The organism is Parasedimentitalea nitratireducens, assembly GCF_057444295.1.
The window spans coordinates 1-55,991 of record NZ_JBYAXC010000009.1; the positions used below are offsets into that span (position 1 = coordinate 1).

56 protein-coding genes and 1 tRNA gene (1 of these 57 running past the window's edge) are annotated in these 55,991 nt (G+C 54.8%); 34 read left to right on the top strand and 23 right to left on the bottom strand.

Annotated features, from left to right (window positions below):
- The first annotated feature begins 385 nt into the window (after window positions 1-385).
- Window positions 386-2,575 (top strand): adenylate/guanylate cyclase domain-containing protein, encoded by a 2,190-nt coding sequence (locus tag AC2T28_RS19445; RefSeq protein ID WP_486750314.1) that lies wholly within the window; start codon window positions 386-388, stop codon window positions 2,573-2,575.
- 7 nt (window positions 2,576-2,582) lie between these two features.
- Here AC2T28_RS19445 and AC2T28_RS19450 read toward each other — a convergent pair whose 3' ends face one another.
- The 5 genes from AC2T28_RS19450 to AC2T28_RS19470 all read right to left on the bottom strand — a co-directional run bounded on the left by AC2T28_RS19450 (window position 2,583) and on the right by AC2T28_RS19470 (window position 6,454).
- Window positions 2,583-3,065 carry a YHS domain-containing (seleno)protein gene (locus AC2T28_RS19450; RefSeq protein ID WP_486750315.1) on the bottom strand — a complete coding sequence of 161 codons (483 nt, stop codon included), beginning with the start codon at window positions 3,063-3,065 and terminating at the stop codon, window positions 2,583-2,585.
- A 14-nt stretch (window positions 3,066-3,079) separates the two neighbouring features.
- Window positions 3,080-3,724, bottom strand: coding sequence for an ankyrin repeat domain-containing protein (locus AC2T28_RS19455; RefSeq protein ID WP_486750316.1), 645 nt, complete (start codon window positions 3,722-3,724; stop codon window positions 3,080-3,082).
- A 647-nt stretch (window positions 3,725-4,371) separates the two neighbouring features.
- Window positions 4,372-4,445: transfer RNA gene (locus AC2T28_RS19460), tRNA-Cys, on the bottom strand.
- A 93-nt stretch (window positions 4,446-4,538) separates the two neighbouring features.
- Complete coding sequence (locus tag AC2T28_RS19465) at window positions 4,539-5,243, bottom strand: CbiX/SirB N-terminal domain-containing protein (RefSeq protein WP_486750317.1); 705 nt, start codon at window positions 5,241-5,243, stop codon at window positions 4,539-4,541.
- A gap of 32 nt (window positions 5,244-5,275) precedes the next feature.
- The gene (locus AC2T28_RS19470; protein WP_486750318.1) at window positions 5,276-6,454 is read right to left on the bottom strand and encodes a 4Fe-4S double cluster binding domain-containing protein; all 1,179 of its coding nucleotides are present in this window, start codon (window positions 6,452-6,454) and stop codon (window positions 5,276-5,278) included.
- A 153-nt stretch (window positions 6,455-6,607) separates the two neighbouring features.
- Here AC2T28_RS19470 and AC2T28_RS19475 point away from each other — a divergent pair, with 153 nt between their 5' ends.
- Both AC2T28_RS19475 and AC2T28_RS19480 read left to right on the top strand, forming a co-directional pair.
- Window positions 6,608-7,564, top strand: a complete 957-nt coding sequence (locus AC2T28_RS19475) for an NAD(P)-dependent oxidoreductase (RefSeq protein WP_486750319.1) — start codon at window positions 6,608-6,610, stop codon at window positions 7,562-7,564.
- A 103-nt stretch (window positions 7,565-7,667) separates the two neighbouring features.
- Window positions 7,668-8,159 carry a hypothetical protein gene (locus AC2T28_RS19480; protein WP_486750320.1) on the top strand — a complete coding sequence of 164 codons (492 nt, stop codon included), beginning with the start codon at window positions 7,668-7,670 and terminating at the stop codon, window positions 8,157-8,159.
- On the opposite strand, the gene AC2T28_RS19485 is transcribed toward AC2T28_RS19480, so the two are convergent.
- The 3 genes from AC2T28_RS19485 to AC2T28_RS19495 are packed head-to-tail and all read right to left on the bottom strand — an operon-like array spanning window position 8,156 to window position 10,886.
- Window positions 8,156-8,755, bottom strand: coding sequence for a TadE/TadG family type IV pilus assembly protein (locus AC2T28_RS19485; RefSeq protein ID WP_486750321.1), 600 nt, complete (start codon window positions 8,753-8,755; stop codon window positions 8,156-8,158). The two genes, AC2T28_RS19480 and AC2T28_RS19485, sit on opposite strands and share 4 nt — an antisense overlap.
- Before the next feature lie 2 nt (window positions 8,756-8,757).
- Window positions 8,758-9,294 (bottom strand): TadE/TadG family type IV pilus assembly protein, encoded by a 537-nt coding sequence (locus tag AC2T28_RS19490; protein WP_486750322.1) that lies wholly within the window; start codon window positions 9,292-9,294, stop codon window positions 8,758-8,760.
- Entirely contained in the window at window positions 9,291-10,886 is a 1,596-nt protein-coding gene (locus AC2T28_RS19495) for a TadE/TadG family type IV pilus assembly protein (RefSeq protein ID WP_486750323.1), read from the bottom strand. Before AC2T28_RS19495 ends, AC2T28_RS19490 begins: the two co-directional genes overlap by 4 nt.
- Before the next feature lie 348 nt (window positions 10,887-11,234).
- Between AC2T28_RS19495 and AC2T28_RS19500 the strand changes: the two genes are divergently transcribed.
- On the top strand, window positions 11,235-12,665 hold the full coding sequence (locus AC2T28_RS19500) for a Glu/Leu/Phe/Val family dehydrogenase (RefSeq protein WP_486750324.1): 1,431 nt from the start codon (window positions 11,235-11,237) through the stop codon (window positions 12,663-12,665).
- Window positions 12,666-12,778: 113 nt separating this feature from the next.
- Here AC2T28_RS19500 and AC2T28_RS19505 read toward each other — a convergent pair whose 3' ends face one another.
- Window positions 12,779-13,186, bottom strand: a complete 408-nt coding sequence (locus AC2T28_RS19505) for a hypothetical protein (protein ID WP_486750325.1) — start codon at window positions 13,184-13,186, stop codon at window positions 12,779-12,781.
- A 375-nt stretch (window positions 13,187-13,561) separates the two neighbouring features.
- Here AC2T28_RS19505 and AC2T28_RS19510 point away from each other — a divergent pair, with 375 nt between their 5' ends.
- From AC2T28_RS19510 to ribD, 16 genes are all read left to right on the top strand, one after another.
- Window positions 13,562-14,815 carry a sarcosine oxidase subunit beta family protein gene (locus AC2T28_RS19510; RefSeq protein WP_486750326.1) on the top strand — a complete coding sequence of 418 codons (1,254 nt, stop codon included), beginning with the start codon at window positions 13,562-13,564 and terminating at the stop codon, window positions 14,813-14,815.
- An 84-nt stretch (window positions 14,816-14,899) separates the two neighbouring features.
- On the top strand, window positions 14,900-15,169 hold the full coding sequence (locus tag AC2T28_RS19515; RefSeq protein ID WP_486750327.1) for a sarcosine oxidase subunit delta: 270 nt from the start codon (window positions 14,900-14,902) through the stop codon (window positions 15,167-15,169).
- Window positions 15,166-18,096: a sarcosine oxidase subunit alpha family protein gene (locus tag AC2T28_RS19520; RefSeq protein WP_486750328.1), complete on the top strand. Its 2,931-nt coding sequence runs from the start codon at window positions 15,166-15,168 to the stop codon at window positions 18,094-18,096. The genes AC2T28_RS19515 and AC2T28_RS19520 overlap by 4 nt, the downstream gene beginning before the upstream one ends.
- Window positions 18,089-18,634 carry a sarcosine oxidase subunit gamma gene (locus AC2T28_RS19525; protein ID WP_486750329.1) on the top strand — a complete coding sequence of 182 codons (546 nt, stop codon included), beginning with the start codon at window positions 18,089-18,091 and terminating at the stop codon, window positions 18,632-18,634. The genes AC2T28_RS19520 and AC2T28_RS19525 overlap by 8 nt, the downstream gene beginning before the upstream one ends.
- Before the next feature lie 93 nt (window positions 18,635-18,727).
- Entirely contained in the window at window positions 18,728-19,063 is a 336-nt protein-coding gene (locus AC2T28_RS19530) for a hypothetical protein (RefSeq protein WP_486750330.1), read from the top strand.
- A gap of 84 nt (window positions 19,064-19,147) precedes the next feature.
- Window positions 19,148-21,133 carry a DNA primase gene (gene dnaG, locus AC2T28_RS19535; RefSeq protein WP_486750331.1) on the top strand — a complete coding sequence of 662 codons (1,986 nt, stop codon included), beginning with the start codon at window positions 19,148-19,150 and terminating at the stop codon, window positions 21,131-21,133.
- 114 nt (window positions 21,134-21,247) lie between these two features.
- Entirely contained in the window at window positions 21,248-23,236 is a 1,989-nt protein-coding gene (gene rpoD, locus AC2T28_RS19540; protein ID WP_486750332.1) for an RNA polymerase sigma factor RpoD, read from the top strand.
- A gap of 268 nt (window positions 23,237-23,504) precedes the next feature.
- Window positions 23,505-23,846, top strand: coding sequence for a hypothetical protein (locus AC2T28_RS19545; RefSeq protein WP_486750333.1), 342 nt, complete (start codon window positions 23,505-23,507; stop codon window positions 23,844-23,846).
- A 397-nt stretch (window positions 23,847-24,243) separates the two neighbouring features.
- Window positions 24,244-24,522: an HlyU family transcriptional regulator gene (locus AC2T28_RS19550; protein WP_486750334.1), complete on the top strand. Its 279-nt coding sequence runs from the start codon at window positions 24,244-24,246 to the stop codon at window positions 24,520-24,522.
- 99 nt (window positions 24,523-24,621) lie between these two features.
- The gene (locus AC2T28_RS19555) at window positions 24,622-24,906 is read left to right on the top strand and encodes a hypothetical protein (protein ID WP_486750335.1); all 285 of its coding nucleotides are present in this window, start codon (window positions 24,622-24,624) and stop codon (window positions 24,904-24,906) included.
- A 74-nt stretch (window positions 24,907-24,980) separates the two neighbouring features.
- Window positions 24,981-25,439 carry a hypothetical protein gene (locus AC2T28_RS19560; RefSeq protein WP_486750336.1) on the top strand — a complete coding sequence of 153 codons (459 nt, stop codon included), beginning with the start codon at window positions 24,981-24,983 and terminating at the stop codon, window positions 25,437-25,439.
- A gap of 131 nt (window positions 25,440-25,570) precedes the next feature.
- Complete coding sequence (locus tag AC2T28_RS19565) at window positions 25,571-25,999, top strand: hypothetical protein (protein WP_486750337.1); 429 nt, start codon at window positions 25,571-25,573, stop codon at window positions 25,997-25,999.
- A gap of 90 nt (window positions 26,000-26,089) precedes the next feature.
- A complete protein-coding gene (locus AC2T28_RS19570; RefSeq protein ID WP_486750338.1) occupies window positions 26,090-26,512 on the top strand; it encodes a hypothetical protein in 423 nt (140 codons plus the stop codon).
- Between the two features lie 10 nt (window positions 26,513-26,522).
- Window positions 26,523-26,942, top strand: a complete 420-nt coding sequence (locus AC2T28_RS19575; protein WP_486750339.1) for a secondary thiamine-phosphate synthase enzyme YjbQ — start codon at window positions 26,523-26,525, stop codon at window positions 26,940-26,942.
- Window positions 26,943-27,063: 121 nt separating this feature from the next.
- Window positions 27,064-27,531: a transcriptional regulator NrdR gene (nrdR, locus tag AC2T28_RS19580; RefSeq protein WP_486750340.1), complete on the top strand. Its 468-nt coding sequence runs from the start codon at window positions 27,064-27,066 to the stop codon at window positions 27,529-27,531.
- A complete protein-coding gene (ribD, locus tag AC2T28_RS19585; RefSeq protein WP_486750341.1) occupies window positions 27,528-28,625 on the top strand; it encodes a bifunctional diaminohydroxyphosphoribosylaminopyrimidine deaminase/5-amino-6-(5-phosphoribosylamino)uracil reductase RibD in 1,098 nt (365 codons plus the stop codon). The genes nrdR and ribD overlap by 4 nt, the downstream gene beginning before the upstream one ends.
- A 24-nt stretch (window positions 28,626-28,649) precedes the next feature.
- Here ribD and AC2T28_RS19590 read toward each other — a convergent pair whose 3' ends face one another.
- The 3 genes from AC2T28_RS19590 to AC2T28_RS19600 form a co-directional block, all read right to left on the bottom strand.
- The gene (locus tag AC2T28_RS19590) at window positions 28,650-30,662 is read right to left on the bottom strand and encodes a capsular polysaccharide biosynthesis protein (RefSeq protein ID WP_486750424.1); all 2,013 of its coding nucleotides are present in this window, start codon (window positions 30,660-30,662) and stop codon (window positions 28,650-28,652) included.
- A gap of 5 nt (window positions 30,663-30,667) precedes the next feature.
- Window positions 30,668-31,801 (bottom strand): polysaccharide biosynthesis/export family protein, encoded by a 1,134-nt coding sequence (locus tag AC2T28_RS19595; RefSeq protein ID WP_486750342.1) that lies wholly within the window; start codon window positions 31,799-31,801, stop codon window positions 30,668-30,670.
- A 98-nt stretch (window positions 31,802-31,899) separates the two neighbouring features.
- Window positions 31,900-33,192 carry a capsule biosynthesis protein gene (locus AC2T28_RS19600; RefSeq protein ID WP_486750425.1) on the bottom strand — a complete coding sequence of 431 codons (1,293 nt, stop codon included), beginning with the start codon at window positions 33,190-33,192 and terminating at the stop codon, window positions 31,900-31,902.
- A 166-nt stretch (window positions 33,193-33,358) separates the two neighbouring features.
- Here AC2T28_RS19600 and AC2T28_RS19605 point away from each other — a divergent pair, with 166 nt between their 5' ends.
- From AC2T28_RS19605 to AC2T28_RS19615, 3 genes are all read left to right on the top strand, one after another.
- Window positions 33,359-33,955, top strand: a complete 597-nt coding sequence (locus tag AC2T28_RS19605) for a riboflavin synthase (protein WP_486750343.1) — start codon at window positions 33,359-33,361, stop codon at window positions 33,953-33,955.
- A gap of 72 nt (window positions 33,956-34,027) precedes the next feature.
- The gene (locus tag AC2T28_RS19610) at window positions 34,028-34,567 is read left to right on the top strand and encodes a GNAT family N-acetyltransferase (RefSeq protein ID WP_486750344.1); all 540 of its coding nucleotides are present in this window, start codon (window positions 34,028-34,030) and stop codon (window positions 34,565-34,567) included.
- Complete coding sequence (locus tag AC2T28_RS19615; RefSeq protein ID WP_486750345.1) at window positions 34,568-34,786, top strand: DUF6500 family protein; 219 nt, start codon at window positions 34,568-34,570, stop codon at window positions 34,784-34,786.
- 119 nt (window positions 34,787-34,905) lie between these two features.
- Here the strand turns inward: AC2T28_RS19615 and AC2T28_RS19620 are convergent, their stop codons facing one another.
- Window positions 34,906-35,802 carry a hypothetical protein gene (locus AC2T28_RS19620; protein WP_486750346.1) on the bottom strand — a complete coding sequence of 299 codons (897 nt, stop codon included), beginning with the start codon at window positions 35,800-35,802 and terminating at the stop codon, window positions 34,906-34,908.
- 323 nt (window positions 35,803-36,125) lie between these two features.
- A complete protein-coding gene (locus AC2T28_RS19625) occupies window positions 36,126-37,280 on the bottom strand; it encodes a sulfotransferase (protein WP_486750347.1) in 1,155 nt (384 codons plus the stop codon).
- 651 nt (window positions 37,281-37,931) lie between these two features.
- On the opposite strand from AC2T28_RS19625, the gene AC2T28_RS19630 reads away from it, so the two are divergent.
- The 4 genes from AC2T28_RS19630 to nusB all read left to right on the top strand — a co-directional run bounded on the left by AC2T28_RS19630 (window position 37,932) and on the right by nusB (window position 41,814).
- Window positions 37,932-39,128 carry a trans-sulfuration enzyme family protein gene (locus tag AC2T28_RS19630; protein ID WP_486750348.1) on the top strand — a complete coding sequence of 399 codons (1,197 nt, stop codon included), beginning with the start codon at window positions 37,932-37,934 and terminating at the stop codon, window positions 39,126-39,128.
- A 525-nt stretch (window positions 39,129-39,653) separates the two neighbouring features.
- On the top strand, window positions 39,654-40,775 hold the full coding sequence (gene ribB, locus AC2T28_RS19635; RefSeq protein ID WP_486750349.1) for a 3,4-dihydroxy-2-butanone-4-phosphate synthase: 1,122 nt from the start codon (window positions 39,654-39,656) through the stop codon (window positions 40,773-40,775).
- Window positions 40,776-40,777: 2 nt separating this feature from the next.
- The gene (locus AC2T28_RS19640; protein WP_486750350.1) at window positions 40,778-41,302 is read left to right on the top strand and encodes a 6,7-dimethyl-8-ribityllumazine synthase; all 525 of its coding nucleotides are present in this window, start codon (window positions 40,778-40,780) and stop codon (window positions 41,300-41,302) included.
- Between the two features lie 23 nt (window positions 41,303-41,325).
- The gene (nusB, locus tag AC2T28_RS19645; RefSeq protein WP_486750351.1) at window positions 41,326-41,814 is read left to right on the top strand and encodes a transcription antitermination factor NusB; all 489 of its coding nucleotides are present in this window, start codon (window positions 41,326-41,328) and stop codon (window positions 41,812-41,814) included.
- A 44-nt stretch (window positions 41,815-41,858) separates the two neighbouring features.
- Here the strand turns inward: nusB and AC2T28_RS19650 are convergent, their stop codons facing one another.
- Together AC2T28_RS19650 and AC2T28_RS19655 are read right to left on the bottom strand one after the other, a co-directional pair.
- Entirely contained in the window at window positions 41,859-44,264 is a 2,406-nt protein-coding gene (locus tag AC2T28_RS19650) for a PAS domain S-box protein (protein WP_486750352.1), read from the bottom strand.
- Between the two features lie 290 nt (window positions 44,265-44,554).
- The gene (locus AC2T28_RS19655; RefSeq protein ID WP_486750353.1) at window positions 44,555-45,241 is read right to left on the bottom strand and encodes a helix-turn-helix transcriptional regulator; all 687 of its coding nucleotides are present in this window, start codon (window positions 45,239-45,241) and stop codon (window positions 44,555-44,557) included.
- A gap of 113 nt (window positions 45,242-45,354) precedes the next feature.
- Here AC2T28_RS19655 and AC2T28_RS19660 point away from each other — a divergent pair, with 113 nt between their 5' ends.
- Window positions 45,355-45,810, top strand: a complete 456-nt coding sequence (locus AC2T28_RS19660) for an SRPBCC family protein (RefSeq protein WP_486750354.1) — start codon at window positions 45,355-45,357, stop codon at window positions 45,808-45,810.
- A 78-nt stretch (window positions 45,811-45,888) separates the two neighbouring features.
- Here AC2T28_RS19660 and AC2T28_RS19665 read toward each other — a convergent pair whose 3' ends face one another.
- Window positions 45,889-46,203 (bottom strand): hypothetical protein, encoded by a 315-nt coding sequence (locus AC2T28_RS19665; protein ID WP_486750355.1) that lies wholly within the window; start codon window positions 46,201-46,203, stop codon window positions 45,889-45,891.
- Window positions 46,204-46,572: 369 nt separating this feature from the next.
- Window positions 46,573-48,114, bottom strand: a complete 1,542-nt coding sequence (locus AC2T28_RS19670) for an adenylate/guanylate cyclase domain-containing protein (RefSeq protein WP_486750356.1) — start codon at window positions 48,112-48,114, stop codon at window positions 46,573-46,575.
- A 143-nt stretch (window positions 48,115-48,257) separates the two neighbouring features.
- Between AC2T28_RS19670 and AC2T28_RS19675 the strand changes: the two genes are divergently transcribed.
- The 4 genes from AC2T28_RS19675 (at window position 48,258) to AC2T28_RS19690 (ending at window position 50,070) form a co-directional block, all read left to right on the top strand.
- Window positions 48,258-48,575, top strand: a complete 318-nt coding sequence (locus AC2T28_RS19675; RefSeq protein WP_486750357.1) for a hypothetical protein — start codon at window positions 48,258-48,260, stop codon at window positions 48,573-48,575.
- 96 nt (window positions 48,576-48,671) lie between these two features.
- The gene (locus AC2T28_RS19680) at window positions 48,672-49,124 is read left to right on the top strand and encodes a hypothetical protein (RefSeq protein ID WP_486750358.1); all 453 of its coding nucleotides are present in this window, start codon (window positions 48,672-48,674) and stop codon (window positions 49,122-49,124) included.
- 2 nt (window positions 49,125-49,126) lie between these two features.
- On the top strand, window positions 49,127-49,342 hold the full coding sequence (locus AC2T28_RS19685; protein ID WP_486750359.1) for a helix-turn-helix transcriptional regulator: 216 nt from the start codon (window positions 49,127-49,129) through the stop codon (window positions 49,340-49,342).
- A 125-nt stretch (window positions 49,343-49,467) separates the two neighbouring features.
- The gene (locus tag AC2T28_RS19690) at window positions 49,468-50,070 is read left to right on the top strand and encodes a hypothetical protein (protein WP_486750360.1); all 603 of its coding nucleotides are present in this window, start codon (window positions 49,468-49,470) and stop codon (window positions 50,068-50,070) included.
- A gap of 146 nt (window positions 50,071-50,216) precedes the next feature.
- Here the strand turns inward: AC2T28_RS19690 and AC2T28_RS19695 are convergent, their stop codons facing one another.
- Together AC2T28_RS19695 and AC2T28_RS19700 are read right to left on the bottom strand one after the other, a co-directional pair.
- Window positions 50,217-50,735 carry a GNAT family N-acetyltransferase gene (locus AC2T28_RS19695; RefSeq protein ID WP_486750361.1) on the bottom strand — a complete coding sequence of 173 codons (519 nt, stop codon included), beginning with the start codon at window positions 50,733-50,735 and terminating at the stop codon, window positions 50,217-50,219.
- 520 nt (window positions 50,736-51,255) lie between these two features.
- A complete protein-coding gene (locus AC2T28_RS19700; RefSeq protein ID WP_486750362.1) occupies window positions 51,256-52,032 on the bottom strand; it encodes a substrate-binding periplasmic protein in 777 nt (258 codons plus the stop codon).
- A 421-nt stretch (window positions 52,033-52,453) separates the two neighbouring features.
- Here AC2T28_RS19700 and AC2T28_RS19705 point away from each other — a divergent pair, with 421 nt between their 5' ends.
- The gene (locus AC2T28_RS19705) at window positions 52,454-53,866 is read left to right on the top strand and encodes an alpha/beta fold hydrolase (protein WP_486750363.1); all 1,413 of its coding nucleotides are present in this window, start codon (window positions 52,454-52,456) and stop codon (window positions 53,864-53,866) included.
- A gap of 260 nt (window positions 53,867-54,126) precedes the next feature.
- Here AC2T28_RS19705 and AC2T28_RS19710 read toward each other — a convergent pair whose 3' ends face one another.
- Together AC2T28_RS19710 and AC2T28_RS19715 are read right to left on the bottom strand one after the other, a co-directional pair.
- Entirely contained in the window at window positions 54,127-54,549 is a 423-nt protein-coding gene (locus AC2T28_RS19710) for an SRPBCC family protein (protein ID WP_486750364.1), read from the bottom strand.
- The gene (locus AC2T28_RS19715) at window positions 54,546-54,857 is read right to left on the bottom strand and encodes an ArsR/SmtB family transcription factor (protein ID WP_486750365.1); all 312 of its coding nucleotides are present in this window, start codon (window positions 54,855-54,857) and stop codon (window positions 54,546-54,548) included. Before AC2T28_RS19715 ends, AC2T28_RS19710 begins: the two co-directional genes overlap by 4 nt.
- A 119-nt stretch (window positions 54,858-54,976) precedes the next feature.
- Here AC2T28_RS19715 and AC2T28_RS19720 point away from each other — a divergent pair, with 119 nt between their 5' ends.
- Entirely contained in the window at window positions 54,977-55,489 is a 513-nt protein-coding gene (locus AC2T28_RS19720) for an MmcB family DNA repair protein (RefSeq protein ID WP_486750366.1), read from the top strand.
- A 6-nt stretch (window positions 55,490-55,495) separates the two neighbouring features.
- Here AC2T28_RS19720 and AC2T28_RS19725 read toward each other — a convergent pair whose 3' ends face one another.
- A protein-coding gene (locus AC2T28_RS19725) for a hypothetical protein (RefSeq protein ID WP_486750367.1) crosses the window boundary here: on the bottom strand, window positions 55,496-55,991 show its final stretch. Its footprint extends 848 nt past the window's final position; 496 of the gene's 1,344 nt are visible here — the last part of the coding sequence; its start codon lies off the right edge, out of view; the stop codon is at window positions 55,496-55,498.

The following is a 55,991-nucleotide window of genomic DNA, read 5'->3' on the forward strand; positions in this document are numbered from 1 at the left end:
CCCGTGAAATCGAGTTGGAAGCCATTCATCCTGTGATGTAGTGCCGCCAAAACCGTGAGTTTTTCAACAGAATAAGCCCAAAACGGACTTATTGTTTATCAACAGCGCAATCAGCCCGCTCAAGCATAAAGAGTGCTCAGCTGACGTTTTTTGCAAAACTCCAAATAACCGATTTGGGGTTAGATGCGCTGTGTCCAATTTTGCGAACCTTCAATTCGGTCGTTACAACAGAATCTTACTATCCATGCTTTTTGCTTGGTCGGATTGCTAACACCTCAATGGTCTGGTTTCAGAAGGTGTGGAACCTACATTGAAAGCCTATATTGGTAACTAAAACCGCTTCCTTCAAAACCTGCTGACAAGCTTGCATGAAAGGGAATTTGTTTTGGAGCGTCGTCTGACTGCGATCCTCGTTGCAGACATTGTTGGCTATAGTCGAATGATGGCCGCGGACGAGACCGGGACCTTCAAGCGCTGGTCGAGACTTCGCACCACGCTTGTGGAACCGAGTGTTTCCAAACACAATGGTCGCATTGTAAAACTGCTTGGAGACGGGGCACTTATTGAGTTTGCCAGCGCAATTGACGCTGTTGAATGTGCGATCGACTTGCAAACGGCAATTTCAAGAGGGAACCGGAATTCGAAACCACATCGCACCTTACAACTCCGCATCGGCATCAACGTCGGTGACCTCATCTTAGAAGACGACGACATCTATGGCGAAGGAGTTAATGTTGCATCTCGGCTGGAAGCGTTGGCAGATCCTGGCGGCATCTACATTTCTCGCGCCGTTTTCGAGTATTGCGATGGCAAAATTGGGAAAAATTTTGAGGCGCTTGGCCCAAAAACTGTAAAGAACATACCTGACCCGATAGAGGTTTATCGTGTTGAAATTGAGCCAGGAATGGGTGCCGCTAGGATCAAAAGTGGCCCCCCAAAGTGGTTGTTGCCTGGGACAGTGGCTTTCGTGGTACTCGCTGCCGGTTATTTCTTGGTGCAGTTTATCGTTCCTAACGAATGGCATACGCTATGGCACACCGAAGCGACGAAAACGGCGTCCATACCCACTCTGGCAGTACTGCCGTTTGAGAACAATAGCGCCTCTTTGGACGACGAGTACTTTGTCAACGGGCTGACCGACGATTTAATCACGGATTTGTCCAGTATTTCAGGTCTTGTGGTCATTTCGAGAAACACGGCGTTTGCATATAGAGGTAAGATCGAAAACCTCGCCAACATTGGAAAAGAACTAGGTGCGCAATTCCTCCTTACCGGTAGCGTCAGGCGTGCGGGCGAGAGCCTGCGGATCAATGTACAGCTAGTCGATGCAAGTTCGGGTCGCAATCTCTGGGCGGACAGGCTGGATCGAAACACATCCCAGATGTTCTTGGCGCAAGATGCGGTCATTCAAAAAATCGTAGAAAGCCTTGCAATAGAACTGACCTCTGGTGAAAGAACGAGGATTGCAAAACTTCCCACCGAGGATCTGGAAGCCTATGATAAGTACCTGCGCGCTGAAGAGGCGGTGCGGAGCGGATTTCGACCACGACTTCGAGAGGCGTTGAAATACTATTCAGAGGCGACCCAAATTGACCCTAAGTTTGCGCGAGCCTTTGCCGCTCAGGCCAAGTTGGAAGCCTACATCATGCGCCAGAGTTATGACGATATTCTAGCATTTCCAATGGCCCGAACGCTCGCATATGAGCATGCAGGGCAAGCTTTGAAAATTGACCCAGATGCCGCATTGCCGCTGACAGTTCTAGCTGAACTACAAACTGTTGATGGTCAGCATGATACCGCTGTCAACTCGGCGCAGAGCGCAGTTGAAATTGCTCCCGGAGAGGCAACAGCGCACGCGGCGCTCAGTTTGGCCCTGACGTTTGATGGCCAACATAAAGGTGCGATTTCTGCTTTCCAGTCAGCTCTACGCCTTGATCCCCGTCTTCCGTTAAGTGTGCGCCTTACAGCCAGTATGTCATACATGCTGGATGGACAGCCGGAACAGGCAGTGGAAATCCTGGAGGTTGCGCGGTCGGTGTCATCCGATGTTGACGATTTCAACGCAATTCTCGCCGCGGCACAGGCGCTCGCCGGGAATGCAGATGACGCGCGCAAGACAATAGAAGAAGCTTTGCGAGTGGGGCCTAACCTTAGTGTTGAGCTCTTACGCATAACCCTAGACCATTTCAGACATTCCGAAGACCTTGAACGCATCTTAGAAGCTCTAAGTCTCGCCGGGCTGCCCAAATGGCCATACGGTTTTGACCCAGGCCCCCGCCAATCTCTCGCGAAGGCTGAAATTGAAGCACTCACGTTCGGTAGGCTATGGTCAGGTGAATTTGTCGATACTGGGCCCGCTGTTATGCAAACATCGGAAAACGGAACAGTTGCGCTTCGAACCAACACCGTTTTTTCAACAGGAGCGGCCAAAGTGGACGGCAACCGTCTTTGCCTGCAACACGATTCTCTACTACTTAATCGCTCGTTCTGCGGTCCTATCTACATCTCGGACGTTCCGGAGTTTTCTTACACATTCGTGAATGCCAACATGGTATTCAACTTCTCGCCGGAGTGAAGCAAACTCAATTCAAGGATTGGGTTTCGATCTGCAACTTCGCTTCTGGCCAGTTCGTTTCAGCCTGAGCGATCATATCGTCACCGTACTCTCCATCAAGTACTTCGACATAGGTCGGATCGTAGACGAAATACAGCTTTCCTTCGATAATCCGCCAGGAGTTTACAGGGTCAATATTTTCTGCCGCATGACCATCTATGGCTATTCCCAGGGTGCAGAAACCGCCGTATTGCGGGGCGTATTTGACTGGGTTCTCAACAAAAAGCCGACGGTGGTTCTCATTGGCAAATTGCCAAGGCGTACCAAGCCATTCATAGGTGAAATCTTCACTGCCCTTCATCGCGCGACCTTTGGTGAAATAAGCTACCGTATCGTAGCCTTTGATTGCAACGCCGCCAAATGGACCAGTGTTGACCGGATCCGCTAACGTCGCTGACCAGGTCAGAATGGAAATCGTCAGACCTCCTAACAAACTTACTAATCTTTTCATATTCGTATCTCCATTTACTGACCTGCTTGAACACACTGTCGATGGAAATCTTCGCTACCCAGTATTTCAGCCGACTGGCAGACGGCACCATGTTCCTTCAAGAGCCTCACGATCTGGAAGTGGCGCTTTGCCCAAGTCTGCGTGAGAACACTGAAACCGTCACGGTCGATCACTGAAGCGTCTGCCCCACGCAGAAGGAGAAATTCCGTAAGATTGGCATGACCTTCTTCTCCAGCCATAAAAATGGGGGTTTGACCAGAAACGTTTTCATCGTCTTCCAGATTCGCACCATTTGCCAGAAGTCGTTGCGCGATGTCGGTGTGTCCGGCGTAGCTGGCGGCGTGAAGTGCGGTAAACCCACCATCATTGCGGGCCATCACGTTTGCTCCTGCTTCAATCAATAGAAACGCGACATCCGATTTTCCTTCTAATGTTGCTGCGATCAACGGTGTCGCAGAATTTCGACCGGCTTCGTCAACAAAAGCACCTGAATCCAGGAGCGATTTTACGGTTGCCACATCTCCACGTCGCGCGGCATCGAAAAGTGTTTCAGCACGCGCGTTATCAGGCAATATAAACGCAAGAACTATCGATACGACCAACCTAAACAACTGACGCCTCCAGACGTTAATTATACACAAAAACTCACAATCAGGCAAATTTGGAGCATCTCTTTACCGCTTCGATTAGCTAACTATAGCAGCCTTTGCGGAGGGGGCGATCAGTGGCAACAGGAGCTCAGCTTTGCAAAGTCTACGTTTGCACAAAGCAGACTTTGGAACAGATAGCAGCAAATGTCAGCAATCCGCCCTTTGTGCTTGATATACCACGTCATGCTGCACCCAGCACGAACGTCGTGTTTGGGCTGGCTGCGGTCACTTGTGGGGACGCAGGTCCTGGCTAGGCGGCCGAAACGGGCGCTGCGTCGCCGCAAGGCGGCTTCGAGCCCCAAACGACGAATGCTGGTCCTGGTAATTCCCTCTTTGGTTCGCTGCGTTAGCTGTGTTTTGTCGTTCTGACAATCTTCAGGAAATTGCAGCGAACGAAAACGGCTCACAGGGACGCTCTCTCACGTGCGGGAGGGGGTACAATCGAAGTTCCATCGGCGACCAAGTCGCCTTAGTGGTCTTGCGGTGACGAGTGCGGTACGCGATTACACTGCGAAGGCATTTTGAGAGACTTTAGAGATTGCCGAATTTGCCTGAGTTCGAAGCTACCGTGTTGGTAATGTCCCCTATGTGTCCCCTAGCGCCATATGCGTGCACTCGTATTGAGTGGTGGGTTTAGTTAAGTTGCCGAAAATAAATGGAGGCGAGTACCGGAATCGAACCGGTGTACACGGATTTGCAATCCGCTGCGTCACCACTCCGCCAACTCGCCGCCTATGGTGTGAGCCGTGATTAATCATAAGCTTCACAGACGCGCAAGGGGGCAATCGCCTTTGGAGCTAGGATAGGTGGAATTTTTTGTGGATCAGGCTTTGGGTGTCGGCGTGTTTGCAATTGCATTTGCAATAAGGTTGGCCACGCTGGGCAATGCGCCTGCGACGGGCAACAGATGACCAGTGAAGCTGGCAGCACCAAGCGCCTTGGGGATGTCGTTACGGCTGTGGTCGCCGAGTTGTGCGAAAAAGGGCAGGCACAGTGCGCGGCGCCCCAGTGCGCGGGCCGCGCTTTCTATGGTTGGGTCTTGTTCGACAAAGCTGGTGCTGATTTTGGCCAGTGGCAACAACGGGCGTAGGGCGGCGGCAAAGTCATTGGTGGCCTGTGCGGCCTTAGGGCCGCGGGCGGATCCGTGCGCGGCCAGCAGCAGGTCGTAGCTCTGGTTCCCCCAGCCGTGCTCTGCGACTTTGCTATTGATTGCGTCAGCAACCAAGGGGGGCAGGGCTGGGTCCAGCCCAAAGGGGCGGGTCATTTGGTGGATAATGTCACCCAACCGCTTGGGTAGCACCTTGCCAACAAACCAGCCCTGGGCCATGAAAAAGGGATAGACCACGGCGCCTTCGACAAGTTCGGCCTCAAGCCGTCCGGGCGCGGACAGGGTGGCTGAGCGAATGTCCCAGTCGGGCAGGAGCTCCTGCACGTCTGCCGCCAGTTGCGCCAGCGCAGCCTCGGGCGGCTCTGGGGCCGAGGGTTGGCCGTGCGCGGTGATCAGGGCGATGCGGGGCGTGTCTGTCATCTGGCTTTCAAGTGCTGGTTGGCTGGGCCGTGTCAGGATTTGCTACGGGCCCACCATTCCCCCGGTTTTTGACGGGCTCCGTGGGTTTTGGCAAGCCTTAGCGCCAGTTGCCGCAGTGGCGACAAAGCCAGGCGCAGCCACAGCCGGTGACGGCGCTTGCTGTAGTCGCGGTTGAACGGGCAGACCCGCATGCAAATGGCGCAATCTGACGATAGCTTAGCCCAGAACGAGAAGCATTTCTCGGCGTCCGAGGTCCACTTGCGCACGCCCTTGATGGCCGAGATATTGTCGCCGCCGACTTCGGGCGGGCCAAAGGGAAGGGCTTTCACCGGGCAGGCGTCGGCGCATTTGGTGCAGATGTCACAGAAATCGCGCACGCCCTGGGGTTTGGGCGTATCATGAGTCAGCGGCAGGTTGGTGAATATCTTGGAAAACCGCAGCCGGGGGCCAAATTCGGATGTGATGACCATCTGATTGCGGGCATATTCGCCCAGACCTGCCTTGACCGCATAGGGGATCACCAGCGCGGTGTCGTTCATCGACGGCACCGCCTCGTAGCCGAGGTTACGGATATAGGCGGCCAGCTGCATCACGATTGACGCCTCGTGGCTGTATTCGCGCCCGGTTGCCGCCCCAGCCAGAGCCGAAGGATAGGTGGCAACCAGATCCTGTTCCATCTCGTGGCCCAGTACGATCACGCTGTTCAACCCTTTTGGCAGGTCGTGCGGCGCGCCAGACATGTCGCGGGTATCGACCCGCGCAGTATAGATCCAACGATCATCCATATCGGTGATGCCACATAGATCCGCGCCAAAGAACTTGGCGATGCGTTTCACCTCGGCCGACATTTGCGCGGGATCTTCAACCTCGACGCAGTCCTCTGCCACCGGTGTGTCGGGCTGCACCGGGGCCTGAAACCCTTCACGCATGCCCTGGTCGGCAGTGCGGTTTGACACGATATCCGAGATCAGCCACGAGGCATTGCGCAGGGCAAAATCACGGCGGGTAAATCCGTCCCCACGGCGCGGCGCGGCTTCCATTCGATACGAGGCAAAGAACTTGGCGCTGTGTTTGGACATCACCCGGTCATCCCAAAAGGCGCGGGTGAAGATGTCGTTACGCTGGGCAAAGCCCTCGAATTCATCGGTGACGTCGATACCTGCTGCGGCATCGCCGTCACGTTGGGGCGGGGAGTTGCGGGGCCATGCCATGGGCGGACGGTAGCGAGGCAAGGAACGCAGGGCAATAGATTCCAGCACTTGGCGAACCGGCAAAAAATTCGTGGGTCAGGCCGGATAATATTTCGTTTTGAGCAGTCGGGCAGGCAAGCTAGCCGTGGATCCATCGAAAGTCAGGGAGGCGACATGGCAAGCAATCTAAGGGTGGGCTTTATTGGTCTGGGGAATGTTGGAGGTAAACTATCGGGCAGCCTGCTGCGCAATGGAATTGACCTGACAGTGCATGATCTGGACGCCGCGTTGGTTCAAGACTTTGTTGATCGTGGTGCGCGCGCTGGCGGATCACCAGCAGCCATGATGCGCGACTGCGATGTCGTTATCACCTGCCTGCCATCTCCGGCGGCCTGCGATGAGGTTGTGCAAGACATGCTGCCCGAAGTCACGACAGGCAAGACTTGGATGGAGATGTCGACCACCGACGAGGCCGAGGTGCGCAGGCTGGGCGCGGCGGTGATCGAGCGGGGCGGGGCTGCGATTGAATGCCCTGTTTCAGGGGGCTGTCACCGGGCCGATACCGGCAATATCTCGATCTTTGCGGGATGTGATCGCGCCAGTTTTGAGCGGGTGCTGCCGTTGCTGACGCTGATGGGGCGTCGGGTGCTGCACACGGGTGAATTGGGCACGGCCAGCATTCTGAAGGTAATGACCAACTATCTGGCCACCGCCAACCTGTTGACCCTAGCCGAGGCCATGGTGACCATGAAGGCCACAGGGCTGGATATGGCCACCACCTATGAGGCGATTAAGATCAGCTCGGGTACTTCGTTCACCCATGAAACCGAAAGCCAGTTGATCCTGTCCGGAGCGCGCGATGTAAACTTCACCATGGATTTGGTACTCAAGGATATCGGGCTGTTCCAGACAATTGCTGAACGCAACAATGTGCCGCTGGAACTGTCACCCGAGGTGATCCGCATTATGCAGGATGGGCAGCAGCGGTATGGTGAACGGGCGCAATCTGATCGCATTATCGAGCGGCTTGAGGAGGAAACAGGTCTCAAGGTCCTGGCCGATGGCTTCCCATCCGAACTCATCGATGATGAACCCGAAGAGCCTGGATATGAGGTCATGATCAAGCGTTAAAGCCGTGAGCGGCCTACCCAATTGTGGGGGGCTGTTCGTTGCCTGCGTTTCACGTTACACCCGGCGCGCACCTGTACAGGTTGCGCAAGTTGGGGAGTGAGACATGAGCGATGATATCGTAGCAACCGTAAAGGCATCCGAGGCCCGCCGTTACACGGGGGTCGGTATGCTTTTTGTTATAGGGGCTATTGTGCTTTATGTCGCGTTGTCGACCCCACCTTCAGCAGGTTGGCTGGCGTTTCTGCTGGTTGTTGGACTGGCTGCGTTGTGGTTGGCCGTCCGTATGTGGCAGGCAACCCAGTTTACGATCGAATTGACCGAAGATGAGCTTCGCTGTTCCGATGGCAATGTGATTGCAAGGGTGGACGATATCGAAAATATTGATCGCGGATTTTTTGCCTTCAAGCCTTCAAACGGGTTCCTGATCAAAACCAAAACCCCGGCCAGCCGGATCTGGCAGCCAGGGCTATGGTGGCGATTTGGACGTCGGATTGGTATTGGCGGGGTAACGCCTGGATCACAAAGCAAGGCGATGTCCGAAATCCTAGCCGCGATGATTGCCATGCGCAACCAGCCTGGAGATGGTCGGCTTTAACTGACCTCTTCGGTGCCATCATCATGGCTGCCGCCAGTTGACCCCGTGCCTTCATACACGATTTGTGGTGCGAAACGGGGACGTGTGAACACAAAGTTGTAGATGTTCATTTGAGGCAGCCCGATATTAAAGGCGGGATCAACGTCGTTTTGTGTTTCTACAAGTATGACCCGTTCCTGATCAGGCATGGTGGGAAGATTGTCTTCGACGTTGCTGACAGTTGCATCTGTCCAGCCCGTGAAGCCAGCGCCGCGCACGACCGACCAGTCGACATAATAACGGTTGTCCGCATCATCCCAGCGCACCACCGAGACCCTGAGCGAGATTACAGAGTCAGACCGGATCAGAAGTTCGGTCAGATTGTGCATACTGTCGATGTAGTTGTCGTTTAGGGCCGTGGTCTCGCGTGAGATCAGATCCGAAACTGTATAGGCTGCCTTGAGGTTGGCACTTTCTTGTCTAAAAGCGTCGAAATAGGTATAGATCGCCGCGAATAGCATCAACAGAGCTGGAGCGTAGATCGCAAATTCTATCGATACTGTGCCGTTGGTTTCTTGACGAAATGCCCTTAGGCGAGATGTGATAAAGTGTTTCATGATTACCTCGGTTCCTGAACAAACGCTGAGGAAGCAAACAGGCTGACACGGCCATCTGCGTCTTGGTTCATATTTTCGCCCAAACCCCAATGCGGGAAAATGGGCTTGAATTTCATACAGGCCCTAAGGAACATTAGCTCGTTAGATTGACCGTTGGTGAAGCTGCGCACCGGCTGAACGTCCTCGACAGAGGTGATGCAGTCTGGGGTTGCATCAACTGCGGTCCAGTTAAACGGGTCGACTTGTACCATCTCTAAGCGCAGGGAAGTCGCGCAACTGTCGATGACCCCCGACCGCGAGCAGATCGAATCTCGGATATCGTCGTGTTGTGGATTTGCGCCGGTCCCAAGTCGCAGATCCCGTACGGTTAGATCCATGGCGCGCTCCAGCATGGTTTGCCGGAACGAGATCACTCCCAGCTCAACAGTGGACAATAAGATCATCATGAAAGCTGGAATGAGGATCGCAAATTCAATCGTGCTGTTGCCATCTTCTTCACTGCGGAACTTACGTATGGGGCTAAGAAGTTCTTTGATCATTGGGTCAACCTCAGCTGGCGGATTGATGTTGCGATTGATGAAAACGCGTCTGCGATTTCCAATCCGTCCACATCAAAGAAATGCGCATCCGAGCTGGCGCAATCCTGCAATACCGCACGTCCGCCGCTTGGGGCCTCAAAGCCGATCGTATAGACAATAATGCCCTGCGCTTTGGCGGCGTCGCAGATGTTCTTGGTGCGGGCGTCTTTGGTGCTGGTGCCGTAGTAGTCATAAACACCATAATACCAATCGCTCTTGGCCGAGGACGACCACGAGTAAATATTCTTGTACAGATACTTTAACGAGGTTGACGCGAATAGGTTTGCCCAGCTTAGCCTGTCAGAGTTTGCGCCGTCGTAAGGGCTTGATTTCCAGTATGAATACCCTTTCCACCTGTATTGTCCGGTCGAGGGCTTTATGGTCGAATACTGCTTGGCGGCCGTGTGGTACCAGACTTCGGAGTCGCCAGTTCTGTGGTCGCTCTCGACATAATACTGTGATGTATTCTGGCCATCAGTCATGAGCACCACAATCTTGATGGTATCGACATCGGTATAGTCGGAAGGTCGTGCGGCAAAATCAACAGGGACAGTCGGGCTCGCACCGGTGGTCATCGCCTGGATTGCAGGCTGGGCAGTTGGGTCCAGCAAAGTGGTTCCCCACTTCATGCCAATGTCGATCGAAGTGTTCCCCCAGGCCGAAAGATTGTCGATAAAGGATTTTAGGACCGTGGCATCTTTTTGATACGGCAGAATCTCGCGATGAGAGTAGGGCGAGCAGACTGCATATTCACCAATTATCTGTCCACTAGGACGGTAGTCCACTGTGTACCAAGGGGTGAAATGCATTGTACGTTGCAGCGGCGATGTGGCCGATAGGGTCGTCGTCAAGAAGTCATTCGACCCGAAGTTTACACAGCGGGAATAGTCGTGTTCATCTGAAACATTGTATTGATAAAACAAGTCTTCGGTAACCGAAACTTGTGTGGCGTAGGGGATGATCGAGATCGACATCTTGCCATCGGTGGTATTGGCCACCATTTCGTCGACGAACTGTTTCGCAGCAACTTTCAGGTTTGTCAGACGGCTGTTTGACCGCATCGAACCCGACACATCCAACACGAGCGAGATCTCTAGACCATCAATGCTTTCTTCCGCAGTCGAGGCTGCGGCGATGGGGATCGTTGAAACGCCTGAGAAGCTCATAAACTGTGTGTCGAAATTTGAACTAATGTTGCTGGATACGCGCCGGTACCCCAAGCCGATGTCCGAAGTCGGAGCCTGATAATATTCAGCAAGACCAGATTTGGTCAGGTAGTCGAGTACAACAGCCTCGGGGGTTTGCGTTTGATCCAGGTCTGCGGCGGCAAGCACGGCCCGGTCCAAAGTATACTGTAACTCGGTCCGGTCCCGCTCCATACGCATTAGGTCAACACCCATCCCGCCAACTGCCAGCATAGACAGGAAGGTAAGAATGGTTGGCTTGATTAAGACACCACCATCTTCTTCCTGCGCAAACCGGCGCAGGGCGACCTTGCAGCGGTGGGCCGCAACTTGAGATAGGGCAGTCGTTCCGCGTAGTCGATTTCGCATTATCATCCTCTCCAGCCCAAAAAAGTGGCATTGGGCCCGTATGGATAGTGTTGGATTTGGTTGGTTTACTAATGCTTGATGAAGATGGCGGAATTGGGGCAAAGATGTGTTGTTAACGTTCAAATTGACTATAAAATTAAGGCAATATCGTCGATGTTTAACGATCAGCTTGTAGTCAATACGAGGGTGCCGAAGGTTGCCTATGATGGGGAATTATTCGAATTGATTCGCAGCTATGCGCTTTTTTGAAAAGGAAATGCTCAAAAAGGTCGCACTTTGTAAATAAGTAGGCATAACCTTGAGATGACAGATGCAGGTGAGTCGCCTCATCATCAGGGAGAACAGAGAATGAGCAATCTCAACGAACCCAGTTTCCGCGAAAGCGTTGACATGATGTTCAGCCGGGCAGTTGCCCTGATGGACCTGCCGCCAGGGCTTGAAGAAAAGATCCGTGTTTGCAACGCAACTTATACCGTGCGCTTTGGTGTGCGCCTGCGCGGCGAGATCCAGACTTTTACCGGTTATCGGTCGGTACACTCTGAGCATATGGAGCCGGTCAAAGGCGGTATTCGCTTCTCGCTGGGCGTCAATCAGGACGAGGTTGAGGCGCTGGCGGCGCTGATGACGTACAAATGTGCACTGGTCGAAGCGCCCTTTGGGGGATCCAAAGGTGGTCTGTGCATCGATCCAAGGAAGTACGAAGAGCACGAGCTGGAGCGGATCACCCGTCGCTTTGCCTATGAGCTGGCCAAACGCGACCTGATCCACCCCAGCCAAAACGTTCCGGCGCCTGATATGGGCACGGGCGAGCGTGAAATGGCCTGGATTGCCGACCAGTATGCCCGGATGAACACCACCGATATCAATGCCAAGGCCTGTGTCACAGGTAAGCCGCTGAATGCTGGCGGTATTGCAGGCCGTGTTGAGGCAACTGGTCGTGGCGTACAGTATGCACTGCAGGAATTCTTCCGCGATCAGCGTGATATGGATCAGGCCGGAATGACCGGTTCTCTGGATGGCAAGCGGGTTATCGTGCAGGGCCTAGGTAACGTGGGCTACCATGCCGCCAAGTTCCTGAGCGAAGAAGATGGCGCTAAAATTATCGGGATCATCGAATATGATGGTGGCCTATATGATGCCAATGGTCTGGACGTCGAAGCGGTGCGCCAGTGGATCGGCCAAAACGGCGGCGTCAAGGGCTACCCGGACGCGACTTATTCCGAAGATGGCTCGCCATTGCTCGAAGCTGAATGTGATATTCTGGTCCCCGCCGCGCTGGAAGGGGTGATCAATCTATCCAATGCCGCTCGTGTTCAGGCCCCACTGATCATCGAAGCTGCGAATGGTCCGGTCACAGCTGGTGCGGATGAAATCTTGCGCGAAAAGGGCACTGTGATCATTCCAGACATGTATGCCAACGCTGGTGGTGTGACAGTGTCCTACTTTGAGTGGGTCAAGAACCTGTCGCACATCCGCTTTGGCCGGATGCAGCGCCGTCAGGAAGAGGCGCGCCACCAGTTGGTCATCGACGAGCTACAGGAACTGCAGAACGTGATGGAAGGTCAGTGGAAAATGTCCCCTGATTTTAAGCAGAAATATCTGCGTGGTGCGGGAGAGCTTGAGCTGGTACGCTCGGGCCTGGATGACACCATGCGGGTTGCCTATCAGTCGATGCGGGATGTTTGGCACAGCCGCGACGACGTCACCGACCTGCGGACAGCTGCTTATTTGGTATCCATCGGCAAAGTGGCCAGCAGCTACCGCGCCAAAGGGTTGTAACCAGATCCAGCCTTAACGGCTCTACACATAAAGGCGCGCCAGTTTGGCGCGCCTTTTTTAGACCTAATACTTGCAAGATGGTGCTTAGAAGGATCTCAGCTTGGCTGTGCGACTTAATAAGCCAATTTGGCAAAGGGATCATTGCGGGATGTATTTGGCCGCTTGGGCGAGCGGATCAGGCCCCAAAGCGAGCGAATTGTGAACCAAATCTGGGTCAAAAACATGACCAAAATTGCTGCAGAGAACAGAACCGGTTTTTTGTCGGTTGCCACTCCGGTTGCCTGTTCATTTTGAATATGGAAATACAATGCGGCTGCAATCATGGCAAACGCAATGCCCCAACCGGCTGAAGCTTGCCAAAAGCACCTGATTTGCTGGTTGTACTGCTCGTGCAGCTCTGGGTTATCGGTTCTACGCCTTAGGAAATAGGCCACTCCGACCCCAATAAATGGTGTCAGTACCGAGAAGATTCCAATGACATAGAGAATCCAGACGAAACTTGGTTGATTGCTATTTTTCATAATACTTTTCCAACATTAAAAGGCTTAATAATTGGATTAATGTTTTGTTGAGTATTGTGGTCGCAATAAGGTGAAGGCACGGAATGATGATGGCTTGGTCCCGCAAGGGGGCAAAATGGCACGCCATTTGATGTGCCATATACTAAAGCGGGGCGCCCGCTAGTAGGCGGTGTGAGAGTGGATCAATGCCAAAGAACGACCTTAATCGTCGTTTTGCACTAGACATTAGTGCCTAGTCCATGCGCTTGTGCCAGCAAGAAGATGCCAGAGCATCATGGCTTTGCCCAAAGGGGTAGGAGCCATGAGCGAAAGCAGTTAGCAATACAGCAGGGATTTTGGCAGTGGATTTCCCGGCATTTGAATTTGGAGGTGGCCATGCGGTTTTCAGGCTGGCGGGTGCTCAAGGAAGGGCTGACAGGCAACAAAGGCTGGACACCCCATTGGCGGGATCCCGAGCCCAAGCCTGAATATGATGTGGTGATCATCGGTGGTGGTGGCCACGGTCTGGCAACGGCCTACTACCTGGCCAAGGAACATGGGCTCAGAAATATTGCAGTTCTGGAAAAGGGCTATCTAGGCGGCGGCAATGTGGGACGTAATACGACCATCGTGCGTGCCAACTATTACCTGCCTGGCAACTCCGAGTTTTACTCGCATTCGCTGAAACAGTGGGAGAGCCTGGAGGAAGAGCTGAATTACAACGTGATGATGTCCCAGCGTGGGCAGATCATGGTGTACCACAATGACGGTCAGCGCGACGCCATGGTGCGCCGGGGTAACTCGATCATTAACCAGGGCGATGATGCGGAGCTGCTTAGTCGTGATGCCCTGCGAGAAATGGTGCCGATCCTCAATTACGACAATGCGCGCTTTCCGATTATGGGCGGCTTGTTGCAGCGTCGCGCCGGTACAGCGCGTCATGACGCGGTGGCCTGGGGTTTTGCCCGTGGCGCCGACCAGCACGGGGTGGATCTGATCCAGAACTGCGAAGTCACCGGGATCGATATTGAAAATGGCAAGGTAAAGGGCGTGCAGACCACGCGCGGTGTTATCCGCGCCAAGAAGGTGGCGCTGGCTGCAGCTGGCCGATCCGGGCAGGTTGCTGCACTTGCAGGGATGCGCTTGCCAATCGAAAGCCACGTGTTGCAGGCCTTTGTCAGCGAAGGCATCAAGCCGGTGTTGGACCATGTGGTGTCTTTTGCCGAGGGCCATCTGTACGTCAGCCAGTCTGACAAGGGCGGCTTGGTGTTTGGCAGCTATTTGGATTTCTACAGCTCCTATGCGGCGCGCGGCAATCTGCCGATGGTGGAACATACGATGGAGACCATGCTGGCGATGATCCCGGCGCTGGGCAAAGCCAAATTGTTGCGCAGCTGGGGTGGCATCATGGACATGACCCCGGATGGCTCGCCCATCATTGATCACTCGGGCATCGAAGGTCTCTATCTGAACTGCGGCTGGTGCTACGGCGGGTTCAAGGCGATCCCCGGATCGGGCAACGCCTATGCACATCTGATCGCAACAGACCGCCCGCATGGGGCGGCGACCAAATTCAGGCTGGATCGGTTCCGTGATGGGTATGGTCTGATGGATGAGGAGGGAACCGGTGCGCAACATAACCTGCATTGAGGATTTGAACCGGATTGAGGGCACCGCCCCCTCGACCAATGGGCCTCATCTCCGAAGTCATCTGAACAAGAAAAGGGCTGTCGCATGAGAGTCACCTGTCCGAATTGCGGTGAGCGCGACCGTCGCGAGTTCTTTGTCAAAGGCGCAGCATTGGCACGGCCCGAAGTAGATGCGGGGCTAGACGACTGGCATGATCATGTGAACCTGCGCGACAACCCCGCCGGAGAAACCAAAGAGCTTTGGTATCACGAGATGGGTTGTGGGGCCTGGATTGAGGTCTGCCGGAACACTGTCACGCACGAGGTAGTATCGACCCGGCTGGCTGCGGATGCTGATCTGGGGGGCAAGCGATGAGGATCGCAGGCAAGGGGCTGTTGCAGGGCGCAAAGCCGGTGACCTTCTCGTTCAATGGCCGCCACATGATGGGGGGTGAGGGCGACACGCTGGCCTCGGCCCTGTTGGCCAATGGGGTGCATCTGGTGGGGCGGTCATTCAAGTATCACCGCCCACGCGGAATACTGACGGCGGGCAGCGAGGAGCCCAACGCGCTGGTGACGATCGGCACCGGCGCGCAACAGGACCCGAATGTTCGCGCCACCCAGCAAGAGGTGTTTGATGGGCTGGAGGCACGCAGCCAGAACTGCTGGCCCTCGGTCGATTACGATGTGCAGGCGGTGAATGACTTTGCCGCGCCGTTTTTGGGGGCGGGGTTTTATTACAAGACCTTCATGTGGCCCTCAGCGTTTTGGGAAAAACTATACGAGCCGATCATTCGCCGCGCCGCCGGGCTGGGGGCCTTGTCGGGTCAGCCGGACCCAGATGTCAGCGAGAAAGCCTATGCCTTCTGTGATCTTTTGGTTGTTGGCTCGGGGCCAGCCGGGCTGATGGCAGCCTTGGTGGCCGGGCGCGCTGGGGCGGATGTGATCCTGGCCGAGGAAGACATGCAGATGGGCGGTCGTTTGCTGTCTGAGCTGGAAGAAATTGATGGCAAGCCCGGGTCCGTCTGGGTAGCTGAGGTGCTTGAAGAGCTGCGTAACATGGACAACGTGCGCCTGATGACCCGCACTGCCGTGACCGGAGTCTATGATCAGGGCACATACGGCGCGCTAGAGCGTGTCGGGCATCACCACAGCCGCCGTGCCGGTCTGCCGCGGGAGTGTTTCTGGCGGATTGTAGCTAAGCGCGCGGTGTTGGCGGCTGGTTCAATCGAGCGGCCCATTGCCTTTGCCAACAACGACCGGCCCGGCATCATGACCGCAGGTGCGGTGCGCAGTTACCTGAACCGCTGGGGCGTGGCGCCGGGGAAGAACGTGACGGTTTTTGCCAATAACGATCAGGCCCATCGCACTGCGCGGGATTTGGTCGACGCCGGTGTGCATGTGGCCATGGTGGTGGACAGCCGCCATGATGCGCCGGACAGCAATTTGTACCCGGTAATGAAGGGCGCGCAGGTTTGCAACAGCTCGGGCCGCAAACGGGTAGAGAGCATCACGGTGCGCTCGGTTGCGGGGGAAGAAAAGATCCAGACCGATTGTCTGGCGATGTCGGGGGGCTGGAACCCATCGCTGCACCTGACCTGTCATTTGAACGGGCGCCCGCAGTGGAACCGGGAAATAGCCGGGTTTGTACCCACGCCGGATACCGTTCCGGGGCTAATCTGTGCCGGGGCTTGTAACGGAGAATTCTCGACCGCCGGGGCTCTGCGTCAGGGGGCTGAGGCTGCTTCGCTTGCACTCGAAGAGCTGGGGCTAAAGACGGTCGAGACGGCGCTACCGCAGACTGAGGATGATCCATATCGTGTCACAGCCCTGTGGGCGGTTCCGGGCAAGGGTCGTGCCTGGCTGGATTTTCAGAACGATGTCACCGTCAAGGATGTGAAGCAGGCCGCAACCGAAAACTTTCGCTCGGTCGAGCATATGAAGCGCTATACCACCCAAGGCATGGCCACTGATCAGGGCAAAAACTCAAACGTGGCAGCACTGGCAGTGCTAGCCGATGCCACCGGTCGGGCAATTCCCGAAACCGGCACCACCACCTTCCGTCCACCTTTTGCGCCGGTGTCTATTGCCGCAATGGGGGCAGGAGCTGCGGGCGAGGGGTTCAAACCAAAACGGTTTTTGACCTCGCACCGGGCCAGCAACGACATTGGAGCCGAACAAATCGAGGTTGGGCTGTGGTATCGTGCCAGCTATTTTCCCAAAGCTGGCGAGAGCAACTGGCGCCAAGCCTGCGATCGCGAGATTGGGTTGGTGCGCAATCATGTCGGCGTTTGCGATGTCTCGACCCTGGGTAAGATCGACCTTCAGGGGCCAGATGCTGCCAAGCTGCTGGATTTTGTCTATACCAACACTTTTAGTACGCTGAACGTGGGCAAGACCCGCTATGGGCTGATGCTGCGCGAGGATGGGTTTGTCATGGATGATGGCACCACCGCACGGCTGGACGAGAACCACTATGTGATGACCACCACCACCGCCGCAGCCGGGCAGGTAATGGCGCATCTGGAATTTGTCCGTCAGGCGCTGCGGCCCGAATGGGATGTGCAGATAACCTCGGTCACGGAACAATGGGCGCAGTTTGCCGTCGCCGGACCCAAGTCGCGTGAGCTGTTGAATGGTCTGCTGAAAGAGCAGATCGACGATGCGACCTGGCCCTTCATGGCCTGTGGCTCGGTCGACATCCTAGGCGTGCAGGGGCGGTTGTTCCGCATCTCCTTCTCTGGCGAAATGGCCTATGAGATTGCAGTGCCCGCACGCTATGGCGATGCGCTGTTCCGCAAACTGGTCGAGCTGGCCAACGCACTGGGCGGTGGGGCCTATGGTATGGAGGCGCTGAACGTGCTGCGCATTGAAAAAGGCTTCCTGACCCATGCCGAGCTGAATGGAACAGTCACAGCCTTTGATCTGGGTATGCAGGGCATGATGTCGACGAAGAAAGACTTCATCGGCAAACCCATGTCGACCCGCCCCGGCTTGATGGACGAAAACCGCGAACGGTTGGTTGGCTTGAAACCTGTGGGCGCAGTCAAGCAACTGACCGCAGGCGCGCATCTGTTCAATCCAGAAGATCCTGTCGAACGTATCTTTGATCAGGGATATGTGACCTCATCTGGCTATTCGCCAACTCTGGGCCATTCTGTTGCCTTGGGATTCCTGAAAAATGGCCCAGACCGCATTGGAGACGAGGTTCGCCTTGTGGATCACATGCGCGGTATTGATGCGCTCTGCGAAGTGGTGGACCCCGTATTCTTTGATCCCGAAGGAGGCCGTGCCCGTGGATGATTTGATTGCACTGACCCCCTGTGATGGGCTGCTGCCTGTGACCCTTGGATCAGTCGCGCTACTTGAGGACCTGCCAGAGGCGATGACGTCGATTGCGCCTTACAAAGGGCAAAGGGACGATCTGAGCAAGGCGATGGAAGCCGCGCATGGGTTAGCGTTTCCAGACAACAACCGCAGCACCGAAAAGTTGGGCGCGCGGGCCATTTGGTTCGGGCAGGGCATGGCGTTGCTGCAAGGGCCTGTGGCTGCGATTGAACTGGCAGAATTTGCAGCCATAACGGATCAAAGCGATGCTTGGGCCGTGGTGCGGCTAGAGGGTGATCGGGCTGAGGACGTGCTGGCGCGATTGGTGCCAGTGGATTTGCGGCAGCACTGTTTCAAGATGGGTCACACCGTTCGAACCGAGCTGTCACATATGATGGCCTCGATCACCCGGGTTGGGCCGGATGCCTTTCAGGTGATGGTGTTCCGGTCTATGGCACGGACATTAGTGCATGATTTGAAGGTAGCGATGGCAGGGGTTGCGGCACGGCACTAGGCGATCATGCACCACCAGCCGTGAAAACCGGTTCCCACTTGGCTGCGCGCGCTTTAGTCTGGCGCGAACCAACTGATTCACCGGAGCTACCTGATGAAGATCCTCACTGTGCTGGGCGCTGCCCTATTGTCCGCCGTTGTTACTGCCCCTGTGATGGCAGAGGAAACCGTAGAGGAAAGCTGCGGTTATCAAGCAGATGTGGTGGCTGCGGTTCAGCAGGCGCGTCGGGACCGGGTCAAAGAACGTGACCTGACTGAAACATTGATTGCTGCAGAGCCAACATGGCCAGAGAATTACAATGCAGCCATTCCTTTGGTTGCACCGTGGATTTACGAGCAGAAAATGAAAGTGATCCGCAGAGAAGACTTAGGAGCAGTTTGGAAAGAACAATGTCTGGCTCAGGTCCAGGCTCAGGCCGCTACCGAATAATCTGCGTCTCTACCTAATGGAACGACACCACTCCCGGCCCGTCATGGGCTTGGAATGGTCCCTGTTTTCTGGCACATTGGTCCCATGTCACTACCTCCCGGATTCCTTGATGAACTGCGCACCCGCGTCAGCCTAAGCCAGGTTGTCGGGCGCAAAGTCATGTGGGATCAGCGTAAATCCAATATGGGCAAGGGCGACATGTGGGCGCCGTGCCCGTTCCATCACGAAAAATCCGCCAGTTTTCACGTCGATGATCGCAAGGGCTTTTATTACTGCTTTGGCTGTCAGGCTAAGGGCGATGCCATTGGATTCGTGCAAGAGTCTGAAAACGTTGGCTTCATGGAAGCGGTTCAGATCATCGCTGCCGAGGCGGGGATGGAAATGCCCGCTCGCGATCCCAAGGCTCAGCAGAAGCAGGATCGCCGGACCCAATTGGCTGAAGTTATGGAGCAGGCGGTGCAGTTTTTCCGTCTGCAATTGAACACGGGCCGGGCCCATGATGCACGCGGCTATCTGGACCGGCGCGGGATGTCGGCGCAGTCACTGGAACGCTGGGAGATCGGGTTTGCCCCAGACGGTTGGCAGAACCTGTGGGACCATTTGCGCGGCAAAGGCGTTGCCGAGGATTTGATCATCGCCGCAGGTCTGGCCAAACCATCAAACAAGGCTGGCAAGCCTTATGATACGTTCCGCAATCGGATCATGTTCCCGATCCGTGATGCCCGTGGTCGCGCTATTGCCTTTGGTGGCCGCGCGATGGATCCCAATGACAACGCCAAATACCTGAACTCCCCTGAGACTGAGCTATTCGACAAGGGCCGCAGCTTGTACAATCATGCCCCCGCCCGAACCGCTGCAGGCAAGGGGCAGCCGCTGCTGGTGGCCGAGGGTTACATGGATGTGATCGCGCTGGCCGATGGCGGGTTTGAGGCGACAGTGGCCCCACTGGGCACGGCTGTGACCGAAAATCAGTTGATGATGATGTGGCGGATCGCGGACGAGCCGATCATCGCCTTGGACGGTGACACCGCGGGCCTGCGCGCTGCGATGCGGCTGATTGATCTGGCGCTACCGCTGCTTGAGGCAGGCAAATCCTTGCGCTTTGCGATGATGCCCGAAGGCAAGGATCCGGATGACTTGATCCGCAGCCAAGGCCCACAGGCGGTTCAGGCGTTATTGGATCAGGCCATGCCAATGGTGCAGTTGCTGTGGCAACGCGAAACCGAAGGCAAGGTGTTCGACAGCCCCGAACGCAAGGCCGCGTTGGATAAAAGCCTGCGTGAAAAGGTCAAGCTGATCCGCGATCCGTCGATCCGCAAACACTATGGCGAAGACATCAAGGAAATGCGCTGGGCGCTGTTCCGCGGGGGGCGCAAGTCCCAGGGGGGCAGTTTCAAGGCTGGGGCAGGGTTCAAAGATGGTCCGCGTGCCAAATGGCGTCCGGGTGCAAAGGCTGAGCCGCAACCGCTGGCCAGTACCAAAAGCTCGCTTTTGGCAGCAGCAGACGATCGCGCGGCCATTGCCATGCGCGAGGCCGTAATCCTGGCAAGTGCCATTGCCACACCTGCGGTGATTATCGAATTTGAAACCAGCTTTGAGCGCATGAGTTGTGATGACCCCGACCATGCGATGATGCGGGATCTGATCCTGCGGTATGGCATGGACGCGCCCGATCGCTTGCAAGATGAAATTCTCTATGCTTTGGGCCCCTACGCCCTTGAAAACCTGCATGCGCTTCGCCATGTCGCAATCAGCCCCTGTCTGCGAAAACCTGGAAACCTTGAAATCGCCAGCCTGACGCTGGGTGAAGAATTTGCCAAGATCGAAGCGGCCCAGGGGTTAGATGCCGAACTTGCCGAGGCCGAAGAAGACCTGAGCGGTCTTGCTGACGAGGCTGTCACATGGCGCTTGGGGCAGGCGGCAGAAGCCAGAAACAAGGCGGTTCGGAGCGAAAACGAAGATCGGGCACAGTACGATATTGCGGACAATGGCGCGCGTCTGAACAGGGAAGAACGCGACCTCTTGAGCTCGCTAACAGATGGAATCAACTTCTCAAGAAAACGTAGCTGAGTCGTTTTCATAAGGAAGTCCTTAAAAAAACCGGGTAAACGGGTCGACGAATCAGTAGATCGCGCTAATGATTCGCACAGACCGAATCGCCCTTAGCCCCTGCAGGAGCATTGAATGGCCGCCAAAGACACCGACGACCGCAAACGTGACGACCAGGAACCTGAAACTTCGCTGGACATGAGTCAGGCTGCCGTCAAAAAGATGATCGCCGAGGCCCGCGAGAAGGGCTACATCACTTATGATCAGCTGAACAAGGTTCTGCCACCTGATCAGGTGGGCTCGGAACAGATCGAAGACGTGATGTCGATGCTCTCGGAAATGGGCATCAATATCATTGAAGACGAGGAAGCCGAAGAGGAAGAGCAAAAGGGCGCAACCGAACTGGTCACCACCGAAGGTGCCCGCGAAGTTGCTGTTTCCACTGCCGCCTCTGAAAAGCTGGATCGTACCGATGATCCGGTTCGCATGTATCTGCGTGAAATGGGCTCGGTTGAACTGCTAAGCCGCGAGGGCGAGATCGCTATCGCCAAGCGGATCGAAGCTGGCCGCAACACCATGATCGCTGGTCTGTGTGAAAGCCCGCTGACCTTTCAGGCGATCACCATCTGGCATGACGAACTTCTGACCGAAGATATTCTGCTGCGCGACGTCATCGATCTGGAAACCACTTTTGGCAACACCATGAATGAGGACGGAACACCTCAGGAAACGGTTGTTGCGCCAACTGATGAGACCAAGACCGAAAAGACCGAGGGCAGCACCCAGGAACTGGATGCCGACGGCAACCCAATCAGCACCGACGACGACGACGACGATGATGATGAACAGGCCAACCTATCCTTGGCCGCGATGGAAGCCGCGCTCAAGGATCAGGTTCTAACCAGCCTGGAGCGGATTTCCTCGGACTATTCTGAACTGTCCGAAATGCAGGATAGCCGGATTTCGGCCACTCTGAACGAAGACGGCTCATTTAGCGCCAAGGATGAAGCCCGGTATCAGGCCCTGCGTTCTGAAATCGTTGAGCTGGTGAATGAACTTCACCTGCATAACAACCGTATCGACGCTCTGATTGACCAGCTGTACGGCATCAACCGCCGTGTCATGCAGATCGACGGCTCGATGGTGAAACTGGCCGACCAGGCCCGGATCAACCGTCGCGAGTTTGTCGAGGCCTACCGTGGCCGCGAGCTGGATCCGAACTGGCTGACTGAAATGTCCGAAAAGCCGGGCCGTGGCTGGAAGATGTTCATCGAACGCTCCACCGATAAGGTCGAAGCCCTGCGTGCCGACATTGCCCAGGTGGGTCAGTATGTTGGTCTGGATATCTCGGAATTCCGCCGCATCGTTCAGCAGGTGCAAAAGGGTGAAAAAGAAGCCCGTCAGGCCAAGAAAGAAATGGTCGAGGCCAACCTGCGTCTGGTGATCTCGATTGCCAAGAAATACACCAACCGTGGTCTGCAGTTCCTGGATCTGATCCAGGAAGGTAACATCGGCCTGATGAAGGCGGTGGACAAGTTCGAATACCGTCGCGGCTACAAGTTCTCGACCTATGCGACCTGGTGGATCCGTCAGGCGATCACCCGCTCGATTGCCGATCAGGCCCGCACCATCCGTATTCCGGTGCACATGATCGAGACCATCAACAAGCTGGTCCGCACCGGTCGCCAGATGCTGCACGAGATTGGCCGCGAGCCAACCCCGGAAGAGCTGGCCGAAAAGCTGCAAATGCCGCTTGAGAAGGTCCGCAAGGTGATGAAGATCGCCAAAGAGCCGATCAGCCTTGAAACCCCGATCGGGGACGAGGAAGACAGCCAGCTGGGTGATTTCATCGAGGACAAGAATGCCGTGCTGCCACTGGACAGCGCCATTCAGGAAAATCTCAAGGAAACCACCACTCGCGTTCTGGCCTCGCTTACCCCGCGTGAGGAACGTGTTCTGCGGATGCGTTTTGGTATCGGCATGAACACCGACCATACGCTGGAAGAGGTTGGTCAGCAGTTCTCGGTTACCCGTGAACGTATTCGTCAGATCGAGGCCAAGGCGCTGCGCAAGCTGAAGCACCCAAGCCGCAGCCGCAAGCTGCGGAGTTTCTTGGATCAGTGATTTTAGGGGCGTCCTTCGGGGCGCCCTTTTTATTTTAGGTATTGTATTTGATAGAGTCCTTGAAAGATATTCTTGAAGCTTTTGGCCAACGCCTACGCAGCCCAATTCTGGGGTCAATTTTCCTGTTCGTTCTAATTTTGAATTGGCAGACGATCTTTTTCTTGTTCTTTGCTGACATGAGTGTAGCCGCCCGGTTGGCGTATTTTAATCTTAACACGACACCGGCTGGTTTGTTTGGGCACCTATTGGACTCGGCTTAGTCTTTTCGTTGCTTATTTTGCCGTGGGCTAAACCCGTTGGTGCATGGGCAGCTTCTCGTCCAACGAAGTGGCTTAGGAATCTGGAAGGTGTTGCATCGAGTGAACATCGGGTCCGCCAGATTCAGTGGGCAGCGGATGAAGAGGCGGCAGAAGAACGGATCAAGATTGATCGAGCTAAGCGACTTGATGAAGTAAGAAGTGAAATTGTTGACGAGGAACTGAAATCGGAAACTGAGGCTGAGTTGAGATCAGATAGAGCTTCCGAGGCTTCTGCTGAAGACCTGTCGGAATTGGCGACAGACATTTTGGTTAACATGGCTGAAAGCAAAGGTGAAAAATCTTCCGCGTAGTTGCGGAAGAGGAAGGAAACTATTTCTATATTGATGGCGGAATGGTTTTCGGGGATGAAACACACAAAGAGTTTGTTGAGACCGAGGCAGCCGTTAAAGAACTTCTGGGTGCCTCTTTAGTTGAACAGATTGCGGGCGAACTCGAGTGGGTAGTTACGTTGCAGGGTTATGACTGTGCAGAACAGCTCGCGGTGTAGAGGCTGAAATATTAGAATTTTGTTGTCCCGTATCTTTTGAGCCCGGCACCGCCTGGCCGCGCCTGACCTTCCCCCCGGGAAGGCACTTCGCACCTCCCCAAGGCCAGGCACTGCCCTCAGGGCAAATACCGGGCCTTTCCTCACGTGCAATCCCCGGATCAATATGCCACTCTGCGGCAAACGACCGGAAGGAGCCCGATATGTCCCTGTGGAACAAGCTATTTGGCGGATCTGATACAGCCGAGCCCAAGGCTCCCGAACCAGAAATGTACAATGGTTTCGCCATCTTCCCCGAACCCATCACTGAGGGTAATCAATACCGTCTTGGGGCGCGGGTCGAAAAAGAGGTGGGCGGTGAGTTGAAGATTCACCACCTGATCCGGGCGGATACCTTCAGCTCAAGTGATCAGGCCGCCGAGGCCTCGATCCATAAGGCGAAGGTTGCGATTGATCAGATGGGCGATCAGCTGTTCCGCTAAGCCCAGCCGTTAACCAATTGCTAACCTCCTGCGTTGCCCCTTGGCGCTGGCGGCTTTAGACTGTCCCCAAAGGTGATAACCAATCCCTTGGGGGAAATGATGTCTGCAAATACAAACCTAGACGAAGCACTTGGCGTTCTGGGCGACAAGCTGCAATCGCTGCAGGCCATGACGCTGGCCAATCAGTTTCTTGTGGAAACCCTGCGCGAACGGGAGACCGTTCTCAAGGCGCTGGATACCGAAGCCGCACGCGCCTACATCCGTAAAATTGCGCGTACCAAATTTGGCGAGGATGATGGCCAAAGCGATGTACTCGCAGTTCTAGAGCAAGTTCTGGCCCCGCGCCAAAGCGCTGTTATCGTCCCATTCCCAAGCCGAAAGTAACCAAGAGCCCGTGACTGGCTCTTTGATCCGAGGCCGGGTAAATGTTGCAAAACGTTACCCGCTAGGATTGCTACATGTTTCGCTCAATTGCCCTAACTTCGGCCCTGTGCCTGTTCGCTCCTGCCGTTGCGGCGAGCTGCGTCACTGGCCCTGAGCTGTTTACCTGCACGTTTTCCCAAGGCAAAAAGGCGGTGCATGTCTGCCAGGATGGGGTGGATTACACCTATGCCTATGGGCGCATCGGCATGAAGCCAGAGCTGTTTCTGAAGCGCAGTCTTTCTGAGATCCACTTCACCCCATGGCCCGGCATTGGCCGCACCTATTGGGAAGAAGTGCAGTTTCCCAACAAATCTGTGACCTACCTGTTGAATGTGTCTGCAGACCGTATGGCCGAGGGCGAGAGTGAGCTCGAGGGGTCGCTATCGGTTATGGAGGGCGAAGAGCGTCTGGCCTGGCTCATCTGTGACGCAGGTTCGGTGCGGGTGAACATGACGCCACTGGCCAACGCCTGGCACGATGTGGGATACGAATAGCCCGGGCCGTATTACCCGCAATTTTGACCATCGATCGACCTGCGGCTTGGGCTGGGGGGAACATTGAGGTAAGTGTTCTAATATGGTCCGGCCATTCCTCTGAGAATGGCACAGTTATACTTGGAATGATTATGCAAAAGCTTTGCTCTGGTTTGGTGTTCATCGTCTTGTTTGTTGCCGGGTGCGTTACCGAAACCACCCCTACAGCGGATTTTAAACGCACGGTGTCGGGCGCGCGCGTCTACCCGCTTGAAGCAGGTGTCTTCGAGGTGGTGCCGCAAACTGGCGGCAGAGGCGGCGGCTATGACTACTGGTGCGCTGCTTCGGACTACGCGCGTCGCTATCTTGGCGCTGGGTGGCAAACCCACATCTATGTCTACCGTGGAATGGCCCCTGGAGAGGCGTCGGAGCGCCGGTCGACGGTTCTGTTTACGCTTAACCCGGTTGAGAGCGAAGTTCCGCCGAGCGCACTGCGACGGATCAACGCCTTTGACGTGGGGGATTCAATGACGGTACAGCAAGGTGATAACCAGTGTGCTGCTTTTCCACGCCTTTTCTGATCTGCCAATATTAACGCAGGTCTTTGCTAGGGTGTGAGAAGATCAAAAGCGAGTGCACCGTATTTGTTTAGGTGATGTCGGAGATATGTTATGAAGTTGGCTGTTAAACCGTTTGCTATTCTTGCAATCATCTCGGTGGCTCTACCCAGCGCTGCACTTGCGTTTCGGGCCGTCAGCAGGATGGATGTCAACAAGGTCGACAAAAACGTATTCGAGGTCGTTGGTCGCCCGGGTTCCATCAAGGATGATTATTGGTGCGCCGCAGGGGATTACCTGAGGCGAGAGTTGAGACTGCCCTGGAGCACTAAGATCTATGTTGTTAGCGGCATCGGGCGTGGGGTTACGACAGGGGCCAAATCGGCCGTGAAATTTACGCTTGATCTCGATGCTGTGGGTCTCGAACCCTATACCAAAAGCTGGGTTAGCGATGTGCTGACCCCGGGATATGGACGCACTGTCACGGCTGCGTTTCACCATTGTGACCGCTGGCTGTTCAACAGGTTTGGATTTTAATCGAGCGCCGATGTCACAATTTCAGTTTGAAATCGTAACACGTGGCCCCGGACTATATGAGTTCACCGATCAAGTTCGCCAATGGCTTGCGATGCAAGAGCCGCGTGACGGCCTGCTCAGTTTGTTTGTTCAGCACACTTCCTGTTCGCTGCTGATCCAGGAAAACGCGGATCCCGAAGTGCAGGATGATCTGCAGGCCTTTTTCCACCGCCTTGTGCCTCCCAGTGCCGATCCATCAATGGGCTATCTGCGCCATACCTATGAGGGCCCGGATGATATGCCAGCCCATATCAAGGCAGCAATGATGCCTGTTAGCCTGTCGATCCCGGTGCGACAGGGAAAGCTTGCACTGGGCACCTGGCAGGGCATCTACCTATTCGAGCACCGCAATGCGCCTCATCATCGCAAAGGAGTGGCGCATTTGGCCTAGGGATCCCTATGTTGGGGTTTGATTATCCCTCTACCCAAACCCTAGCGGCTCCCCTATAACTGTGGATAACTGTACGTAATTTCGTACAATTTGTGCTTGTTTGGGATAAGGGGAACGGTTCATGCGCTGTCCGTTTTGCGGGAATGTTGACACTCAGGTAAAAGACTCTCGGCCGGCCGAGGATCACGTGGCGATCCGGCGGCGGCGGTTTTGCCCCTCATGTGGTGGACGTTTTACCACCTACGAACGGGTGCAGCTGCGAGATCTGGTGGTGATCAAATCCAAGGGGAAACGCGAGGATTTCGACCGCGACAAGCTGGAACGTTCGATCCGTATCTCGATGCAGAAACGCCCGGTTGATCCCGAGCGGATTGATCAGATGATTTCAGGTATTGTGCGCCGGTTGGAAAGCATGGGCGATACCGATATCCAGTCGAACCGGATTGGCGAGATCGTGATGGAGGCCTTGGCCCGGATCGACACCGTGGCCTATGTGCGCTTTGCCAGTGTCTATAAGAATTTCCAAGCAGCGGATGATTTTGAGGATTTCGTGCACGAACTACGGCCTGATCTGCCGCCAGAAGAGTGAGCAAGTCTGACGAAAGATACATGGCGCTGGCCCTAAGCTTGGGGCGGCGCGGTCAGGGGCAGTGCTGGCCAAACCCGGCAGTGGGCTGTGTCATTGTGCTGGGCGACCGGATTGTGGGGCGCGGCTGGACCCAAGCTGGTGGCCGCCCCCATGCGGAACCCGTTGCACTGGCGCAGGCCGGGGCACAGGCCAAGGGCGCGACCGCTTATGTAACGCTAGAGCCTTGCTCGCATCAGGGGGAAACGCCGCCCTGTGCGCAGGCACTAATTGATGCTGGCGTTGCCCGTGTTGTTGCCGCGATTGAAGACAGTGATCCACGCGTTTCAGGGCAGGGGTTTGAGAAACTGCGTTGGGCTGGGATCGAGGTGAAGACCGGTGTTCTGTCAGAACAGGCCGCGCGGGATCACGCTGGTTTCTTTCTGAAAACCGAGCAGGGTCGGCCGTTTGTTACGCTCAAACTTGCCAGCAGTTTTGATGGTCGGATCGCCACTGGATCAGGTCAAAGCAAGTGGATCACTGGCCCCGAGGCGCGCCGGTCGGTGCATGCCATGCGCGCGCGCCATGATGCTGTTATGGTTGGCGCAGGCACCGCGCGCGCGGATGACCCGTCGCTGACCGTGCGCGATCTGGGCATCGAGCGACAGCCGGTGCGGGTGGTGGTCTCGCGTCATCTGGACCTGCCTCTGCTCAGTCAGCTGGCGCGGACTGCGACTGAGGTGCCCCTGTGGCTCTGTCATGGCCCCGGAGCTGATACCGAACGGCTCAAAGCCTGGGAGGGGCTGGGCGCACGCCTGATCCCCTGCGCCGTGCGTGGCACGCAGTTGGACTCATCTGATATTCTTCAACAGTTGGGGCAAGCTGGTTTAACACGGGTCTTTTGCGAAGGTGGTGGCGCGCTTGCGGCGTCGTTGCTGGCCAATGATCTGGTGGATGAGCTGATTGGCTTTACCGCCGGTCTGGGCATTGGTGCCGAAGGCCTGCCAATGATCGGCGCGCTGGGGCTTGGTCGACTGGAACAAGCTCCGCGCTTTCAACTGATCGAAACCCGACAGGTGGGGCAAGACATTGAACACCGATGGGCCCGCGCTCAATAAGGTTTTGAGCCCGAACGAGGGCTTTTACCGCCACAGATGCGCATAGGTGGCCAGCAGGCCCTGAAGCTTGGATAGCATCCGGTTGGCAACACCCGGATGCGGGATCTCCCCGCTTTGCAGGCGTCGTACGGCGACCTCAACCGGGCAGGGCAGGCCAGTGACCGGATCAAAATAGCGTGGATAATCGATCAGGGCGGCATGGACCAATCCCAGCATTTGCGGCCGGGCCTGGCGGCGCTCTGGTATCTTGGCCAGGTCCTTTGTCAGCCCCCAACCGGCGTAAAACGGGACACCAAGGGTTGTGACTTTCACGCCGCGCAACATGGCCTCGAACCCCATGAGTGAGGTCATGGTCCAGAGCTCATCCACCTTGTCGAACAGGGCTGCTGGATCGGTCTCGGTGGCGATGACATCCGCCAGCCCTTCGTCCTCGATCTCGCCTGTACGCAGGCCTGCTTCAACATCCGGGTGGGGTTTGTAAATGATCACGGCATCAGGGTTGGCCGTACGGGTGGTGCGCAGCAGGTCCAGATTGGTTTTCACCTTGCCCGCACCAGTTTTGATCGAGGCGTCATCCTCGACCTGACCGGGCACTAGTATGCGATGGCCAACGGGCAGGGCGGGGGCACTGCCTCCCAGATTGTATTTCGACAGGCTGGATTGAATGAGACTGCGCAGCAGGTTTTCGGCACGGCGCTCCTGTGCTTCGGTCAGTTTTGCGCGGCGGCTGATCCAATCTTCCAAGTCGCTGGGTTGCGAGGGGTCATAGTAGATCCCCTGACGATCTGTCACCAAGGATAGGGGTGGTACCAGCTCGGCGCCCAACCCGCGGGAGCGCAGGAACCCATCCTCGACCCGTGTGGCCCCGGCGTATTCAGCCGTGGCCTTGCCCGCCCAGATCATCCAGTCACGGCCGCTAGCCTGTGCCTTACGGGGGTCTTCGGTGAACAGAACCTTTTTCTCGCTGCCAAACATCCGTTGCAGCGGGCGGCGCTTCCACAACCGCATGCCTGACGCGGCCCAGCCATTACGATCTTGCCGCCAGGCATGAACCTGTGCCTCTAGGTTATCCAACACGGTTTCCAGCTCACACAGCTGATCCCGAAACGGATCGTACCAGGTGGGGTACAGGAACATGGTGGCCGCACAAAGCTGCTGACGGGTCAGGTGGCGTTGGCGGCGTGCCAGTGGGAATTCATCCTGTGTCAGCCCCCAGCCAGCATAGAAAGGCTGGCCAAACACGCGAGGCTTGTGGCCGGCAAGAATGGCTTCGAACCCCATTTGTGACGACACGGTGTAAACGGCAACGGCCCCGTCCAGAAGCTCCCATGGGGACACCGGATCAGACAGCAGCGAAATACGGTCGTTGACCTGATCCGGGCCATAGTGACCGGGGCGATACCCCTGTTCGGTTTCCGGGTGGGTCTTGATAACGATCTGCGCGCCGGGGTTTTCCTCTTGCGCGTAGTACAGCATTTCCAGGAACCGCGCCTTATCTGCCTTGCTGGCCACAACCGAGGCATCGCCACGCGCCTGATCAATCACCAGCACATAGCCCGGATCGGGCACCGGGGTCGCAGGGTCATAGGCGTTGTACTTGCTTAATTGTACCTCGCGCAGCCGTGCCACCGCGTCACGGGCGCGCCGCATCAGGGCGCTGTCATCCAAGGGATGTGTGGCCAGCATCTGTTCCAGATCAGACCGGCTGGCCGGATCAAAATGCACCCCCGAGTGATCAAGTTGCAGCCCAATCGGCGGTTCACCTGCGCGACCGGGATGGATCGAGCGCAAAAAGGCATCCTCAACCCGCAACAGGCCAACTTGACGCTTTTCAGCCACTGCACGTCCACGGTGCGCAGTTGGGGAATTGCCCCAGATGCCAACCAGATCGTCGGGGCCGGGCAGGCCGAGCCGGATGTCATAGCCTGCCAGATGCAGGATCCGGCGCAGGCGTTTCTGGGTGACAAAGCCCCCGTTATAAACAAAGAGCCGGGAGCGTTTGCCCCCGGCCTCGTGCCTGTCGTCAAGACGGGTCATCAGTGTTAGCCGCCGAACAAGGTGTTGACGTTCGCCAGCGGTGTCAGTGGGGCTGCCAGCAGCGATATGGTTTTGGTCCATTGCGCATATGGGGCCTCGGTAACATACAATGTGTCATCATCGCGGATGACAAAATCACGGGCAACGAACAAGCCATTGGGCTGGGTCAGGTTCAGCACGTAAACCATACGCTGTGCGCCAACCAGATCGTCGCGTCCCAGTACCTGTCCGGCAATTTCAGCTGGTTCATTACGGAACACAAACACACCAGTGGGATCGGATGCGGTTGAGATAAGACCACCCACCTGGGCAATGGCTTCAAGGGCTGACAGATCCTGGCTTTCAAAGCGGACCCGCGCCTGTGCACTGGTGGCGCCCAATGCGGTAAAGGCGCGGCTGTCTTCTTCGACCAGAATGCGATCCCCACCACGTAGGGCGATGTCGAGCTCAGGGTGGTCAAACAGGTCCTGGAACCAGATCCTGCCGCTTTCATTGCCGCGGATCACGGTGACCTGTGCAATATCGGGTTGAATGGCGACACCACCAGCATTGGCCAGCATGGTGGCCAGAGTGCGGGTTGGGCGCTCAATCGGGTAAACACCCTGTGCACCAACCGCACCAATCAGACTGACGGTTGAACCGTCACCGGCCAGGCGTCGCACTTGAATCTGTGGATCAGGGGTTTGGTCGTCCAGCTTGGCGGTGATGGTTTTGCGCAGCTGTTCAGGCGTGTTGCCAGCAGCACGAACCCGGCCCGCATAAGGCACAAAGATAAAGCCAGCACTGTCGACCTGAACTTCTTCCAGAATTGTCGAATTGGTGGCCTCGCCAGCCAACAGCCCATCGTCAACGTTTTCCCAGATCGTCAGACCCAATACATCGCCGGGGCGGATGGTGTCCGAGGTCAGCTGACCTGCGGATTGAAACGCTTGGGAAAAGCCAAGAGCAGGGACCACAGCTGTGGCGCGGGTCACCCGGTCATTGACCGATACAATAAAGGCGTCGCCTTCTTTTTGTACCGATCCGGCAAAAATTTCACGCTTGTTGGGGCCTACTTTGGGTAGGCTGCACGACGCAGCCAACGCAAGCGCGGCCAGCATAGCGACGGGGCGTGCCCATCGAAAGGGAACGGAATTCACTGCTCGGTCTCCTCGACCTATTATTGTTCTGCCTCAGGTCTTTTTTTGGCAACGTATCGGAATACTGAACAAAAATCCAGTACTGCAGCGGCGAAGGCCTAGTTCACCACTCGCAACTGTTGCCTTGGGGCCGCTGTGCCGGATTCCAGCGCCTCATAGGGGTCATCCGCTGATAACATCATATCAACCACCTGACGCAACAGTTGCCGACGTCCCTTGCGGGAATAGAAACCGCCCGGAAGTTGCGACGTTTCCAGCAGATAACGACGGTAGTCTTTGTAGGCCCGGTTATCTGGCCGTGCAGCTGCGGCAAAGAAGTCTGGCAGGCTTTGCGTCGAAACAAACTCGGGCTTGGCATAAACCGCTCGGCCAAACACCTTGAGCGGGATGCCGCGCCACAAAACCTGTTGACCTGCGGTTGAATTGACGGTGACGGCTGTGCGGGCTTCGTTCAAAAGTTGGGCAAGTTTACCGCCGCGCACGTAGTGCACACGTTTGGAAATCCCATGCTCACGGGCCAAACGCTTGACCTCGTGTCGAACCGGAACCCGGCCATCCTCTAGCGGGTGAGCTTTGACCACCAGATGGTGATGCTGTGGGGCGCCAGTTGCAAATCCTTCAATGATCTCAGCCAGAAACTCGCTCATGGTCGAAAACGGCGAGTGTTTCTGGAACGAACTGTCATGTTCCAACTGCAGCAGCGCCAGATGATAAGGGAAACCGCCGTTGCGAATACGTAGGGTCGCCAGACGGCGCTGAACGGCCAGCACAGGCATCAGCAACAGCCGTTTCAGATACAGCTGAAATTCCTTGGTGACCGGGATCGAACGGTGCGGTTTGAAATTGCGATAGTCACCGTTACGGAACATCACAAACCAATGATACAGCGCGCCGTAAAACACGTGCTGGCGCATGTCGCCCCAGTGTGAGGGCGGCAGTGGAGCTTCCATATCGGAGAGTTCCAGCGTCTTTTGCATCTCAGCAATCGACATATCCATCAGTTTGGAATTGCCGTTTGATCCGCCGCGTTCATAGGTCACCCAATAGGGCCGCATATAGCCTTCTTCAAACACATGCACCTGAATGCCACGGGCCTTGGCCAGAGCAACGGCCTGAGCATGGATTGGGCGAGTGTCGCCGTACAGCACAATGTCGGTGACATTCCGGGTGGTGAAGAGATCCTGTAGGGTTGTTTCCCATTCGTCAGGCGCGCCACGAAAAGGAATAAAACTTGCTGGATGAAACCAGAATGCCCGGTCGCCGGCGTTGAACCCAACCCGCCAGACATCACATCCGGCAGCGCGCAGCATTTTACCCAAGGCGTTAAAAAACGGCCCGTGTGGTCCTTGTAGGAACAAGAAAACGCGATTGGATTTAGGGTTGCTCGACATCTCAGCGCTCATATTAGTCTGGTAGTTTAAGGTAATGGTTAACGCAATACTGCGGCGAAACTAAGACCGGGGCGGGGCAGCCATATGGGGTAATCCGGGCTTGTACTGCTGGGGCGCTGTGTCTACCTGTTTTGCAACAGTCATCAGGGCCAGCAAGGGGCGCGAAATGTTTACAGGTATCATCACCGATGTCGGCACCATCACCGAGCTTGAGCAAGCAGGTGATCTGCGGGCGCGTATTCAAACCGGGTATGACACAGCTGGTATCGATATTGGCGCCTCGATTGCCAGCGACGGGGTTTGCTTGACCGTGATTGCCCTAGGCAGTGATTGGTATGACGTGCAGATCTCGGCCGAGTCGGTGTCCAAAACCAATATTGGTGCCTGGACAGATGGAAAGCGCGTCAATCTGGAGCGGGCGCTAAAGGTCGGCGACGAGTTGGGCGGGCATATCGTGTCGGGCCACGTTGATGGCGTGGCAGAGATTGTCGAGATGGTTGAAACCGGCGACAGCACCCGTGTGACCCTGCGCGCCCCCGATGCCCTGGCCAAGTTCATCGCCCCCAAAGGATCCGTTGCGTTGAATGGCACTTCGCTGACAGTGAATGATGTGCGCGGCTGCGATTTTGACATCAATTTCATCCCCCACACCAAAGAGGTCACTACCTGGGGCGATGCCAAGCTGGGCGATCAGATCAATCTGGAGATCGACACATTGGCTCGCTACGTGGCGCGGTTGGGAGAATTCAACGCAAGCGCATAAGCGCCTATGAGATCCTGCTGCGCAGAGATTAACTGTGCAGCAGTTGCAGTTTTTTATTGAGTGGATTTAGTTATGGATTTTGATTTTCAACCCTACATCATTGGCGAAACATTGGTTATCCGTCCGCTGGAAGCGGATGATTTAGGCGCATTGTATCAGGCAGCAAGCGATCCTTTGGTTTGGGCGGGCCATCCAGCCAAGGACCGCCATGAGGTCGAGGTGTTCAAACCGTATTTCAGCATGTTGCTGGATGCTGGCACGACGGTTGTTGTGTTGGAAAAACACACCGGCAAGATCTTCGGCTGCTCGCGCTATTACGTGGCGCCCACGCCGGGGCAGGAGGTATCGATTGGTTACACCTTTATTGAACGCGCCTATTGGGGCGGCACCGTCAACGCCGAGCTGAAATCGCTGATGATGGGCCATGTGTTCAAATCCCGAACTGAAGTCTGGTTTCACATCGACCCCACCAATATTCGCTCACAAAAAGCCACCGCCAAATTGGGCGCGGTGAACATGGGCACAGAAGATCTGGATCTGGGCAACGGCCCCGCACCTTGGATGTGTTTCAGGTTGCTGAAATCCGATTGGGAAACAAAGGAAACGACATAGATGCGAGCCAGTTTACGCACCAAGGCCATTGAGGTCTGCAACAAGAAGATCGCCGCCAAGGGGGAGGGTGTCGGACTGTCGTTCTATGCCTTTTTTGCCAACAAGAATGACAACCCCGAACTGTTGATGGAAGCCGCAACCTGGTGGATCCAAACCCATGCGCTGGATCATTTTGAAAAGGCGGTGAAGGTGCGGACGATGATTGAGGCGGAGGAGTAGGGCGTGATCAAACTGAACCGTGTGTGGTTATGGTTTGGGCAGTCGGGGAGATCTACAACTGGCGCCGGGTTTTCGCCTTTGCAACCCGACTTTCTATCTCCCCGCTTTCTTAGGTCGGCTCAGACGGCGTCAAACTCTTCGTCATCCATGCCGCTCGTCTCATTTGGCTCTACGTCTACGCCTTCATCTAGAGTAAGTGCTGCAATGAGACCTTCCCCTGAGGTAGCCTCGCTTGACGCAGCACCGTCTGTTGCCTCGTCATATGCTGCAAGCACTTCATCGACATCTTGAAAGCCGCCATCAGGTGCATCAATCCGGAACAGTTCTTGCTGATTTCCGTCGTCATCGGCTTCATAGAAAACGATACCTTCAAGTGATGTGACATCGCCTCCGATATCGTCTGAAACAAAATAGTTCAGATAGTTTTCAAAGGTTGGCTCTGTGTCGTCTGGCAGCGAAGGGATGCTATATGGATTTGGGTCGGGCTCTTCGCCCAAAATGAACGTACCGCCCAGAGGCTCCCCTGTGTCCGAGAACACTTCACCAAAGAACACCTTTTCATAGGTTTCTTCTTCCGGGTCTTCTGGCTCTTCTGGTGTATCACTAACTCCCTTGATCGATCCGGCGTCATTCGTGGTCGATGTGGCACGGACCCCAAAGACGTCAATCTCGTCAAGGCTGTCGATATCAAGGGAAATCGTCAACGGATCGTCGCCATCCGATATATATGTTGCCTTGTCTTCACCTTCTGGCCCCAGACCGGGATCGCTCAGCGCCATGGCCTCGTCCCACTGTACCTTTTCCCCACCAAGCCGGGCTCCATTCATATTGAGCGGGCCGCCCAGCGAGGCACTCGGCCCCGAAAAGTCATCATCGCCATAATAGATAGCGTTTACATCCATAGCGCCTTCGATCACTTGGATATCCGCGTAAAACGCCCCGCCTTCTTCATAAACAGTGACAGTGTAGGACAGGCCTTCAATCTCGTATGTAAAAACTTTGGAATGATCTGGCATTACGTACTCCGCTACTCATGAACATTTTGGTGAACTTGTGAATCAGGCCTGAGGCCTTAGTTAGTTCACCTGGCAGTTAATCAATTGTTACTGAACAATACCGGTGGCAAAGAAGTCAAATGTTTCGTGAAAACAATACCTTTTGATTGTTTCCAAATATTGCTTGAGGGTTGTTAAGTCAGCGACTTACAGATTGTCTCTTCCTCAAACCTGTGCTCAAGTGCCGCTTGCTCAGAACATGACGACCCAAGGGATGACTGATTTGACCGAGCGATTCAGCAACCGAGATACCTTTGAAACCCGTGCCATTCATGCGGCGCCGTTCAGCAATCCGCAGCTGCGGTGTCCAGCTCTTGCCAGTTCTGTATCCATTCCTGACCACCCAGCGCGTCAAGCAATGGCTGCAACTGCTCTTCATAGGGCTTCCATTTGTCCAGTGCGCCCGTGTTGATTTTCTTGCGGGCCTGCTGCACCGACGCAGTTCGGATGGCGCTATCTGTGTTTCCTGGGGACAAGCAGTCCTGTTGCCAGGGCAGACCGATATGGTCCAATAGCTCTTTGATCTGGGCTTCCGGCCGGCTCACCAATTTCTGATAGGATTGCACCCGGAGCTGGTTGTGTAGTTTCTGTTTATAGTCCTGCATTGAGCGATAAACAGTGCGTGTCATCTGACCAATCCATTCAAGTTGGCAGGAAAACTCGTTTCCGGAATGGAAATTTGTGCTGAAATTCGACAGGCCTACATCTAGCGGGTGCCGTGACATGAAGACGAATTTTGCATCCGGAAGCAACAAGTGAGCTAGGCCAAGGTGAAAAGAATTGAAGGGCATTTTGTCCACAAAAACTTCGCCAGACAGAGGCGCGCTCTGACCGGCACAGGCATAATAGTAGCGTCGAAAAATTGAGATTTCCTGATCTGACAAGCTGTCACACCAATCCCAAAGGTTTTCTTTTTCCTGTGTTTCCCTCACGTGGTGACGGACGGCTTGCAATGTTTTTGTCAAGGCCGGGCTTTCGCCGACGGTGTGTACCTGAGAGTGACGTGTTAAAATTTGTTCCAACATCGTTGTGCCAGACCGTGGCATTCCCACAATAAAAACAATGCGTGGCCCATCTGAATTCTCAACTGCGTTGTCAGTGGCCTGGAACTGCCCAATCTGCCCATCTACCAAGTCATCCATGGCCTCGGGGTGAAACTTGGCCTTGGTGGCGGCCTTTGACTTGGCAAAATACCGAAACGCTGACTTGAAGTGGCCCGTGTTATGCTCGACCTGACCAAGCGTGTTCAGAACAGCGACACGTTCGGACTGAGGCAGTTTGTTGGATTTGGCCAGTTTTCGCAGACGGGCGACCTTGGCACTATTGCGTTTATAAGGTTCCAGCCGGTTCAAGGCAGACAACGCATGGCCAGAGTTTGGGGTGATCTCAAGAACCTTGCGAAAGCCCTTGATTGCGCCGGGTTCGTCGCCAACAGTCATTTTCAATGCTGCAAGTTTTCCCCAGCACGATGCCAAACTCGGTTGGGTTTGCGTAATGACCTCAAGCAGTGAGGCAGCGGTTTGGGTGTCGCCAAGTTGCAAATAGCAGCTTGCTGCCCGGTCTAAAACCGGTGCGTCAAGACAGCCCGACTGCAAAAGAGGCATAAGCGCTGACAGAGCCAGTCTGTGTTGATCAGAGGCAATATGGCGATCCACCGTCGCAAATAATTTCTGCGTCGATGCCGCAGGCTCGATGAGATTGTCTCTTTTGAACAGCGCTGGAACTGTCATGTGTCAACCTTGGCTATTTTCTTAAAGCTCTCCATGAACGATCAAGGTTAATAACAGGCAAACGGCGGTTCCGGATCATGCTGACATCTGCTTCTGGTGCCACAGCTTGTTCTGTTCAGCGCTAGGCTGGTAGATGGATACTCAATTGCCCAATAGATCACATTGATCGCAGGTGTGCCAAGGCTGGCCAATACCAAGTGCTATTGTTTTGGTTCAGACCCAAATTTACCCGGTGCATTCAGCGAATAATTCGATCTTTCACACATTGTTAGTCCCAGGCATTTCACACATTGTTAGTCCCAGGCACATGTGGTCAAGTGCCGGTCGCTCACGGCACAACGACTTTAGGGGGAAACCAGATTGACCAAGCGATCCAGCAACCGAGATGCCTTTGAAACCCGCGCCATTCATGCGGGGCAGGAACCTGATCCGCTCACCGGCGCAGTGGTGACGCCGATCTATACCGCCAGCACCTTTGTGCAGGATGGGATTGGTGAAAATAAGGGGTTCATGTATTCCCGGTCAGGCAACCCGACCCGTCAGGTGCTTGAGGCTTGCCTGGCCGATCTTGAAGGCGCGGAGACGGCGATTGCATGTCCAACAGGTCTGTCAGCTGCCTCGACCATTCTGGAATTGCTCGACAGCGGTGCGCACGTGGTCGCGCACCACGATGTCTATGGTGGCATCTACCGCCTTTTGGAGATGGTACGCAGCCGGAGCGCCGGGCTGGACGTCACCTTTGTCAACTTTGCAGACTCTACGGCGGTTGAGGCTGCAGTGCGGCCCGATACGGCTATGCTGTGGTTTGAAACTCCATCGAACCCGCTGCTGGAAGTGGTCGATATTGAATTTGTCGTCAAACAGGCCCACAAAGTTGGTGCGTTGACTGTTTGTGACAACACTTTCTGCTCGCCCTATTGCCAGCGCCCGCTGGAGATGGGGGTGGATATCGTGATGCATTCGGCCACCAAGTTCCTGAATGGTCATTCCGATCTGCTGGCCGGAGTTGCTGCGGTGTCGCCCAACACAGACCCCAAAGTGGCCGAGAAGATCCGGTTCCTGCAGAACTCCACCGGAGCAGTGATGGATCCGATTGCCTGCTCCACCCTGCTGCGCTCGCTGAAAACACTGCCGCTGCGGATGGAGCGTCATGGATCAAACGCGCAGGCCATTGCCGAGTTTCTGGATCAAAACAAAGAGCGGTTTGGCATTTCCAAGTTGATCTATCCCGGTCTTGCCTCGCACCCGCAACACGAATTGGCCAAACGGCAGATGAGCAGCTTTGGCGCGATGATCTCGATGGAGATGGAAGGCGGGCAGGAACGTGCCGATAAAATTGCCCAGTCGCTGCGGCTGTTTGCCTATGCGGTTAGTTTGGGCGGCGTGGAAAGTCTGGTGCAGCACCCGGCCAGCATGACACATGCGATCCTGCCACCTGAACGGCGCGAGATGTTGGGGGTCACCGACAACCTGCTGCGGCTGTCGGTTGGCGTGGAACATGTCGATGATCTGATCGCGGATCTGGAAGCTGTTCTTGGCGGTGTTGGCATCGAGTAAGCCGGTGTTGCGCACCCAGCGTACGCTCAGGTGAGGCAGGCTTAACCGGTTTATGGCATAGTGCCTGCCAATCGCGATTACCGCCGGGACTTTCAACCCCGGCACAGGAACAGGGCCCCGGGTTGCGCCGGGGCGCGTCTGATCTGGATTAAAGCACGGGGGAATACCCCCGTCCGCCTCCGCTTTGGCGACGTCGCCATTTTAATCTGACGACACGACATACCAGAGCAGTATGATGATGAACCGGCAGGGCAGTGGCCTTGCCGGGGAATTGGCGTGCATGATCCGAATTGCACGGCCGATAGGCCGGGCGCGCCTGACCTTCCCCCCGGGAAGGCGCTTTGCACCTCCCCAAGGTCAGTCGCGCCGTTGCTGTTTGATAATTAACAACTGCGCACAGAGCCTGTGCAACGCCGCGTTTTGCCCCTGCCATGCCGTTGCCGGGTCTGGCATTTGCCCTTCATCTGCTCTATCTGGCCAAGTAACACTGTGTCTGTGACACCTGCCCACCGAAAGGCTGCCCTTATGAGCTTTGAAACCCCTGGCCCGGTCGAAACCGACCTACATGCTGCAATCAGCCCCATCGAAGAAATTATTGAGGATGCGCGCCAAGGCCGCATGTTCATTCTGGTGGATCACGAAGATCGCGAGAACGAGGGTGATCTGATCATTCCTGCCCAACATGCCGATGCGGCTGCGATCAACTTCATGGCCACTCATGGGCGTGGTCTGATCTGCCTGACGCTGCCAGCTGAACGAATTGAAGAGCTGGGCCTGTCGATGATGGCGATGCATAACTCGTCGCGTCATGAGACGGCCTTTACCACCTCGATCGAGGCCCGCGAGGGTGTGACCACCGGCATTTCCGCTGCTGATCGAGCGCTGACCGTGGCCACTGCAATCAACCCAGACCAAGGCGCAGCCGACATTGCCACACCGGGCCACGTGTTCCCGCTACGCGCCCGCAATGGTGGCGTTCTGGTTCGCGCTGGCCATACCGAGGCTGGTTGCGATGTCGCCCGTTTGGCAGGCTGTTACCCCTCGTCTGTGATCTGCGAGATCATGAACGAAGACGGCACCATGGCGCGCTTGCCGGATCTGGTAGAGTACGCCAAGAAGCACGATCTGAAAATCGGTACGATTTCCGACCTGATCAGCTACCGGTCACGCAACGACAATCTGGTGGTAGAAACCTCGCGCGAGACCGTCACGTCTGAATTTGGTGGCGACTGGGACATGCGCCTGTTTACCGACCAAACCCATGGCGTTGAGCACGTGGTGCTGATCAAGGGTGACATCACCACCCCCGAGCCGGTTCTGTGCCGGACCCATGCGCTGCACGAGGCTTCGGATGTTCTGGGACTGGGTCCAAAACCTACCAACGAACTGCCGCAAGCGATGAAACTGATCGCCGACGAGGGCCGCGGTGTGGTCTGTCTGTTCCGTCAGCCACGCAACTCCCTGTACGCTGCCGAAGACGAAGGCCCGCGCACCATCAAGCAAACCGGTCTGGGCGCCCAGATCCTGTCCAAGCTGGGTGTGAACGAGCTGGTTCTGTTAACCGATTCTCCTGAAACGCGTTATGTTGGTTTGGATGCCTATGGGCTGTCCATCACCGGCACGCGCCCCATTTTATCCGAGGTTTGAACATGGCTGGAAACGAACAACATTACATCCTGCCGCGGCCTGAGTTTCCCAAGCCGGTAAAGCTGCTGATTGTAGTGGCACCGTACTACAAGGACATCGCCGATAATCTGGTGGCAGGGGCCAAAGCCGAGATCGAAGCGGTAGGCGGCACATATGAACTGATCGAAGTGCCGGGCGCTCTGGAAGTGCCCACGGCGATTGCCATCGCAGAAAACACTTCGAATTTTGATGGTTACGTGGCGCTGGGCTGTGTGATCCGCGGGGAAACCACCCATTATGACACCGTCTGCAACGACAGCAGCCGCGCCATCCAGCTGATGGGGCTGCAGGGGCTGTGCATCGGCAATGGTATCCTGACAGTTGAAAACCGCCCCCAGGCCGAGGTGCGCGCTGATCCTAGTGATCAAAACAAAGGTGGTGGAGCTGCGGCTGCGGCCTTGCATCTAATCGCACTCGGGCGTAAGTGGGGCGCCCAGACGAAGGGGATTGGATTCAAGCCCCTCTCTGAGAGTATTCAACTGGCCTAAATCAAATAACGGATCGCAAACGCATGACCACGGACAGCCAAGGCGCCGCCTCTAAGGGCCTTCAGAAACGTCAGATGAAATCTGCGGCGCGGCTTTACGCGGTGCAGGCGCTGTTCCAGATGGAGCACAGCGGCCAGACCTTTGATGCGGTGATTGTCGAGTTTCTCGATCACCGGTTTGGCGCCACTTATGAAGGCGACGAACTGGCCGAGGGCAACAGCAAACTGTTCCGTAAACTGGTCGAAGACGCAGTAAACCATCAGGCTGTGATTGACCAGATGACCGACCGCGCGCTGGTGGCCAAATGGCCTATTGCCCGGATCGACCCAACCCTGCGGGGATTGTTCCGTGCGGCCGGGGCTGAATTGACGCAGGCTGACACCCCTCCAAAAGTGGTGATCACCGAATATGTTGATGTTGCGCGCGCTTTCTTCCCTGAAGGCAAAGAGCCCAAGTTTGTCAACGCGGTGCTGGACCACATGGCGCACGAGGCCAAGCCTGAAGCGTTTTGAAAACGGCGAATAAATCTTAGTCTCATGCAGACCTGATCTCAAAGTTAACCTGCTAGAAACTTCTTAATTGCAGTCAACAGATCAACTCGCGAGACTGGTTTTGTCAGACGAATATCGTTTGAGTATGGCTCATTGTTTTGGTCAGTCGCTTCGTTTTCGTAACCGGACACAAAAATAACGGGAAGATCGGGAGCAGTTTCACGAACTGCGCGGCTCAAAGCGCGCCCTTTTAAGCTACCTGGCATCATGATATCCGTCAAAAGAAGGTCGAAATGAGGATCAGCCTTAAACAGCGAAAGAGCCTCGTCACCAGTTTTGGCGGCAGTCACCCGGTAACCTGCTTTTTCAAGCGTCTGCACCAGAATTGACAGCACCATTTTATCATCTTCGACAACCAGTATTTCCCGTCCATCACCCAAAAGGTTTTTCATTTGAATTGTGTCTTCGATCGGGTTCTCGTCCTCGTCTAAGTGGGCTTTGAAATAGAGTTTGAAGGTCGTGCCAAAACTTGGTTCCGAATAGACCTGCACGGTACCACCAGACTGCTGCATGAAACCGAATATCATCGACAGGCCAAGGCCCGTTCCATTCTCGGGTGCTTTGGTTGTGAAAAACGGCTCAAAGATACGATCCAATATTTCCGCTGGAATGCCGTGCCCGGTATCGCTGACGGCCAGCATAATGTACTGGCCTGGAGCCACTTTATTGTGGTGCGCGTCCAGCGAGGCCTCATCCAACTCTACGTTCTGAGTTTCAATGGTCAGCTTGCCGCCATCGGGCATGGCATCGCGGGCGTTCACCAGTAGGTTCAAAAGAGCGCTTTCGGTTGCACTGACATCAACCATGATGGGGCTTAACTCTTCCGACAGCGATGTTTTGATTTCAATATTCGATGGCAAGGTGCGTCCAGCCCAACTGCGAGTTTCTTTCACCAACTTGTTGAGATCAATCACGCTGGGGTCCAGGCTTGCTTTGCTGGCAAAGGCTAACATGCTGCGTGTCAAATCGGCGCCTCGCTGGGCCGCCGTTATGCAATTGTCTATCAGGGCCAGGTGTCTCTCGTCCATTTCCTCATCGCGCAACAATTCAAGGCTGAACATGATTGCCGCCAACAGGTTGTTAAAATCATGTGCTACGCCGCCAGTGAGCTGTCCGATGCTGTCGAGTTTTTGGGCGCGGTCTGCTATCTCTTTTTGCGCTTGGAGTTGTTTTTGAGCAAGAACGTTAGTTGTGACATCAGCGACAAATCCATCAGTCATAATGCTGCCATCTTCCTGCAACGTGCAATTGGTGTAGGTTTCAAGCCACTTCCGTTCACCAGAAGCCGTAGTAATCGGAAAACGATGGGTGTATGTCTCGTTATTTTGGGCAGATTTGGACCGAAGGCTTGCTAGAGTTTCACGGTCTTCAAAATCATTCGTGGACCGGAGAAGGTGCTTGTCGGCATAAATCTCCTCGGGACTATACCCCCAAATCTCCTTACTTTTTGGACTGACATAGACTTCGGTTGCGTCAGTGTCGTTTACTATTCTTCGGCTAACGACAGCCCCCGGCAGGCTGGCGACAATACGTTCCAGACGTGCTTGGACGAGCGCCTGTTGCTCTTGCGCTTGGACCTCTTTGGTTACGTCGTGTACAAACCCGTCTGTATAGGTGTATCCATCTTTGTCTTTGTACGCCTTTGTATTGGTCTCTAACCATTTTTGCTCGCCAGCAAACGTAGTGATCCTGAAGCGAAATGAGTAGGCTTCAAAATTCTCCAGCGCCTTGCGTACTTTCTTGGAGAAATCTTTTATGTCGTCAGTGTTCACCATGGGCTCTGTAAGGCCCCTGATGTCGCACATGTCTTTTGCTGAAACCCCCCAAATCTCTGCAGTTTGCGGGCTTGCGTAGACAACTTTTGGGAAATTGGTGTCGTTGTAAGGAAATTCTGAACCATCAAACCTGCGGCTGATAACGGCCCCGGGTAGATTGGCAATGATGCGTTCTAATCGATCCTCAGCGTCCGCGCGCTCTCTCTGAGCCTGGCGCCGCCTTGTGATATCGCGAACCACCAGAACCATTTCCTCTGATCCAGATATTGGGCAAAGATGGGCCTCGCGGTCCCACGTCGTGCCATCCAATTCGATGTGGTACTCCCAAGACACGACATCCTGCGCATCTTGTTGTTTGTAGAGATGTTCTTGGAACAGAGCGGATGGTGCAGGGGGCAGGATATCGGCCACGTTCCTGCCAATATAGGCAGTTGGGTGATCGATCAAGTTAACCTCAGAGCGGACTTGATAGTCGAGGATAGTACCTTGTTTGTCGATGCGAAAATAGTTGTCAGGCAGTGCGGCGAAAAGGGCCGCCATATGTGCGGCACGTTGGTCTTGATCTGAGCCTGCGCTGCCAGTTTTTGTGTCGTCTTGTTTTTCCATTCCACACCTTAAATAGCTGTCGTTGGACACGCTATCAGATTGGCAAAAAGTAAATTCTACAGCCCTTCCATCGCTAAGTTACAGGTCTTCAAATGACGCTCTCTTATATTATGTTGATACGCTATGACCGAGGTCAAGTCCGCGTCGCCTCCTGAACTGAGGTGTCGGCGAGGATAAAGCACTATTTGACCCCAATGCGATCCAGCTAATCGCCTTGATCCGAGGCCGCGTGACCCACGATGAGATTTTGGCTGGACAAGCTAAACGTGTGCTAAATTGGTAGGAACGTCATTTGGGAAGCTGTAGGCGGCTTTGGTGGATTACCTAGGCCTCGCGGTTGCCTCTTCCCAGTCCTTGATCATGGCAGCGCGACGGCCGTTGTATTTATCAGCCAGCACTTTCAGCTCTTGAATGCGGTCGGTTTTGAAGTGGCGGTAGTCTTGCCGCGTTTCACACCAGCCCACCAGATAGCGGGTCCGATCGAGAAAAGCGATCAGAAGGGGCCAGACGTTACGCTCGGTCGTGCTGCCATCGCGGTCGGTATAGATCAGTTGCAGCCGGTATTTCTCGCGAATGGCGTGGCGGAGCAGAGCGCTGTCAAACTGCTCGGCCACGGTTGATCGGGTTTTGATGGGCTTTGAACTGGCGTCCATTACGATGGGGCGCAGTTCCTTGGGAATGGCCTGAGACAGTTTGGACACCAGATCCCGCGCCGCGCGGGCCAGTGTCGGGTCTGCCTCTGATGCCACCCAAGCCGCCCCCAGTGCCGCCGCCTCCAGTTCATCGGCGGTTAGCATCAACGGGGGCATGTCATAGCCCTCGTCCAGAACATATCCCATCCCGGCCTCGCCAGTGATGGGGATACGCTGCGCCGACAGTTCAGCCATGTCGCGATACAGCGTGCGAATTGATATTTCCAGTTCATCTGCAAGATCTCTCCCTGTGATCGGTGATCGGGCGGATCGTAAGATCTGGATAATCTGAAACAGACGTTCGGTGCGACGCATTTTTCTCTCCTGCTGCCACACTGCTGCCATAACGGTGGCAGTAGGGCAAATGTAATCAGGGTGCAGAAACACGAAACAAGCGCAGCAGGTGCGCAGATTATCAGGAGTTACCCATGATCGAATTTCAACGCAGCCGAGTGATCGACGCTACCCCAGACGCAGTGTGGGCCGTACTTGGCCGGTTCATGCATGTAGACGAGATCGCGCCGGAAATCGTATCGGTTGATGCGCTGACCAGTGGTGACAATGGGGTGGGATCAAAACGCCGGAACCATTTTAAGAACGGCACGTCCTTGGTAGAGGAAGTGGTCGATTGGAAAGAGGGCGAGGGGTTTACGGTACAACTGTCAGAGATGGATGCGATGCCGCTGCATGAGGCCCAGGCCAAGATCCGCATCACCCCCAATGGAGGCCGCGCCAAGGTGACATGGGCGTTCAGCTACCGTGTCAAATTTGGCCCCCTGGGGTGGCTGTTGGGGCAGACCATGATGAAGATGATGATGGGAAAAATTTTGGACGGAAACCTGAAAGCGCTGGAGGCGCGGGTAAACTCAAAGCTGGCCGCCTAACGCACTTCGTTAGAAATTGTTTGCGAAAAACTTGGGCCCTTGTGACATCCACAAGGGCCATTTTGACACGTTGGCGTACTAGACGAAATCGAAACTATGATACTCTAGTATGTTGCTTGGTATGTCGGCAATGGTGTCATATGTCACAACGTCATTGACGCCTGTGTCGGCGTTGTGGGTTGTGACCCTGATCAGCCAAACCTCGCTTGCGTCACCATCAAAGATGATGCTTCGAGACACACCGCCTTCGGAATGTTCTAAGACAAACCGATCAACTTCGTCATCCAGCCTGTTTCTAAGCACGACATTGCCTGTCGCCTCATAAGTTGTGACGATGTTCTGCCAGCTTGCGGCTGACCCATCTGCGGATTGGTCTTCCTGGTTGGTTTGCACCCGCACGCCGTTTGCAAATTCTTATGTCGGGTAGTGTCATAGACAGTGAACCTGTCAGTTTTCTGCCCCGATTGGTCGGTTGTCGCTTCTATTGTGGTCAAAGCGAATTCGTCGGCTAAATCTTTACGCAAAATAGTGGTCACAAAAAAATCTCAATATGTAAATAAATCGATACGGATATGTTTACTTCAATGGTGTCACGATTAGGGTGAAACAGCCCTTGGTGGAACTTTGTTGATCTACCCAAATGCAAGTCAGGTTGGTGGTGGCCACCCGGTCGCCACTCACCAGAAGATGTGCTGGACGCAATTCCTGTGTAACCGACAGGGCGATGCAAGTTCTGGGTATTTGGTCGGGTTCAGATGAGTTCTATGGCTGATCTGCCAGCAGTTTCTCAAGCTTGGCCCGTGTCGCATCATCCAACTGATCTAGGTTCACGGTCATACGTGTTCCATCGGCGGTTGTTGCGCTGAGCGGTGCACGGTTGCGGCCGGGTTCCACGGCATAGGGGATCACCTCGCGGGCGATGCCTTTGAACCGCATCGGCGGCAGCTTGCGGGCTTCGATGATGTCGCGCACATGGGCATAGGTTTCATAGCTCATCACGATACCACCGGGCTCGGCCGAGGCTTCGAGCCGGGCGGCCAGGTTCGCCTCGGCCCCGATAATGGTGTAATCCATCCGGGTTTGAGAACCAAAGTTGCCGACGTTGCAATAGCCGGTGTTGATGCCGATGCGGGCGCGAAACGGGTGTTCGATCCCACGGGCCCGCCACTCACCGGCCAGTTCTCCCAAACGGTTCTGCATTTCCAATGCCATTTCCACGCAGGCGCGGGCGTCCTCTGTGGTGCCTTTGGTTTCTGGATCCCCAAAGAAAGCAACGATGGCGTCGCCAATGAATTTGTCGATGGTGCCCCCGTGCTTTTCGGCAATGGCCGACATCTCGCTGAAGTATTCATTCAGCAGCGCCGTCAACTCTTCGGGTTGCAGGCTTTCGGTGGTCTGGGTGAAGTCCTTGATATCCGAGAAAAATACTGTCAGCTTTTTGCGTTCGGTTGACAGCTCGGCGTCTTTCTCGCCGGAAAAAATGGACCGGTAGACCTGCGGCGACAGGTAGCGCGAGATCTTCATTGAGATGCCAGCCAGAAATTCATTGTTACTGGCCAGTTCTTCCCCTTGCGCCTTGAGCTTGGCGGCGACGCGCAATTGGTGACGCGAAAACAGCAGGCCAAATGTGCCCGCCGCGATCATGTAAAGGATCAGGTATTTGAACGACAAAAGGTTTGACGCAATCGGCTGGCGCACGGTGATGGATTGTAGCCCGCGAATGTCACCCACTTGCCAGTCCGTCTTGGGGCTGTCCACATGGCTGTTGTGGCAGGCTACACAGCTTTCTTCCATCACGATGGGGGTTACCAGGCTAACCGCATGATCCCAGGCGCTGTTGTCGGCCTTTAGAAACATCTCGTGACGAGGCCCACCTTCGCGGAACATGGCAAGTGCGCGGGTCTCACCTTCGATCATAGGCGTTGCGACGCGGTTGGGAAAAGGGTAGTCCGAGACAAATCGATATTGGACCCGGAAGCCCTTGTGGTCCTCGTCCGAGCTGATCAGATCCCCGAGTTCGATGGATAGCGTTGCCGGGATTGGAATGGCGCCTTCGATTTCGTGATAGTCGTGTCGCGCAACGGTTGGTTTATCGGTCGAAAGGCGGGTCACCACGTTCTGAGAGTAATATCCACGTAGATTGTCGAGCACCGAATCCAGCGCTGCGGTTTGCCGCCGAATGCTTTGATCGGTGATCGCCATGACATCGCGCCACACCGCAAGGGGGAGGGCGAGAATGGCAACGGCAATTAAAACAGGAATAAGGCGCGGATGGCGGAGCAAAAGCTGGCTAATACGTTGCAAGAAATATCCCTTTTGTTCTGGCGCCGCGGCACCTTGGTCTGACTATAACGGGGGATGCGACAAAATCCGCCGAAATTTCTCAATCCTCTGGACCTGATCGCGGTTCATGCTAACCTCTGGCCGAATTTACTGGGGAGCACTCAATGCCAAAGCTGATCAAACTCTATATTCGCAACGTCGCAATTGGGTTTGGGATCGCGGCTGCCTTTGTGGGCATGCTGCTGTGGTTCAACGTGATGAACCTGTGGCATCTGGTTAGCACCAGTGACAGTGGCCTGCTGGCCCTATTCATCCTGTGGTTCATGAACGGCATCGTGTTTGCCGGTGTGCAGTTTGGCTGGGCGGTGATGGCATTGGCCGAGAAAGACAGCGGCCCGCGCGGCGGTACTCCGGTTGCGCGTGAGTTTATTCCAATCCCGGTTCCGGTTGAGAAGCCGAGGCACCCGCTGCGCCGTCGCTGATTAGCCGGACATTAGAATTCAAAAACCGCGCTGTTTTGAACGCGCGGTTTTTTTTGTGCCTGCCGTCTTGAATGTCAAAAATCTTTGACCAAATTGATGTCAGATATTTTTGACACTCAGGAGTTCCCCATGTCCACCCATATGCGTTTTGTAATTGGTCTTTCACTGCTCGTCTTTGTGCCGATCCTTTGGCATTTTGCCACCGTGTTTGGCTATTTAGGGGATGCGCCGCAAACCCGGGGCGGGTTCTTTCTGCGGATTGGTATGATCGCCGGCGCATTTCTTATCCTGTCAATGATCACGGCCTCGGTGATTGCGGCGCGGATGTCTGAAAACGAGATTGAACCGGACGAGCGCGAATGGCTGATTGAAACCAAAGCTGAGCGTAACGGGGGCTGGGCCCTGATGGGTGGACTTGTGGGGTTGATGTGGTTTGCCTTTACGCCGATGCAACCAATCGAGGTGGCCAATGCCGCGCTGGCGATCCTGGCTTTTGGTGAGGCGGTCAAGATCAGCTCGGGCTTGGTCTATCTGCGCGGTCGGGTGTGATCATGACCAATAAGCCCCCCATCACCAACTGCCTGCGCGCCCTGCGCGAGCAACATGGCAAGATGAGCCAGGCAGACCTAGCCAAGGCCATCGGCGTCACCCGTCAGACAGTGATAGCGATCGAACAAGGCCGCTATTCTCCATCCCTTGAAAGCGCGTTTCGTATTTCGCGGGTGTTTTCACTGGGGATTGAGGACGTGTTTGGCTGGGAGGGGTGAGGGGGCATTGAGCGAACGGTTTTGGAAATGATCAACTGCGAAGCAAGCGCGGACTTGATACATCGCTTGCCGTGAAACCCGCATCGTGATTTTTCGGAAGGAGAATTGAATTGGTCGGTAGTTACATGCAGCGCGAGATTTGGACTAAATCAGAATGTGCTTTGATGGCTGAGCTGTGCCGCTACTGCGCTCAGGTGCTGTATAATTCAAACAGTGCTCGCGATGATGCAGGCAGCATTCCTGCCAATGGTGTCGTGCCGTCAAATGTTCTTCTCTATGACTACTGTGTTTCTGCCTACGAACATGCCACCGGAACTCTAATTAGCTGTGGGTTCGCCGAGAGTTTGGCGGGCACAATGGACACCAGCAAACTGCTGTGTTCAAGTGACAAATTCGAATTCAACAGCACACCAAAACTTCCGTTTACGAATTTTTCTTATGTAGGGACTGCCTTTATTGCCGTTTTTAAAACTTACGATCAGGATGGGCGGCTTGGGCATCCTGATACCTTAAAACGTATTTTTGATCTCCTGCCGGCGGCTGGTTTTATTGAAACGCGGTCAGAGTATGACGGGCAGTATGTATATGACGATTGGTCGGAAAGGGCGCTTGAATTGACCTCCCCACCCGGTTTTTTGCCTGAGTTTCGTATCAAGAGACACCACTATTTGTGGAGTGTCGAGACGTTCGACTGTTACATCGAAGAGGCAAAAGAGCAGTGGAGTTAGGTTTTCAAAGCCAGCGTTTGCCATGGGATAGAAACATAAATGCTCAGATAATTATGACGGCAAAACACTTGTTCATGGTTGGCACTGCCTGACCTTGGGGAGGATCATGGACAATGCTACCGTTGGATACTTGGCCATCAATACCATTAGATATTTGATGGCCTGGGAAGACTATAGATATCGCGGCTTATCCCATCAGGAAAAGCTTCGCGCGCAATTTTCTGACCACCCAACGACACCACAAGAGCTTTTGCTGCTGTGTTCTCATCATTCATGTGTGTCTGAACAAGGCTCCACTTCAGTTCGTCGTGCCCATACCTGATTGCCGCGACTGACGCCTCTTTTGCAAATCCTTGTCTGCGCCACTGAGGACCAATCCACCAAGTCAATTCGGGGCGGGGCCAACCGGTTGGCCATGCGAAACCGGCGCTGCCAATAACCTCTTCTGAATTTTTTTGCACGATTGTCCATTGGCCATAGCCACGCAGGTGCCAATGTCCGCAGTCTCTGGCAAGTCTACCCCATGCTGCAAGCGCACTAACCGGCCCTCCGTAGAAATGGGACGCCTCGCCGTCGCCAAAGAACTCAGAATAGGCGTCAAAGTCACTTTCGCTGGGCGCGCGGAGCAACAGTCGTTGTGTTTGAAGATGTGGGATTTGAACCATGTCAACTTTCTTGATCGGCAGTAGCGGGGGAGTCCTCGCATCAGCATTGACATTAGCTTCACTGCAAAGAAAATTACAAGATGGGCTCCTTCCTGACATCCCCTACGGTGCTTGTGAGGCTGCTTGAATCAGTTACGCAATCCTGACGTTCTGGAGTATCAACGTGCCCGAGCAATAGGTCTCCGAAGCAGTGTAAGTGTGGCGGGACCACCAGAGTTCAACCGTCAGGCAGTTATAGCGATCGAACAGGGTCGTTATTCCCCATCCCTTGAAAGCGCATTTCGCGGGTGTTTTCTGTGGGGGTCGAAGACGTGTTTGGCTGGGAAGGTTGAGGGCAGAGGTACAATACATTCGCAGTGGTTTTATGGTTCAAAGCCAATTCGCTTGTATAAGCCGAGCTATCTGGATTTGTTGTTTCAAAATTGGTGTTCTGCAGCGTTTAAGCCGAAAGACTGTGGGCGGGCGACAGCAGTAAAGATTTTCCAATAGCTTGGGGTTATGGCGACGCTTACTGTTGCCGTTATTTCCAATCCAACACGTTGTACCTGGCAAGGATCTTACCTAGCTCACCCGAGCGTCTCATTTCGTTCAGAACTTCATCAAACTTCGTAGCGTATTCTTTCGAAAATTGTCCTTCGGGCGAAAATCCAACATAGAAGGGCACTTCCGCTAAACAGCCTACATTGTCCAATTTTTTATTGCCTTCGAAGTTACTTAAGAAAAATTCAGTTATCAATTTGTCCTGAACAAAGGAGTCGATTCTCCCCTTATCTAGCAGGCCAATTAGCCGTTCCATCATTTCAGTTTCACTTCCAGTTAGTGAAAACACATTTTCAGGTTTGCTTGCAATAAACGTGTCTATTTCTCCATATGTATAACCCGAAATAGTACCGAGAACGATTTCTGACAGGTCCTCTACATTTTCATAATTCCAAGACGTATTGCTTTCGATGTAAAAACAGTTTTGCGTTGTTCCGATAGGTTCTGCCGGAAAAACAAGGCTCGGAGCTTCGTCTTGGTATAACCCGACTAGAGCATCAACGGTTCCTCGCTCGGCCATCTTAATTTGCCTGAGAAAGGGAGCGGACCTGTACGTAATGGTGTGGCCCATTTTTTCGAATACTATGTTGACGATCTCCACACTAAAACCGGGGGTTTCAGCATTAATTTTGCCAGCTTCTTCGAAGATATACGGCCTCCAGTCTCCCGTTGCGAATACTAGTTCGTCGGACGTCAGGGAGCTGGGCAGAATAGATGAAAATCCCAATAGCATCCCTGAACTGAGTGCTTTTAGCATAACTGGATCTCCTCGGTTCACGGAACAGTCCACGAGGTGCATCTGTCCGTTCAGCCATGTGTGGAAAGGGGTAATTCTCTACGAACTGTAGGCTTAAAAGTAGCTCAGCACATCCGAAGTTCAAATGTTCAAAGCACTTGCGACCAATTGGTACTTCGCCGAGGCTGCGCAACAGGTTGGCGAAGCAGTGTAAGTGTGGCGGGACCACCAGAGTTCAACCGTCGGGCAGTGATAGCGATCGAACAGGGGCGCTATTCTCCATCCCTCGAAAGCGCATTTCGCGGGTGCTTTCTGTGGGGGTCGAAGACGTGTTTGGCTGGGAGGGGTGAGGTGGCGTTCAAGTCACGGTTTCTATTGTTCAGACATCCCTTGTTTTCTTGGCCAACAAGCACATTGTTACGAGGAAATTGGGAGGTTTCCTATGGAACGTCGTCTAGCTGCTGTTTTAGTCGCCGATATGGTTGGCTATTCACGACTGATGGAACGCGATGAAAGTGGGGTGCTTGCACGACAGAAAGCCCACCGAATGCAGTTGATTGACCCAGAGATTTCACAACATCGTGGCCGTATAGTTAAAACAACTGGCGATGGAATGCTGGCAGAGTTTTCGTCAGCGCAAGATGCAGTGCGCTGTGCTCTCGATATTCAGTCTGAAATGACCCATCGAGAAACCGGAGTTGAGGAACAGCAGCGCATTAAATACAGGGTTGGCATCAATCTGGGTGATGTGGTTTTCGACGGAGATGACATCTTCGGTGATGGAGTAAACGTGGCGGCGCGGCTAGAGGGTCTGGCAGAGCCGGGCGGTGTGTGTATTTCTGATATCGTTCATCAGGCCGTAAACGACCAAGGCCAGAAGTTCTTTCGCGATATGGGGGGGCAGCGCGTCAAAAATATCTCCCGCCCAATTCGGGTTTGGCAGTGGACACCAGATGCACCAGTAGAGCGCACGAAGCCAGATCTGGCGCTACAACAGCATGTGCAATATTGCTGTTCAGAAGACGGAACAAAAATTGCATGGGCCGATGTCGGTGAAGGCCCGCCGGTTTTTAAGGCTCCCAACTATCTCAATCACATTGAATATGAATGGGGCAATCCAATTTGGGGGCCGTTTCTGGCCGAGTTCGCGCGATCAAATAGGCTGGTTCGTTTTGATCAGCGCGGAAATGGTCTGTCGGATTGGGACATTGATACAATTTCCTTTGATGCAATGACTCAAGATATGGAGGCTGTTGTTGCGGCATCTGGCCTTGAGCGGTTTGCACTATTTGGCGTTAGTCAGGGGGCTGGGTTCTCTATTCGCTATGCAGCACAGCATCCAGAGAGAGTTTCCTGCCTTGTTCTGTTGGGTGGGTTTGGCCGCGGAGAAGCAAAGCGCAACAACCCGGAATTTGAAGCCTTCTGGCAAACGGCGCGCGTGATGTTTCGCGAAGGCTGGGGATCGACCAACCCAATCTACCGCCAATTTTTTGCGTCTGGCTTTGCCCCTGATGCCACAAAGGACATTCGCGATAGTTTCGATGAGCTGCAACGCATTAGCTGCTCGCCGCAAAATGCGATGCGTATCAAAGAGATGAATGGTCAAATGGATGTTCTTGAACTGGCGCAACAGATCGATATCCCAACATTGGTTCTTCACATCGAAGGTGACCAGGTCGTGCCGATTGAGGAGGGAATATTACTGGCCCGTGCGATCCCTGAAGCGCAATTTGTTCAATTGCCTGGTAATAATCACGTGGCTTTAGAGGGGGAGCCCTGCTTCAATCTGTTTTTCAACGAAGTGCATGCATTCATTGCTAAACATGCTCACAAAACGCTGGCAGATAGAGTTTGAGTTTCGAAGCCTGTGGTTTTTCACGCGCGCAAATTGGAAATGCGGAACAATAGGTGTGGCGGGACCACCAGAGTTCAACCGTCAGGCTTTTGATTCCCGAGGACCTGTATGTACAGGTGGGCGCCAGGTAATTGGACCAGGATCCAAACAGAGCCAGCTCCCTTGGAAATGCTTAAGGCCACTGGAATGCTAGCCTGTCACGAGAGGGGCAGAACCCGCCACGCCCCTACTTAGGCGCTGGCGGGGGCTACGACAAGGGGTCAGGCGGCAACTTCGTGTACAGATGCCCGCATGCGGGAAATATGATCGTCCCAGCCTTTGTCCAGCGCCAGCATCAGATCAAAGGCCTCGGCGTGTTGAGGCAGGCCTGAATGTTCCAGCGATAGGCGGGTGCCACCGGCCACTGGCGTCAATGTCCATTTCACCAGGCTGACCGCATCGCCCATGGGTTTAACTGTGAACGTATACTCCAGATACTCGGGCGGTTGGGCAATCTTGACCTCACCCCAGATCAGCTTGTCGCCGCTTTCAGTGCCATACATCGATAGCTCTTCGCCTTGTTTCAGCGGCGTTTTCGGGGCGTGGAACCATTTGGCCAGTTTGTCAGGCTCGGTCAGATACTCCCAAACCACAGCAGGTTCGGCCTTGAGGTAGATGGATTTGTTCAGGGTCAGGTCACTCATTGGATGTCCTTTTCAATAAGGGTTTTAAGGGCGCCAAGATGGTCGTCCCAGAAGCTGTCAAAGAAGCTGAGCCAGTCGAGAACTGGCGCCATGCCGGTGGGGTTTAAAGAATTGAGCCGCTCGCGGCCCTGGGTGCGGACCTGGATCAGGTTGCCCTCTTGCAGGATGGTTAGATGCTTCTTGACCGCGGGGCGGGTGATGTCGAACTGGTCCGACACCTCTGCAATGGTCATGTCGCGGGTGGTCAGCATTTGCAGAATGTCGCGCCGGGTCGGATCGGCCAAAGCGCGAAAGGTGAGTTGGGTCATGATGGGCCTCAGAAAGAAGTGAAACCATTTGGTGTTATATCTGTTATGATACCAAATGGTGTCATGTCAAGTTCTAATCCGCCCTTGCATTTTGTTCCCGTATTGTTCACATTTTAGAAATGACACCTGATCTGCAACCCGGACAAAAACTCGCCCGCGGCGTGGCGCGCTATTTGCGTAGCCTGGGCTATGCCTCTCTGGAAGAATTTGTACCCGCCCGCGGGCTCCGGGTAGATGTGATTGCACTTGGCCCCAAGGGGGAGCTGTGGGTGATTGAATGCAAATCCAGCCGCGCCGATTTTCAGACCGACCAAAAATGGCAGGGGTACCTAGAATGGTGTGATCGCTATTTCTGGGCGGTGGATATGGAGTTCCCAACCGAGTTGCTGCCGGAGGGGAGCGGGTTGATCGTCGCGGATGCCTATGACGCCGAGATCATCCGGATGCCGGATGAGGACAAACTGGCCCCGGCGCGGCGCAAGAAGCTGACCCAGAAGTTTGCCCGTGATGCTGCGCGACGGTTGCTTAGTTTGCGTGATCCGCGCGTGGGAAAGGACGGAGAGCTACTAATAAATGGCGACGCCGACGAATTGGCCATAGGCTCCGGTAAAGGGGCAGTCGAAGGGTTGTAAGGTGTTTCAAACCTTGAATTTTCCGGCGCGTATGTTGAGCTCCAAATTTATGATGCCTCTTATGCGTTCGCTGTCCCATAATCGGCGGTCAATAAACCCCTTCCATACGCAGTCAAGCAGATCGGCAGACAGGAGGTTGCGCTTGCGAAACGATGCAAACAGCTGATCAACGAAGAACTCGAATGTGGCGCTGTTTTCATATTCCGCGCGTTCACAAAACTGGCGCCCAGCCAAAACGGTCCCGCTTCGCGTGGTTAGTGGCATACAGTACTCATTTCCTCTGAGATTGATGAGGGGGGCATTAGCGTATTTTGAGGTTACTTTTTGGAGAAAAGTCACCCGATATGCCTTGTGCTCGGATCGCGTTTCGATGTTCTCAGAGACGATCTCCGGGAACACATCGGGTGCGAACTCCCCTAAAAAACTCATAAACCGTTTCTCTCGTTCCAAGGGGTCAGCGGTTGCCATTTGTGCGGCGATCCACTGTGGATCTGCTAGCGGG

Excerpts from the sequence above, each read along its gene's own strand:
- rpoD (WP_486750332.1), top strand. The coding sequence starts at position 21,248 with ATGGCCGCCAAAGACACCGACGACCGCAAACGTGACGACCAGGAACCT.
- AC2T28_RS19715 (WP_486750365.1), bottom strand. The coding sequence starts at position 54,857 with ATGACCCAACTCACCTTTCGCGCTTTGGCCGATCCGACCCGGCGCGAC.
- AC2T28_RS19600 (WP_486750425.1), bottom strand. The coding sequence starts at position 33,192 with ATGTCGAGCAACCCTAAATCCAATCGCGTTTTCTTGTTCCTACAAGGA.
- AC2T28_RS19555 (WP_486750335.1), top strand. The coding sequence starts at position 24,622 with ATGTCTGCAAATACAAACCTAGACGAAGCACTTGGCGTTCTGGGCGAC.
- AC2T28_RS19510 (WP_486750326.1), top strand. The coding sequence starts at position 13,562 with ATGCGGTTTTCAGGCTGGCGGGTGCTCAAGGAAGGGCTGACAGGCAAC.
- AC2T28_RS19710 (WP_486750364.1), bottom strand. The coding sequence starts at position 54,549 with ATGAGTGACCTGACCCTGAACAAATCCATCTACCTCAAGGCCGAACCT.
- AC2T28_RS19605 (WP_486750343.1), top strand. The coding sequence starts at position 33,359 with ATGTTTACAGGTATCATCACCGATGTCGGCACCATCACCGAGCTTGAG.
- AC2T28_RS19575 (WP_486750339.1), top strand. The coding sequence starts at position 26,523 with ATGTCACAATTTCAGTTTGAAATCGTAACACGTGGCCCCGGACTATAT.
- AC2T28_RS19695 (WP_486750361.1), bottom strand. The coding sequence starts at position 50,735 with ATGGTTCAAATCCCACATCTTCAAACACAACGACTGTTGCTCCGCGCG.
- AC2T28_RS19570 (WP_486750338.1), top strand. The coding sequence starts at position 26,090 with ATGAAGTTGGCTGTTAAACCGTTTGCTATTCTTGCAATCATCTCGGTG.
- AC2T28_RS19720 (WP_486750366.1), top strand. The coding sequence starts at position 54,977 with ATGACACCTGATCTGCAACCCGGACAAAAACTCGCCCGCGGCGTGGCG.
- nrdR (WP_486750340.1), top strand. The coding sequence starts at position 27,064 with ATGCGCTGTCCGTTTTGCGGGAATGTTGACACTCAGGTAAAAGACTCT.
- AC2T28_RS19485 (WP_486750321.1), bottom strand. The coding sequence starts at position 8,755 with ATGAAACACTTTATCACATCTCGCCTAAGGGCATTTCGTCAAGAAACC.
- AC2T28_RS19480 (WP_486750320.1), top strand. The coding sequence starts at position 7,668 with ATGAGCGATGATATCGTAGCAACCGTAAAGGCATCCGAGGCCCGCCGT.
- AC2T28_RS19520 (WP_486750328.1), top strand. The coding sequence starts at position 15,166 with ATGAGGATCGCAGGCAAGGGGCTGTTGCAGGGCGCAAAGCCGGTGACC.
- AC2T28_RS19550 (WP_486750334.1), top strand. The coding sequence starts at position 24,244 with ATGTCCCTGTGGAACAAGCTATTTGGCGGATCTGATACAGCCGAGCCC.
- AC2T28_RS19505 (WP_486750325.1), bottom strand. The coding sequence starts at position 13,186 with ATGAAAAATAGCAATCAACCAAGTTTCGTCTGGATTCTCTATGTCATT.
- AC2T28_RS19700 (WP_486750362.1), bottom strand. The coding sequence starts at position 52,032 with ATGCTAAAAGCACTCAGTTCAGGGATGCTATTGGGATTTTCATCTATT.
- AC2T28_RS19690 (WP_486750360.1), top strand. The coding sequence starts at position 49,468 with ATGCAGCGCGAGATTTGGACTAAATCAGAATGTGCTTTGATGGCTGAG.
- AC2T28_RS19495 (WP_486750323.1), bottom strand. The coding sequence starts at position 10,886 with ATGCGAAATCGACTACGCGGAACGACTGCCCTATCTCAAGTTGCGGCC.
- AC2T28_RS19500 (WP_486750324.1), top strand. The coding sequence starts at position 11,235 with ATGAGCAATCTCAACGAACCCAGTTTCCGCGAAAGCGTTGACATGATG.
- AC2T28_RS19705 (WP_486750363.1), top strand. The coding sequence starts at position 52,454 with ATGGAACGTCGTCTAGCTGCTGTTTTAGTCGCCGATATGGTTGGCTAT.
- AC2T28_RS19530 (WP_486750330.1), top strand. The coding sequence starts at position 18,728 with ATGAAGATCCTCACTGTGCTGGGCGCTGCCCTATTGTCCGCCGTTGTT.
- AC2T28_RS19515 (WP_486750327.1), top strand. The coding sequence starts at position 14,900 with ATGAGAGTCACCTGTCCGAATTGCGGTGAGCGCGACCGTCGCGAGTTC.
- AC2T28_RS19680 (WP_486750358.1), top strand. The coding sequence starts at position 48,672 with ATGTCAGATATTTTTGACACTCAGGAGTTCCCCATGTCCACCCATATG.
- AC2T28_RS19615 (WP_486750345.1), top strand. The coding sequence starts at position 34,568 with ATGCGAGCCAGTTTACGCACCAAGGCCATTGAGGTCTGCAACAAGAAG.
- AC2T28_RS19610 (WP_486750344.1), top strand. The coding sequence starts at position 34,028 with ATGGATTTTGATTTTCAACCCTACATCATTGGCGAAACATTGGTTATC.
- AC2T28_RS19560 (WP_486750336.1), top strand. The coding sequence starts at position 24,981 with ATGTTTCGCTCAATTGCCCTAACTTCGGCCCTGTGCCTGTTCGCTCCT.
- ribB (WP_486750349.1), top strand. The coding sequence starts at position 39,654 with ATGAGCTTTGAAACCCCTGGCCCGGTCGAAACCGACCTACATGCTGCA.
- AC2T28_RS19685 (WP_486750359.1), top strand. The coding sequence starts at position 49,127 with ATGACCAATAAGCCCCCCATCACCAACTGCCTGCGCGCCCTGCGCGAG.
- AC2T28_RS19640 (WP_486750350.1), top strand. The coding sequence starts at position 40,778 with ATGGCTGGAAACGAACAACATTACATCCTGCCGCGGCCTGAGTTTCCC.
- dnaG (WP_486750331.1), top strand. The coding sequence starts at position 19,148 with ATGTCACTACCTCCCGGATTCCTTGATGAACTGCGCACCCGCGTCAGC.
- AC2T28_RS19655 (WP_486750353.1), bottom strand. The coding sequence starts at position 45,241 with ATGCGTCGCACCGAACGTCTGTTTCAGATTATCCAGATCTTACGATCC.
- AC2T28_RS19675 (WP_486750357.1), top strand. The coding sequence starts at position 48,258 with ATGCCAAAGCTGATCAAACTCTATATTCGCAACGTCGCAATTGGGTTT.
- AC2T28_RS19590 (WP_486750424.1), bottom strand. The coding sequence starts at position 30,662 with ATGACCCGTCTTGACGACAGGCACGAGGCCGGGGGCAAACGCTCCCGG.
- AC2T28_RS19490 (WP_486750322.1), bottom strand. The coding sequence starts at position 9,294 with ATGATCAAAGAACTTCTTAGCCCCATACGTAAGTTCCGCAGTGAAGAA.
- AC2T28_RS19620 (WP_486750346.1), bottom strand. The coding sequence starts at position 35,802 with ATGCCAGATCATTCCAAAGTTTTTACATACGAGATTGAAGGCCTGTCC.
- AC2T28_RS19450 (WP_486750315.1), bottom strand. The coding sequence starts at position 3,065 with ATGAAAAGATTAGTAAGTTTGTTAGGAGGTCTGACGATTTCCATTCTG.
- AC2T28_RS19475 (WP_486750319.1), top strand. The coding sequence starts at position 6,608 with ATGGCAAGCAATCTAAGGGTGGGCTTTATTGGTCTGGGGAATGTTGGA.
- AC2T28_RS19465 (WP_486750317.1), bottom strand. The coding sequence starts at position 5,243 with ATGACAGACACGCCCCGCATCGCCCTGATCACCGCGCACGGCCAACCC.
- AC2T28_RS19625 (WP_486750347.1), bottom strand. The coding sequence starts at position 37,280 with ATGACTGTTGGCGACGAACCCGGCGCAATCAAGGGCTTTCGCAAGGTT.
- nusB (WP_486750351.1), top strand. The coding sequence starts at position 41,326 with ATGACCACGGACAGCCAAGGCGCCGCCTCTAAGGGCCTTCAGAAACGT.
- AC2T28_RS19660 (WP_486750354.1), top strand. The coding sequence starts at position 45,355 with ATGATCGAATTTCAACGCAGCCGAGTGATCGACGCTACCCCAGACGCA.
- AC2T28_RS19565 (WP_486750337.1), top strand. The coding sequence starts at position 25,571 with ATGCAAAAGCTTTGCTCTGGTTTGGTGTTCATCGTCTTGTTTGTTGCC.
- AC2T28_RS19470 (WP_486750318.1), bottom strand. The coding sequence starts at position 6,454 with ATGGCATGGCCCCGCAACTCCCCGCCCCAACGTGACGGCGATGCCGCA.